The organism is Microcoleus sp. ARI1-B5 (assembly GCF_036705795.1).
In the GTDB taxonomy this organism is placed as follows: Bacteria; Cyanobacteriota; Cyanobacteriia; order Cyanobacteriales; family Microcoleaceae; genus Microcoleus.
In genome coordinates, this window is the sequence record NZ_JAUBVK010000039.1 from 1 (window position 1) to 57,671 (window position 57,671).

Genomic DNA, 57,671 nt, shown 5'->3' on the forward strand with positions numbered 1-57,671 from the left:
TTAACAAGCCGATGTCATAGTACATTAAGAGAAAGCCGTCCTGCAAGGACGGGGTTTTAAACCCAGATTTTTGATAACGGCTAACAGACGAATCTGGGAGCTTGAACCTTAGTCTCAAATTGGAGGTGGACCCCCACAACAGTCGGAAACTTGTATCCGTTTTGTGGGCGGACTCAACCGTTAACGCTTGACAAACAGTTTTTTTCAGGCTAGCCATTCGCCAGCCCACAAAATACCCCAAAAGATTGTAAAGTTTTGTAAAGTTTTCAGGAATTGCGAAAACGGCTGCAAGCACTGCAATTAAAGGATTTTATGATACAGCGCTCCGAGAAGATTTGATGAAGATTGGGTGAAATGTGCCGCCACAGCGATCCCCAAGCGCAAAAGTTTGTGGTAGTCTGTTGCAGTTCGTGAACAACACACAAATTGCGGATCGAGTATGAGTTGTCAAGTATCGGGGAAGTTTCCGCCAAATTTTTTTGGGGCTGAAGCATTAAAGCAAAAACGCACCCCGATACTTTGGTTTGACTCGCGGGGGAATGGCGAAGGGCTAAGCGAGAAATTCTTGACGCCCCATCGCCAAACGGCCAATCCTCCTCTCTCGGTTGGCAATGGCTCTTCACAAAAATGGACGTATGAAGGAAAAATTTGTTGGTGGTCTGCTCGCTGTCCTGTTAGTTCCTGTGGTAGGAACGGCATCGTCTTGTCACGCACAAGCCACAGATGCCGTCAAGCAAAACTCTCAGGGTTCCAAGCAGCAAGTAATTGCCACCCAACCGTCCCCGCAGTTAAACGCAACTCGGGCCGAAGCACAAAAAGTCGGACAGTATCAGTACCAAGCAAGAGCTGACATTGACCGAGACTCGATCGCCAAAATTCAACCGCACGACTTGGGCGGGCGACAAGCAGCGACAGTCTACGTGCGAAACATTCCAGTCATCACCTTTCTCAACCCGAGTCCGGAAACAAATACCAAAATCGGAGAAACTGGCGACAGCAAAGCCAGTGGTAGCAGTCAGTCAAAAGTAGCCGGCGCGAAAGAAAATCCCAAAGTTGGAAACATTGCCAGCAATTCCACCAACCAAGAACCAGATCCAGTGTGGCGGGCATCCAGCCTAGCAGCAAGACTCAACCAGCTAGCCCGCAACAACATCGATCCGAACAGCATTACCGTTAAGTGGGAAAAAGGCGATCGCTACCTGATCCAGGCAAACGGCGAGGACTTGGTAAACATCAACGCCGAAACCATCCTCCCCGACACCACCAGCGACTTCAGCCGAGACGCCCTGCAAGCAACCAATCGCCTCCGCCGACTGCTGGGCAACGCCCCACCTCTCGAAGCAGTCGCAGGCCAACCCCAACCAGAACCCCCCGTGCTGTCTCTGGGCCCAGTTCAAGTGCGGCTCAGCGGCTGGGCTTCCTGGTACGGCCCGGGATTTAACGGCAACCTCAGCGCCAGCGGCGAGCGTTTCGACCAAAATGATTTAACCGCAGCCCACCGCCAGTTGCCCTTCGGCACTAGAGTGATGGTGCGAAATCTCGACAACGGCCGCTCCGTAGTCGTCCGCATTAACGACCGCGGGCCCTATGTGGGCGATCGGCTCATAGACTTGTCCGCCGGCGCAGCCAACGTGCTGGGAATGATGAGCAGCGGGGTTGCGAGAGTGGAAATCGAAGTAATCGAACCGCAGCAGCAAACAACTGTGGGACGTTGACAGTTGACAGTTGACAGTTGACAGTTGACAGTTGACAGCTTGACAGTTGACAGCTTGAGGGCGACCTAGAAGGAAGAGGATTGGAGTAATGAATAGTCTTCTTTTAATTTCTCCCGAAGAAGCTTGGGGCTTTCAACCAATTCTTTCTGGTAAGGCAGAATACAAAAGTTATCCGAAGTGTAGAAAGCAGAAACTAGAATAAAACTTGTCCGGGCTTGAAGTATCTGACATCTTGCACTCGTCGCCATAGTCGCGCGCGCCACAATAGTTTATTTGTTGTGGAACTCGCACGCGAGGCAAGTTGCTAACATCGGTGCAAGATGTCCGATCGAACAAATTCTGACAAATAAATTCTGCATTCTGCCGAATGCCTTCAGGAGAGTGTCTTGGTGCGCCTGTTTACGACCATTGCAGCACTTCGCTGCTACTTAAATTCACAAAAGTCTGCTGCACCTCACGTGACAGTCGGTTTGGTGCCGACGATGGGAGCTTTGCACGCCGGACATCTGAGCTTGATCCAGCGGGCAAGACAAGAAAATGCGATCGTCCTAGTCAGCATTTTTGTCAACCCGCTGCAATTTGGGCCGACAGAAGATTTTCAAGATTATCCCCGGAATTTGGATCGAGACCGGCTGCTGTGCGAACAAGCTGGGGTTGATGCCATTTTTGCTCCCCCAGCAACAGAAATGTTCGGCAACCGAGTCGATTCCCTACGGGATAGCTTCGCCGCGCGTACTCAAACAGAGAAAACCGCCCAAAAACAGATAGAAATTCACCTTTCATCCTTAACTCAAGTAGTGCCGCCGCCGGCGATGACATCGGTTTTGTGCGGCCTCTCCAGGCCCGGTCATTTTCAAGGCGTCGCGGCAATTGTGACCAAACTTTTGAGTTTAGTGCAGCCGACAAAAGCTTATTTCGGTCAGAAAGACGCGCAGCAGCTAGCAATTATCCGCAAACTGGCTGTTGATTTTAACTTGCCTGTAGAGATTGTTGCTTGCCCGATCGTCCGCGAAGAGTCGGGACTGGCAATGAGTTCTCGCAATCAGTATTTAACAGCAGAGCAAAAACAGCAAGCCTGCGCCCTCTACCGCGCCCTGCAACAAGCCTCAAAAACTTTTGCCTCAGGCGACCGCACTGCCGAAGCCGCACTCGCTGCAGCCCGCGCAGAAGTCGCTGGAGAACCCGCAGTCAAGCTGGAATACGCCGAGCTCGTCGATCCCGACACTCTGACGCCGTTGCAGGTTGTGGAAACAGCGGGACTTTTAGCCGTAGCAGCCAGAGTCGGCTCTACTCGGTTGATTGACAATATAATTCTCAGGAACCGCCGGCCAATTGTGGCGATCGACGGCCCGGCGGGTGCGGGCAAATCTACCGTAACTCGCCAAGCAGCAAGAGCTTTGGGCTTGTTTTATTTGGATACTGGGGCGATGTATCGGGCGCTGACTTGGTTGGCTTTGAAAACAAATACGCCGATTTCTGACGAATGCGCGATCGCCGAATTAGTCAGTTGCAGCTATTTAGAATACAACCTCGATCCCGGATCTTTGACGCTGAAGATTAACGGCGAAGACGTAACCGAGGCAATTCGCAGTTTGGAAGTGACATCGCGCGTTTCGGAAATGGCGGCGATTCCGGCCGTGCGGCAGTTTCTGGTGGAGGAACAGCGGCGCTGCGGCAAATCCGGCGGAATTGTGGCAGAAGGCCGGGATATCGGGACTAACGTGTTTCCCGATGCGGAATTGAAGATTTTTTTGACGGCTTCGGTACAAGAGCGATCGCGCCGGCGACTGTTACAACTTAAAGACACCGATCGGGCTAATATTAGCTTGGCCGAGTTGGAACAAGAGATCGCCCTGCGTGACGAAAAAGACAGCACCCGGGAGATTGCACCTTTGCGGAAAGCTGCCGATGCTGTGTCCATTCAAACAGACAATTTGACTGTTGACGAAGTTATCGATCGGATTGTCGGCTTGTACAAACAGAAAACCAATCCTAAAAGTTAATTTTAGGACGCTGCGATGGCCTGCAGCGTCAGGTAGGGACGCGGGCCCGGGCCTGAGTCCCTAACAATATAAACGTGCCGCTAACGGGATTTGAGCGCCGTCGGGAAAATTTCCACTATTTCCCGTTTTGATGGGTTAGGGGGTTTTTTGTACACAAGTCTTAAATTTTTCGATCCGGGCGGACTTCCCTGCGATCGGTTATTTGCAGTAACATTTCTAGGGGCAATCCGATTTAAGATTATTGTCCTAAGTGGATTAACTTGATATCAAAATAAAATCTAGAATTAATTGTGCAAGGTGTGAAGGAGAGAATGACGTGACAAAAATCAAACGGCTCTTGAGGCGGCGAAAAAATTTAATCGTTGCTTTTACGGCCGCCGCAGGCAGTTTTTTGCTGGGTGTGATGTTGCCGATGAACTTGCGGGCAACTGGGCCAGTGGCACCTATGCAGGCGCAAGTCTTGGCCGTATCCCAGTCGCAAGAAGCAAAACCGATATCGAATGTTAATGGGATCAAAGGGGCGATCGCCAATCGAGTTGAGTTTTCCGAACAGGCTATAGGCTCTTTGGAGGCAATCCGCTTTCAATCTGGTCTACCGTCGCAGGTTAAAGGTACAATGCTCCGTCAGGCGAAACTGGATTCGCGGCACAAGGCGATCGCCCTGACATTTGACGACGGCCCCTGGCCGACAACAACTAGACAAATCCTAGATATTCTCAAGAAAAACAATATTAAGGCTACATTTTTCTGGGTAGGAAGATACCTGCAAACTTATCCCGAACTTGGCAAACAAGTTGCGGCATCCGGTCACGCGATCGGCAACCACACTTGGAACCACCAATACATTAAGTATAACGAAGACGGTGCCGCTCGCGAGATCGATCGCACGTCATCGTTAATTGAGGAATTGACCGGAGTCAAAACATCAATGTTCCGGCCGCCAGGAGGCATTTTAAACAATGGATTGGCAGCTTACGCACAGAAGAAAAATTATGCGGTTATCATGTGGTCTGCGGATTCTTTAGATTGGCGGACTGCTACGCAATCGTTGATGGACAACGTGATGCGGCAGGCAAATTCCGGGGGCATTGTGCTAATGCACGACGGCGGCGGCAATCGATCGAGGACTGTAGAAGCTTTGCCCGATATTATTGCTCGATTGAGAAAGGAAGGGTACCAGTTCGTAACAGTTCCCGAGTTATTGCAGATGCAAGAACAAGAGTTAAAGAAGCAGGAAACAGCACAAAAATAAAAAAATGGGAGAGTGGAATTAAGTGCCATTTTCCCATTTTTAATAAATCGCTATATCCATCACAATTAAATGACTTTAGTCCTCATCTAAGAAAAAACTAAAGTCCTCACGATCAAACCTACTGATATGTTCGCAGCATCGGAATGCGAGTCCTCATCTAAGAAAAAACTAAAGTCCTCACTAAAAACCTACTGATATGGGCAAATCCTCCAATTGAGAATTCACCCAACTAGCCGCCGCCAATCCCGATCGCAAAGCAGCTTCTATTTGACCTTCCCCGCACAAATCCCCCGCACAAACCAGGGGCAAAGTCCCTGACGCAGGCAAACAAGAAACAGGCAAAGGATTTCGACAAAAAGCATAGCGCCAGCGGTGCACCTGCAACCATTCCGGCTGATTCAACCAAGGGATTAGATATTCACAAGCGCGATCGAGCAATTCCCCACCGACAGTATCCAAATCAGCAGCTTCTAAATAGCGCTGTGCAAAATTAGCGCTGCTGTGAACCACAAACACAGGCTGCTGCGGATCGAGCCGCTTGCTGCTGTCGAGGCCAATCCAAGCTAAATCAGAATCATCGGGAAAAGAAACAGATTTCCACTGCGGATTTAGATCGCTCAAATCAGAATTTCGTTCCGCAGAATAGCCAGCCATAACTGTAATGCAAGGATCGTACTCTACAGAACGCAATGTGTCAAGAAAATCCGAGGAAAAACCGATTTCTGAATCCAAAAACATTAAAGCTTGAGGAGCAGGAATTGCCACAACCACAGCCTTAGCAATCAATTCTTGAGGTATCTCTAAATTGTCGTCGGTAACTTCCAGAGAAAGATGCCACATTTGGCTGTCAGTACGAGAAATAGCTTTGACGCGGCGGCCGTACCAAATGTCTAAACCCTCAGCGATATACTTACCGACAGCATTCATCCCAGCAGGCGCGACATAACAAGAATTAGGAATAAAAGATATTTCTCCTTGTCGGAATTCTCCCACACTATCCGTCCAGAGTTTCATGAGCTGGCGATCGACCAAAACATCAATTAACCCCTCCACCGCAACTCGACCCTGCGGCTCCAAATAGCGAGCTCCGTGATCGGCCCTAGTGCCGTGCACGCGGCGAGTTGCGACTCGTCCGCCCGGACCGCGAGATTTCTCAACAACCGCCACAGAATAGCCAGCTAGGCGCAACTGCCGAGCACAAATGAGCCCCGCCATCCCCGCACCGATCGCCACAACATCAAACATAGTTAAACTGTAAGTATTTTGGATTTAGTAATCAGCTTAAAGGCTGGGGGGCAAAAGATGCAGGGCCGTGCTCGCATAAAAGCCCGCCGCCGAGATTCCTCGACCAGGTAGTAGAATAGGGACAGCACGAATCGACAGCTAAGATTAGTTTAAAAAAATGTAGCGCTCGGCAAGTTCCAAAGCGCGATCGTTACTAGGGGACAATCTAAAATCTCAAATCTAAAATCTAAAATAGCATTAGGGGAGGGCAAAATTTTGGACGAACTCAGAGCAGCACTAGAATTGACAACAGAAGAAGAATTGCAGCAACTAACAGAACTTCTGTTCAGCCGCAAGTTTAACCCTTTAGATTACGTGCAAACACCCGCGCCCACAGACGTACAAAGCCGCGATCGCCAAGCGTGGCTAGACGCAGTAGAACAGCGGTTTCGGTATCTTGCAGCCGACGGGTTGACGGTACTGAGAGGGCGAACCGAACAAGTAACTTACAGACAAGCGCTAATTCAAGTTTGCCGCTATCTCAAAATCCCTTATCCCAAACAGTTGTCAACCACCGACTTAGAAGCAGAAGTATTTCTGCACTTAATGGGCCGCGCGTGGAAGCGTTTACCGGCAGACGAACAGCAAGCGCTGACAGTGCGGGTACAGCGAGCAATTGTGGAGTCGAAACTCTCAGAACCGCTGCCAATTTCTGCCGAGAAAGACCCGCTCGGTTTGCTGTTCAAAGGTGGCAGCGCTTTAGCCGTCAGCTCCATCTTAAAACCAATGTTGCTTAAATTGATGGCCAATCAATTTGCGCTGCACTTTGCTACTTATCAAATGGCAAAACAAGCTGCGATTGTAGGCTCTGCAACCGCAGCAACTCAGTTTCAAAATTATGTCGCAATTCAGACGGCGCGGCGCGGTATGGCCGTGAGTGCGGCTCGTTACGGTGCGACGCGGAGCGTGTTTTCGTTGATCGGCCCGGTGATGTGGACTTGGTTTTTAGCGGATTTGGGTTGGCGATCGATTTCAACCAACTACGGCCGCATTATCCCGACCATTTTTGCCTTAGCTCAAATTCGATTAACGCGATCGGAATGCGTTTGGGAATTAGCATAGCGATTTGGGATTTGGGATTTTGGATTGAAGAATTGAAGAATTGAAGAATTGAAGAATTGGGAGTTTGGGTGAACATCAAAAAAACGTGGAAATTAGCTACCAAACAGACAGCCAAAAATCTCAAGTCTCGCCTGCAAAAACATCCCGATCGCCAGTTGCAAATTCCTTGGAATTTCGCTCAACTTGGCGCGTTCATTTTTCCGACTATTCCGATTTTAGGAGCTTTGGGAATATTCCTAGGATTAATTGGCACTTGTCAGCAAAAGTTTCGGCAAATCAGCCGCCGCCCGCTGAATCGAGGATTTGCAATTCTCAGCGCGCTGCTAGTCATCACGGCGATTTTTGCCAACAACCGCATCGAGGCTGTTTTAGGCTTGGCCAATTTCTTGCCATTCTTTATATTGTTTGCCGCTTTCAGCAGTTTAATTCAAACTCCGGCTCAGTTGCGACAGTTGTCTTGGGCGATCGCAATTAGTGCAATTCCCGTGATAATTTTGGGTTTGGGACAGCAATTTTTAGGTTGGAGCGGCATCGATTTATTGCAGCCTGTTTTTGGCTGGGTACTCGAACCGAAAGGCAATCCCCCCGGCCGCATGGCTTCTGTGTTTATGTACGCTAATATTTTAGCTTGCTATCTGACAATTGCTTTTATTTTAACACTGGGATTGTGGATGGAAGAACGAGGAAGGAAGTTCGGCAACGGATTGTGTAACGGATTTAACGGATTGATTTCGGAGGTGCGAGGTAAGAAGGAAACAATTAATCAACTGCAAATTACCGATTCCCAATTCTCGATTACCGATTCCCGATTACCGATTCGCAATTACCGATTCTTATTTTTAAGTTTAGCAATAGTGGGAAATGCTGTTTGTTTAATTTTTACTAATTCTCGGAATGCGTGGGGATTGGCAGTTTTGGCAGTTTTGGCTTTTGCATTTTCTGCGGGTTATAAAAAAATATTAGCTGCGGTTTTTAGTGCGGTTGGTGCAGTGTTTTTGTCGGCGTTTGGCCCGGAACCGCTGCGGCAATTTTTGCGAATAATTATCCCGGCTTTCTTCTGGGCCAGACTCACCGATGAGATGTTTCCAAATCGGCCGACTGCTACTTTGAGAACAACTCAGTGGGAATTTGCTTGGTCGATGGCTCAGCAGCGTCCTTGGACTGGTTGGGGGCTGCGAAATTTCACGCCTCTTTATCAAGATAGAATGCACGAATGGCTGGGTCATCCTCACAGTTTGATGCTGATGTTGGCTGCGGAAACTGGATTGCCGGCAACGCTTTTGTTGTTTGGTTTAGTTGGTTGGGTTTTGGCTAAAGGTGTTTTGCTGCTGGCGAATTGGCCTGTTTTTGCTGCGGATATTAAACATCAGGAAATAGCAGCAGAGGAACTAACGGAAAATTATGTATTGGTCAATCAAAATTCAATATCTACCAGCACAAATCAGGTGGTTTGTCAAGATGTCGAAAATGCCGATCGCCTAATTTTTTTCAGTTATTTATTAGCCTTCGCCGCCTGTACGCTGTTTAACACTGTAGATGTGACGCTGTTTGATTTGCGGGTTAATACGATAAGTTGGTTGCTGTTGGCGGCGATTTGGGGTGTGTGCGAAGAGGGAATTGGGCATAGGGCATAGGGCATGGGGCAGAGAGGGCATCGGGAATAGGGCATGGGGCAGAGAGGGCATTAGAGGCAGAGGCTGAAAGGTTATTGATACCAATAACCAATAACCAATAACCAACTGTCAAGCGGTCAACTGTCAAGCGGTCAACTGTCAACTGACTTCCCTCATTCCACCGTCACCGACTTCGCCAAATTGCGGGGCTGATCCACATCCAAACCTCGGCGCGCCGCAATGTGATAGGCCAACAATTGCAGCGGAATCACTGTCACAATCGGCGACAACAATTCATCCACCAAAGGCACCGGCAAAATGCAGTCAAAAATATCGGCTTCCGCCGCGCCTTGTTTCGGGGTAACGCCAATTAAACGGGCGTCGCGGGCCTTGGCTTCTTGGGCGTTGGAAAGGACTTTTTCGTAGACGCTTCCGGGCATGGCGATCGCCACTACAGGCACTTTAGCATCCAAAAGGGCGATCGGGCCGTGTTTCATCTCTCCGGCGGGATATCCTTCGGCGTGAATGTAGCTAATTTCCTTCAGCTTCAGCGCCCCTTCCAAAGCAATCGGAAAGTTAATTCCCCGCCCCAAAAAGATAAAATCTTGGGTTTCCGTGAACTGGTGCGACAATTCCTCGACATACTGTTCTTGAATCTCCAAAAACTTCTCAATTTCGGCTGGTAACTGGCGCAAACCCGCAAGAATTTCTGCTAATCTCTCGGTGCTGATTGTTTGCCGCTGGTGCGCCAAATCCAAAGCTAAGAAATAGAATGCCATCAACTGAGTGACAAAAGTTTTAGTTGCAGCAACGCCGATTTCTATACCGGCGTGGGTGTTGAGGACGTGCGGCATCATGTGGGCGATCGAGCTTTCAGTCCTGTTAGTAATTCCCAACATTCGCGATCGAAATTTATCAGTAAAACCCGCGCGGCGCTGCTGTTCCATCCCCAAAGCAGCCAGCGTGTCCGCCGTTTCTCCCGACTGAGTTACCCCAATAATTAAAGTATTTGCTGTCAGCGGTGCGGGCGCGTAGCGGTACTCAGAAGCGTACTGCACCGCAGTGGGAATATTGGCTAACTGTTCCAACAAATATTTGCCAATTAGCGAGGCGTGCCAGCTCGTTCCGCAGGCGAGAATTGAAATTTGTTCGACACCGGCGCAAAGTTCTTTCGGCAGGTTTAGATTGATGGGAGAGCCTGGATTTCCCGGCTGCCAATCGCTGTCTAAATAAGTCTCCAAACAAGCTCGAACTACGGCCGGCTGTTCGTAAATTTCCTTGTGCATGAAGTGCTTAAAGCCCTGTTTCTCCACAGAAACCGGACTCCAGCCGAGGAGGCGCGGGATTTTTTTCAGCCTTTCTCCTGCAAAGCTGTAAACTTCAACTCCCATCGGAGTTAGCCTTGCCAATTCGCCATTTTCGAGGGACAAAACGGCGCGGGTGTGAGAGATTAAGGCCGGCGTGTCGGAAGCGCAGAAAAATTCGCCTGCACCAAAGCCTATCACCAAAGGAGCTTGCTGTCTGGCGACAATGAGTTCGTCGGGAAAATCTGCACTAATTACGGCGATCGCAAAAGCTCCTTCTAACCGATTTACCGCCTTTAAAACCACTTCCAAAAACGACAACTCAGCAATTTCCTCTGCTGTTGGATCTTTTCCTTCTTCCTTCTTCCTTCTTCCGACTTCCCTCGGACTTCTTCCTTCTTGGAAAAAATCAGCTATTAAATGAGGAATAACTTCTGTATCCGTCTCCGAGACAAATTTATGTCCCTTCGCTTTCAATTCTTCGCGCAACTCGCGATAATTTTCGACAATTCCATTTTGAACTACCGCAATTCGCCCGCTATTATCCCGGTGAGGGTGAGCGTTATATTCCTCTGGTTTGCCGTGAGTTGCCCAGCGGGTGTGCCCGATGCCGATGGGAGCGAGAGAGTCTATCTCTGCTAGCTTTTCCCGGAGGTTGTGCAATTTGCCCTTAGCTCGGATGCAGGTAATTTCTCCTTCGGAGATGGTAGCGAGGCCCGCTGAATCGTAGCCCCGGTATTCCAGTTTTTCCAATCCTGCTAGCAAAATCTCGCTTGCTGCTTGCGTGCCTATATAGCCAACGATTCCGCACATTTAAGGTACTACTCCTGCTTAGCGATCGCAATAAAACCCAAGTTTTATTATTTTTACACCAGTTTCAAAAGAGAATGCAACTGTAGGGAAGATCCCCGTCATGATAGTCAGTCGATTTTCCATTTTTCGATTTTCCATTTTTCGATTTGACTTGCAGCGCAGTGAATCAGTGAGCAGGAACTAGGATCTAAAATTTTGATCCCGATCGGCCAAGCTCGCGTCGGGGGCTTGTGTCCGTTTGTTGCGGGTCATCGAAAATCCCAAATCGAAAATCAAAAATCTTCAATGCGAAAATGGTATTACCTTCTTCCGGCCACAGAATGCAGATCCCGCGACAAAAAGAGAGGGGGCAATTTAATCGCCCCCTCTCTTGTGCCCGTAATTCGATCGGCGTGCCGATCGATATTTAGTAGGCCAGACCCATACTGCGAGTGGTCTCTGCTCCCAGGTAAACCCGGATGCTCAGAAAATCGGTAGGGCAAGCAGTTTCGCACCGCTTGCAGCCTACGCAATCTTCTGTGCGGGGAGATGCGGCAATCTGAGCTGCTTTGCAGCCATCCCAGGGCACCATCTCCAAAACGTCAGTCGGACAAGCGCGGACGCACTGAGTGCAGCCGATGCAGGTATCGTAAATTTTGACTGAATGAGACATTGAATAAAGGCTCCCAACGAGTCACTAAAAATTTGCTGCCTCTGCGAATTAACAGATTTGACGGCGAGGTGCCACCGCTATAGCCTGCACAGAGAATTAAAGGCTAGTCTACCGCAGTGCTTGGAAGCACTTCGCGAAAAAGCGACAAAACTTCACAGTTATTAACGCTGGGAGTCTTATAGAACCCATTTGGGATCTATTCATTCGGCAACCGTTTGAGCATCAGCCTGATGAAACACAAATTGAGTATCGCAGTGGCATGGGTGAGAGTCTGCTCAAAGTTCTTGACCAAACTCCTACAGCGTTCCATCCAAGCGTTTGACCGTTCAATCACAAGCGCGAGTTGCGACCGCGACAAATCCAGCTTTCCCCTCTAGCGCCACTTTTTCGGCTTTCGTTGGTTTCGATGCCAGTTGAAACCGGATTTCGGTCATATATCTGGGGATAGAGTTTTTGCTTTCTCTGCGATGATCTTATGCGGGTGATACCCGTTGCCCTTGCAGAATGGTAATCTTTGGAATATTGACGGGCCCAACTGTGGGAAAGTAATCGAGGTTGTGACTCAACATTTCCATCTAGCTACAGTCAGTCGATTTTCCATTTTTCGATTTAACATTTACTCCACAGAGGAATCTGGGAGCTTGAACCTTAGTCTAAAATTTTTATCTCTCCACGGCTCCTGTCGGAAAGCAAGTATCGGTTTTTGGGCGGGGTCATTGGACAGACTGGCTTTTGTGCAATGGATAAAAAACGGCAAGCTGACTGGTATTAACGGCGAGATGTTGTTTGATGCAAGGAGTGCATTTGTAATGGCAGAAGCCTTTAGACTCGACACTCGCAAATTGCACGTATTTTTCACCGCTACACCGAGCTATTAGAGGAATTCTAGCCGTTTGTTAATCAACTTTACGCTGTGAGGTAATGAAGGGAGATCGGGGAGCCAAGAAGAAACCCACGAGACTAGCGAAGAGAATCGGTGTAAAAGTGCTGAATCCTGTCAACTTGGCGAGTAGCAGAGTTGTACTAATTGGAGTTCGAGTAACTGTTGAATTCAGAGCAGCCATTACACAAATCATTGCCAAAGTCTCGTTGGATGCGGGATTAATGATAGCGATTGCCTTTCCTAAACAGGCTCCTATAAAAAATAGTGGGATGATAATCCCCCCCCGCCAGCCTCCATTTACGGTCGTACTAATGGCAAACACTTTAGCAATAACTAAAGTTAAGACAAATCCCAAAGAAAAGTTTCCCTCAACAATTTTTTCAATTTGATGTTCACCAAAGAAACGAGTGAGCGGAAATAAAGCTGATAAAACGCCTAGTCCTAGCCCAGCTAAAGTAGTTCGCACATAGATTGGACTGGGTATCGAATCAAACAAGCGACCAACACTGCGAAATACAGCAATAAAAAGCCACCCCATAATCGCCCCTACGATTCCATAAGCAATCGCTGCGGCAAAGTCATAAAGGCTGTCCACATTGTATTGAGGAAAATGCCAGGTAGGACCAATTCCTAGCTGGGTAATTGCTACAAAGATGGTGTAACTTGCACAACTTGCCACGACCGCAGGCAAGATTGCTTCAAAATACTCCACAACATTCTGATGATGCAGGATTTCTAAAGCAAAAAAAGTACCACCCAATGGAGCGCCGAACAAAACTGTAAAACCAGATGCCATGCCAGCAATACTCAAAGTTCGTAGTGCCTCTCCACGCAATTGAAAGCGATCGGCCAACCACGTACCAATTGAACCTGTTACTTGCACCATTGGTGCTTCTGGACCAGCACTGCCTCCACTTGCAATACTGATTAGCGACGACAGAATCATCGAAGGATTCTCGTTCATTGGTAACCGCCCACCATTGAGATGAATATTGTCAATAATCAACCCTATTTCGCCAGGATTTCCCAGCCAATGAATGAGCAAACCGATTAGCAAACCCGCAAGCGGCATGATGATTAGTAGAGAAACTCCACTAAAATATTCAAATCCCACCATCAGGTAAGACAAAAATATCCAATAAGTTGCAGCAAACAAACCACAAATGATTCCTAGCATTGCCCATAGGAATACCGAACGTGTGAGATTTACTGGGTTTCGTTTCATTGTTTATTCCTTGTCAATAACTACGCAGTTAGGAAGTGTTAAAAAACTATTTTGTGTAATGGTATACAACTTCTGTTGTCTGCATATTAACCTACCAAGCCCACACTTGCTTTGGAGTGTAGATCCGGGCTATCGAATGCGAAGAGAGCAATCGCAGTCTAACAAGGGCTGGCAACGGAACTGAGGCATAGGTTATCAGTGGTGTAGCCACCGTGCAACGCCGTCCGCTGAAGCCCCCGCCGTTAGACCGCTTCATCTCTTGGTGGTGTCAATAGCTTAAAGAACCCATTTGGGCTCTCTGATGACGAGCTAAGATCAGAAATAAATCGCATGAGGAGAGCAACTTAACCGACAAAGAGTGATAACTCCGCAGCGCCATTGCTGCCCCACAAGAAGAAGACTAGACCACCTCTGGAGACAAAACGACAAATTGTGGACGGTATCTTCTATCAACTCAAGAATGTATGAGCGCGATCGAGCGTCCCGCTCGCACTCGGGTATAATTCCGATATCACGGGATTTGATATTACAAAGGACTAAAGTCCTTACTACAAACCTGTGCAAATCGATCGACTAAAAGCCTAATTTTTCTAACACGGGCTTAGTTGAAACAATATGTCGATCGAGTCCTAGTTTTTTCGGCTCCACACCCAAAGCCAAAGCCACCAATTGCGGCAGATGCAGCACCGGCAAACCCAATTTGCGCCCGATGACTTTTTCCACCTCCGGCTGCCGCGAATCCAAATTTAAATGACAAAGCGGACAAGGCGTTACCATACAATCAGCTCCGTTGTCAAGAGCATCTTGAATATGTTTGCCTGCCATCTGAAAAGATTGGTTAGTGGCATAACTCGCCAACGGCCAGCCGCAGCACTGCGTCCGTCCTCGATAGTAAACCGGAGTTGCCCCGATCGCCCGAAATACATTTTCCATCGATTCCGGTTGGTGCGGGTCATCGTAAAGCAGCTTATCCTGAGCTCGCAGCAAATAGCACCCGTAAAAAGACGCGCACTTCAAGCCCGAAAGCTTGCGGGTGACTCGCTTGTGCACTTCCTCCAGGCCGTAATCTGCAACGATCGCCCACAACAGATGTTTCACCTCGGTAGTGCCTTGATAAGGCGAACAACCTTGTTTTTCCAGCAAACCGTTGACTTTTTCTACGTAAGGTCGATCGGTCTTCTGAGATTGCTTGAGGCGATCGTCCACATGACCGATTACCCCTTGACAAGTGCTGCAATGCGTGAGCAAAGGCAGATTCAGTTGCTCGGCCAAAGCAATATTGCGGGCGTTAACAGTATCTTCCAGCAACTGCGAATCTTCCTTGAAAGTACCAGAACCGCAGCAGGAAGCTTTTTTGAGTTCCACCAGTTCAATCCCCAACGCCTGAGTCAGCGCCATTGTAGACAGGTAAAGTTCGCGGGCCGCCCCTTGGGCAACGCAACCGGGAAAGTAAGCATATCTGAGAGTTTGGGATGGCATAGTCGTTTCTGCTGGGGACACAACGGTCGGGACAATGAACAAGAGCGATCGAATTCCCTCTCCATAATTACCGTATCACCGCCTAGCTAGCGGTCAATTATCACCTTTTCTCAAGGATTTTGACACCAGTTTCAAAACAAAACGCAACTGTAGGAAAACTTAAAACCCATATCCAGTGAGCAATTCCCATCTCAAATCTCAAATCTCAAATCTCAAATGGCCTGAGGATCGCCCGCGCCCCAATAACCGCGGCCCCGTGTCACTTAGAAAAGCGGCCAGCCTTTTTCTTGCAGATCCCCCTTTCGGATAAGATTAGATACGCAGCAACCAATGAGGACACGATGTTATGAGTCAAGACGACATTTTTGCTAGAGTCAAAAAAATTGTGGCAGATCAACTCGAAGTCGATCCGAGCGAAGTCAAGCCCGAAGCCAACTTTGCTAACGATTTAGGAGCAGATTCCCTAGATACAGTAGAGCTGGTCATGGCATTGGAAGAAGAGTTTGATATTGAAATTCCCGACGAAGCCGCCGAAGCAATTACCACGGTTCAAGCTTCTGTAGATTTCATCAGCAGCAAACTTGCAGCTCCAAAAGCATAAAATACCTGTCTTTTCCCCTAAGAGGAGAGAACTTAGAAAACTGGCAACTCCTCTTTTGTTCTGCGTTCTGGGTGTTTAATTTTTTGAAACTGAAATCATGACAAATTTAGAGCGTAAGCGCGTTGTTATCACGGGTCTCGGCGCGATTACACCGATCGGCAATACCTTGTCCGAGTATTGGGACGGGTTGCTTGCCGGGAAGAATGGTATAGGCCCGATCACCTTATTCGACCCGTCGCGGCACGACTGCCGCTTTGCCGCAGAGGTGAAGGGTTACGACCCGCACGACTATTTAGAGCGGAAGGAAGCAAAGCGGATGGATCGCTTTGCTCAATTTGGGGTGTCAGCGAGCAAACAAGCTCTTGCTGATGCGAAGTTTGAGATTAACGACCTGAACGCAGAACAGGTGGGTGTCATTCTTGGCACTGGCATTGGCGGGCTGAAGGTTTTGGAAGACCAGCAAGAGATATATCTGACTCGCGGTCCCGATCGGTGCAGTCCGTTTATGATTCCCATGATGATTGCGAATATGGCCGCGGGCCTGACGGCGATTCACACGGGCGCTAAGGGGCCGAACTCTTGCACGGTGACGGCCTGCGCTGCCGGGTCAAATGCCGTGGGCGATGCCTTTCGTCTAGTTCAGGGAGGTTACGCGCAAGCGATGATTTGCGGGGGTACCGAAGCGGCGGTGACGCCTTTGTGCGTGGCGGGTTTTGCTGCGGCGAGGGCGCTTTCGACTCGCAACGATGACCCGACTCATGCTAGCCGTCCGTTCGATCGCGATCGCGACGGTTTTGTAGTCGGTGAAGGCGCTGGCATTCTGATTCTAGAAGAAATGGAACACGCGATCGCGCGCGGCGCGCGGATTTACGCAGAAATCGTCGGCTACGGTTCAACTTGCGATGCGTATCACATGACATCCCCAGTACCGGGGGGCGAGGGTGCGTCGCGGGCGATCGCTTTAGCGCTGAAGGATGCGGGTTTGACGCCGGATATGGTGAGCTATATCAACGCTCACGGCACGAGCACGCTTCCTAACGATTCTACGGAAACGAAGGCGATTAAAAAGGTTTTGGGCGAAAGCGCTTACAAAGTAGCAATTAGTTCTACCAAGTCGATGACCGGTCATCTTTTGGGCGGTTCTGGGGGAATTGAGGCGGTGGCGGCGGTAATGTCGATCGCCAACGACAAAATCCCGCCGACAATCAATCTGGAAAATCCCGATCCCGAGTGCGATTTGGACTATGTGCCGCATACAAGTCGCGATCTAAAAGTTGATGTGGCGCTGTCGAATTCCTTTGGATTTGGCGGCCACAACGTGACACTGGCATTCAAAAAGTTTGTTCCGTAACGGAAAATCCGAAAGTAGCAAGTTAGAAGGTGAAAAATAATTTTTTTACCTTCTAATTTTTTAGATAAATTTTAGATTGGGCGATCGGCTAATCGGCTATTAGCTGTACGTGTAAATTTTAAACTATTGTAGGCTAGGCATGAGGCCGGCCCTAACTTCTAATTTGTTGGCATTGGCGGATACGAGCGAGATTACTGCTGAGCAAATACTGCAAATCAAAGCTATTGTCGATCGCTATAGCCCTTGAGAAGGGCAGGGCTGTTTCATTCTCGCAAAAACGAGGGTTTTGGGGTAGTGCCGGGCCGTGCCTACCCCGCCCACCGATGAAGCAGTCGGTCATTTCAGAGTCCGGGGCTCTTCAGGGGGCCACAAGGCCCCTAGGTCGAATGAAACAGCGCTGCTCGCGAGTTCTTAAGCTCGCACTGCACTCGGAAAAATATTATTATGATGTCATATAATTGCTTGGCAACAGAATTTATGGCAATATGTTTAACTGTCCGGTGTGCGGTACCCAATACACAGAAGAAAAAGCAAAGTTTTGCTCGATTTGCGGCTGGGATTTGACTCCCTACCCGCAGCGTGCCAAACTTTCCAAAACTTATTTAAAACAAGAACAAGTTAGATTGCAGTGGGCAAAACAAATGTGGGAATCGGCCTGCAACCAACAAAATTGGTCAGCCAGATTTGACGAGTTGCAACAGGAATTGCAGCAAGGTGCGATCGCCCGCGCGTACCTGCAATCTCAGTTAGAATGGGTTCTGTACCGCCTCGAACAACTAAACCCCGAATTCATTAGCAGCACTTTACTGCGACTAGAAGAGAAAATCGGCGCCTTACCTGACAAAACTCCGGCTATCTCAGAAGTGGGGATGGATTACCGGCAACTGACAAAGCTGTTAGAAACCGAAAAATGGCGCAAAGCAGACGAACACACTTGGGAAATCTTGCTGAAAATTGCTGTCAGAGAAGACGAAGGCTGGCTGAGTGCAGCCGATATTGACAGCTTTCCTCCTACAGACCTTCGCACGATCGACCAACTTTGGCAACAACACAGCAGCGGGCGGTTCGGGTTGAGCGTGCAGCAGCAGATTTGGGAAAGTACCGGGAGGAAATATACTGAATTGTGCGATCGAGTCGGCTGGCGAGTCAAGGAAAATTGGAAATATTACAGCGAACTCTCATGGGGCGAAAATGCTCCCCCCGGACACCTCCCCGTCACCGCATGGAGACAGCGCGCCTGTTACGGTGCCGGTAAACTCACCGCAGCAGAAAACTTTGCCCGCATCGCTGCGAAACTTGCAGCTTGCGGTGGCTAACCATCCAAAATAAAAAATTCAAAATCGACAGCGAGCTGCTATAATCAAAACGGTTCAGCAACTGGGGCTGTGGCTCAGATGGATAGAGCAAGCGCCTCCTGAAGAATCGGGCACCCTGCGAGGAAACTCTGGGAGTGAATGTGGTCAAACTCAAGGAAGCCTAAGTCTGACGGCAGATACGGTAATCTTGAGCCAAGCTTTATCTGAATTTTGCGATCGAAGTTTAGGTAAAGAAGGTGCAGAGACTGGCTTTAGGAAGTAAAAACCATAAAACATCCTAAACATACGGCCACCACCTAAAGGCTGCAAGCCTACGGTGAAGGAATAGTCCGGAGAGTGGGGAAACTCACACAAATCTGAAGCGCTAGGTCGCCGGTTCGAACCCGGCCAGTCCCGTTAAAAATCAAGAACAATTAAAAGCAGAAGGGTAAACCTTAATTTTTGTCCTTCTGCTTTGCATATCCGCTAACCTGTTCGCCCGCACGCGGATACTTGATTGAATACAAGAGTCGTGAAGCATAAAAAATTTATAGCTGAGTTCGATGCCCAAATAAGCTGTATATTCAATTCTTTAATCTAAAATCGCCAAAATAAGCTGTATATTCAATTCTTTAATCTAAAATCTAAAATCTAAAATGCCTAGCCCCTTGTTTAAATTTTAATTTTTAATTCCTGTTAGTGGGTTATACGTGCGGTATTTTTTGTTATGGTTCCTTTGTCAGCTACATAAAGTTTTTATAGGTTTAGATGTGGTTAAGAATCAATTTAAACAAGCGGCGTTACCAGCGTTTGAGGACTTCACCCAATTTTTGGTTCCTAGTAGGGCTTTTGATGACCTGTTGGTTTGGCTATCAGCAGCTTAAGAGCGAATTTCAGAGACCCCAAGCTGTGTTAGTTCTAGGTGGGGCTACGGAGCGAGAGGTGTTTGCCGCCAAATTTGCTCGATCGCACCCTCAATTGCCGATTTGGGTGTCTTCTGGAAGCAATCCGGAGTTCGCGGAATGGGTCTTTTCAGAAGCGGGTATTAAGTCCGATCGCCTGCACTTAGACTACAGAGCAGTGGATACGGTAACAAATTTTACCACCCTGGTAGATGAATTGAAAGCTAGAGGAATTGAGAGCGTGTATCTGATCACTTCTGACGATCATATGCGGCGAGCTCAGATTATCGGCGAAATCGTGCTCGGCAGTCGAGGGATTAGTTTTAAACCTGTAGCAGTTCCGTCTGGGCGAACCCCCGAACCGGTGCAAAAAGCTCTTCGCGACGGCGCTAGAGCCATTCTTTGGCTGACAACCGGTTATACGGGTGCTAACTTCAGCCAAGCCAGGATTGAATAAACAAAGTCCGAGGGAAGTCGGAAGAAGTCCGAGGGAAGTCGGAAGAAGTCCGAGGGAAGTCGGAACAAAAGCTCATATCTGTGGAATTAAGAACTTCCTAAACGTCGGGCGCGGTTGCGATCGAATCCTTTTCCCTTCACCCCGGTTTTAAAACTTGTATTTGATAGCGATTTCACAAACCGCGAAGACGCTGATGACAAATCCGTCAGAGAAGAAGATTAGTAGTTTAAAATCTGTAGGTGAACTTCAAGAGCGCAAGTTAATGACAAAGCAAATTCTGCCGCAAGTTCTGGAGGAAATTTTGAGTGACAGCAAGACTGCGGATGCTGTTTTTTCGGCTTTGGTGCCGGCTTTAGGCGAGGTGTTAAATTGCGATCGCGTCTTTCTCTACCTCCGCAATCCTGAAACCCAAATAGGCAAAGTACCTTACTGCTGGCGTCGCAACTCGAACTATCCCGAAGTTAAGGACGCGGAGTGGAAAAAAGAACCGGAATCTTTAGGGGAAGAAGACCCTTTGTTTGCGGCAGCTTTGCGAACTGAACCGTCGATTTTTGTGGAGGATGTTGAAACAGCAAATCCTGAAGTTGTCAACAAAGATTTTGAGGCAAAAGAGTTCGGACATCGAGCTTTGATTCACGCTCATCTTTCTGCGGAGGGCTTGTTGTGGGGGGTTTTGCAGCCTTGTATTTTCGATAGCCCCAGAGTTTGGACTGATTTTGACCGCCAAGTTATCGCAGCAGTTACAGAAAAAATTTCGCCGATTGCTGTTGCTTTTGTTAGGGGCGATCGCACAACCGCCATAAAATAGGTTTGTAGTGAGGACTTTAGTCCTAAGAAAAGAAGGACTGAAGTCCTGACTGCGAACCTGCCCTAAAATAGGTTTGTAGTGAGGACTTTACTCCTTATAAAAGAGAGGACTGAAGTCCTGACTGCGAACCTGCACAAATTTCACAAAAACATCCTCCAAGCTGCATCAGCGGCCCAAATCGTGCATCGCATTAATCTCAGTTGCACATCTTTGAGTCAGCGCTTCCAACTCCTCGCGATCCGACGAACCGGGCGTCTCAATTAGCTTGCCAATTCGCACCGTCAGCGGCACCGGACGCGGCACTGCCGAACCTTTCGACGAAATCGCGTGAGTTCCCCACAAACTAACCGGCAACAGCGGCGCTTTTGCCTTAGCAGCTATCAGCGCAGCCCCTAATTTCGGTTCAGTAATTCGGCCGTCTGGCGTCCGAGTTCCCTGCAAAAATACACCCGTCGCCCATCCATTTTCCAAAGAATTGATAGCCGATCGAATTGCACTGCGATCGGCACTTTCCCGCTTCACTGGATAAGCGCCGTAAAGCGTAATTGCGTGTTTCAAAATAGGAACTTTAAATAACTCTTCCTTCGCCATGAATGCCACCGGCCGCCTCATGCAATTAGACAAAATCGGCGGATCGAAATCGCTGGCGTGATTGCTGACTACCACCACCGGCCCTTCTGCTGGAACATTTTCTGCACCGTAGATGCGGCCGCGAAAATAAAGGTGCAGCATCGGGCTGACAATTGACCACTTGAATAAATAGTAAAGAAGTAAACTCTCGACTGGTTCGCGACTTTTGCTCACGGAAAAACCTTAGATTTTAAATTACATCGAATTTTAGCCGATCGGCTCAGCTCTTAAAAATTAACATAGTTCGGGATGCACTCCGACCCAAGAAACCGGGTTTTTTACCGATATTAAAGGCTATAAACCACTATTTTCGTCCATCAACCCGGTTTCTGCCTTGAGGACTGTTCAAATAGAGGCGAAAATTCCCGCACCCACACACCCGCGCGAGTTTAGGGCTAACTAAGTCAAGTTAATTTCCGGCCAGCATCGCTTTTTTTCCTTCATCGGAAGTCGCGTAGCCCAAGAAATCCTTAACCGCTTGGGTGGGGGGATTTTTGTAAGCGTAGTACAACTGCCGCTGGTAGGGATAGTTGGGGGCTTCCGGCATCGCGCCGTCTACGGGTACAACCCGCACAGTTGTCTGATTTACTACTTGAGCAAAAGTAGCATAGCCGATGCCGTTGTTGCCTAAAGCTTGTAGCAAGGGAGTTGTCGCATCTCGATCGAGCGTAGTAAAATTCGGCCCCGTACCAAAACTACCACCTCCGAGAACTTGTTCTTTAAAAGTTTGGTGAGTACCGCTAACTGCGGGTCTGTTAATGACCTTAATCGGGCCTGCCGGGCCGCCGACTTTTGACCAGTCTTGAGCAGTTCCCTTGAAGATATCTTGAACTTGAGCCGAAGTTAAACCTCCCTGAAACGGGTTGTTAGTGCCGACTACGAGGGCAACTCTATCTAAAGCAACGGCCACTGCTGCCAAACCCTTAGCTTGCTCTTCAGGCTTCAAAGCGGTCGATACCGCAGCAATATCGGCTGTTCCCGCCACCAAATCCTGAATTCCCTTTGCAGAACCATTTGCTTTGGCATCGACTGTAGTGCCGGGAAACTTGGCTTGAAAGCCGTTCTTGAGGTTGAGATTGATTGTCACCATGCTGGTAGAACCGTCAATTCTCACCGCCGTGCCCGCAGGTACGGAAGTCGGCAGCGCAAAGGAACTAGGCGCAACAGGCGACGCTGAGCCACCTGCGGCGGGCGCGACTGGAAGCGGGTTGGAACTGCCACCGCCTGCGGGTGTTGGGGGAGTGGGGGAATTGTTAGCATCCTGTGCCGCTGGTTTATTTAGAAAAAACCAGCCGCCGCCGGCGAGCAAGAGAAATAACAAGATAAAAACTATGGGGGGAGGCCCGCTCTTAGCCATAAAATTCTCCTTAGTTAGGAAGTTCTTTGTTGTTGGAGCCGTCTAACATTTGCAGCCTGCGATTAACTTCATCGTCTAGGGTCATGTTTTCTAACTCGGCTTGAAGTCTTTCTTGCGGGTTTTCTGATAGTTCTGCTAAGGCTTGCTGCTCGATGTTGCGGCGCCCGACGGCGTTTTTGGCTTGCTCGAATTGCGATCGGGCTGAATCGATGCTAAGGTCGTTGTTGACTTTGGATATGGCTCCGAGGGCTTCGTTAATTTCTGCCATGTCTTTCATATTTTGCATATCCGTTTTGTAGGCTTCCAGCTTCGTGCGCTCTCGATTTAGCTTGTCTTTGGAAGCGTTGACGTAGAGTTCGGCTTGTTTGACTTGCGCTTCTAACTGCGGCAGAATTTGTTCTGTCTGAATTACTTTCGACATTGCCAAGCGGGCTGCTTCTTCGTTGCCGTTGCGCTGGGCTGCGATGGCTTGGCGCTCTACGGTTTGCATTTCCCTAACTTTTTCTTCATATTTGGTTTTGGCGCGCTGGTAGGCTGCAACTTGGGTGGAGACTGCTGCTGCTAGCTTTTGCACGGATTCTTGCATCGATCGCAGCGACTCTTCCGCGACAGCGACTGACACTTGACCGCCCGATTCTACAGGCAGTCCCCACATCCAGTTCCACGCGCCTACGATGGTTCTGCCAGCTTTTTCGCCCATCAGCCAGTAAATAGCTTTTTTCATATTAAGTACCGGATTAGCTTGATTTTTATTCTTAGTCTAAACCAGTATTTGCCGATCGCCCTCAGGGGCGATCGATATCTGCGCTAGTCCTGATTGGTCTTGGACGCACGAGTGCCTAGAAACCGGGTTTTTTTACAAAAATACTGCATCTAAACCTTTAATAAGGGTAAAAAACCCGGTTTCGAGGAGTCTTGATGAGTAAGTCCTCTACATTTTCGATCGACATTTTCGAGCCGTCTGGATCGTCTCTGGCAATTTGCACAACAGGCAATATTTGGAATTGCCTGTTGTGCGCATTTTTGGGCAATCTTCCAGCCTGCCATTGAATAGCAGGTTAACAATAGATTAAGCCGGCAAATCTGCAAAACTGCTAACATTTACCAGCGCTAAATCCGGACAAGTCCGTTTGATCAAACCTGTGAGAACTTTGCCGGGGCCAATTTCCACTACGCGATCGATTCCTTGTTGCGGCAGTTGCAGGGAGATTTCTCGCCAGCGCACGCCTTTAGTCATTTGCTGAGTCAAGCGCTGCTTTAAAGTAGCTGCGCTAGTAGTCGCTGTCGGTTCTGCGTTCGAGAGCACCAGCATTTTAGCATCGGAAAACCTTGCAGACTTTAGGGCTAGTTGAAACTCTGCCGCCACTGATGCCATCAGGGGAGAGTGAAATGCGCCGGAAACATTCAATTTAACGGCGCGTTTGACTTTAATTTTTGCCAGCAAATCTTCTACAGCAGCAGGCGTTCCAGAAATCACGACTTGTGCTTCGCTGTTGTCGTTGGCCAGCACCACGTCTCGGCTGTATTGAATTTGCAGTTCTAGTTCCTGCCTGTCGAACCCGATCAAAGCCACCATTTGCCCGCCGGATGCGGTGTCCATGAGTTCGGCGCGGCGTTTGACTAAGCGCAATCCCGTTTCAAAGTCAAAGACGCCTGCTGCGTACAGGGCAACGTATTCTCCTAAACTGTGACCTGCAACTACTGCTGGCCGATCGCTCTTTTCTCGCACTAAGTCTGCCAAAATGCTTTCTATTACGAACAAGCAAGGCTGAGTGTAGAGAGTCCGAGATAGTTTTGCTTCTTCTTTTTGGCAAACTTCCGGGACAGACCAGCCTAAAATTTCTTTGGCCAGCTCAAATTTGGCTTTGGCTGTTGGCAAGTTTAATAAGTCTGCACCCATCCCGATCGCCTGGGAACCTTGTCCGGGAAATACCCATGCTGTTTTAGTCATTTTTCCGGTAATCTGCTAATTGGTGGTTGCTAAGAAAGTGATTGCAAAAATTCTTTGTTTCCCGCTATCTTTGTTCGCTGGCTGGTATCCGCTATCTTTCGGTTCACGAACTATCTACTCGCGACTCACAATTATAACATATAACTGCGCTTTTTACGAGGTTTATATTTTTTTTTGCTACTTTAATTCAGATCGATCGCCGTAGCACAATTTTCAACCTTCTAGCCGGGGAAAGTCGATCGAAAAATAGAGGATTTTCAATTGCAGCACACTCTTGTCCAGAATTCCTGTCGAAGGATGCACGGCTTGGTGCAGGCTTTACCCTATGCTATGACCTGTGTATGGCGTGTTAAAAGATTTTTGTTTTTTAATGGTCGCACGCCCGATGTCAGCAGGGCAAGTTTATAGCCAAATATTGTACCAGTTCCCTAAAATCATGAAACTGCTAGCCTGCGCTTCCAACCCATAGTTCATCAGTGATTCCCCAATCTAAAATCTAAAATCTAAAATCTAAAATCGCATTATCTTCCCCATTGAAAAATCGCCGCCCCCCAAGTCAAACCAGCACCAAAACCTGCGGCAGCAATAGTATCGCCCGCTTTAACTTTACCCATACGCACGGCTTCGTCTAAGGCAAGGGGAATTGAAGCCGCTGAGGTATTGCCGTAATTTGCCAAATTGCTGATTACTTTTTCCGGGGGAATCTTGAGCCTTTGGGCAACTGCATCGAGAATCCGCTGATTGGCTTGGTGCAACAGCAGCCAGTCAATTTCTGCGGCGCTGATATTTGCCCGAAACATAGCTTTTTCTATGACTTCGGGCACTTTTTTCACGGCAAAACGATAGATTTCTTGACCGTTCATGGTGATGGGATGAAATCCACCTTGTGCGATATTCACGCCCTCAATTAATTCTTTTGACTCGGCTTTGTAAGCCAAATTGAGAGACGAATTTTGCGTGCCGTCGCTGCGAATTTCAAATCCCAAAAAGCGATCGACTTCTGAGGCCTGCAATACCACCGCACCTGCACCGTCTCCAAATAGAATGCAAGTACCGCGATCCGACCAATTCACCCAGCGAGATAAAATATCTGCTCCGATCAGCAAAACATTGTGATAAACGCCTGTCCGAATAAACTGCGAGGCTGTAACTAAACCAAAAACAAAGCCCGAACAAGCTGCTGTCAGATCGAAAGCCACAGCTTTTGTCGCGCCTAACTGATATTGAATTTTACTGGCACTGCCAAACAAATCGTCAGGGCTGGATGTGGCCAAAATAATCAAATCGATATCTGTCGGCGAAATTTCTGCCATTTCCATCGCCTTTCGGGATGCTTCGGATGCCAAATCGCACAAAGAAGTGCGATCGTCCGCCAGCCTGCGCGATCGAATGCCCGTCCGCGCCCCAATCCACTCGTCATTCGTTTCTACTATCTGACTCAAACCGTTATTATCTAGCGAAACCTGCGGTGTACAAGAACCGCTACCCGTGACGGCAATGCCGAACCCTGATTGCTGCAACATTCCTCTCCATTTGTGAGCGATCGGTCGAGAAATTAAAAATTAAAAACTTCAAATTCAAATTCTTTTTTAAACTGCTGACCTTACTTTTTTCTCAAGCAAAACAGTTGGTTTAAACTGACATTTTTAATTTGACATTCTTAATTTTTAATTCCTGCTTACTAGAAAGAATTGGTTTAAAGCCCCAGCCCCTAGCGGGAGAAATTAAAAGAAGACTATTTATTACTCCAATCCTCGGACTTCCAGGTAGAGGTCGCCCTCAAGCAGTCAACTATCAACTGTCAACCTGTATGCTGTCAACTGTCACAGGTCACAGGTCAACTGTTTGCTGTCACAGGTCAACTGTCACAGGTCACAGGTCAACTGTTGAAAGCTTCTTGTTCCAGAGCGCTTTCGCGATTGGACGATCGAATTCGATCGAGCACTTGGTTGTCAATAGCCTCTTTGGCCAAACGAATGGCATTAAAAATCGAGGCAGCTTGAGACGAACCGTGGCTGATAATGCAAACTCCAGCAACCCCCAACAGCAAACCGCCGCCGTGTTCAACGTGGTCTACCCGCTGCTTGAACCCTTTGAGGCTTTCTTGCAGGAGGGGAGCGCTAATTTGATTTTTGAGTCCGGCCGCCAATTCTTCCTTAAGCACTTGCACCACGACTTCGCCCACGGCTTCGGCAAACTTCAACAACACGTTGCCGACAAACCCGTCGCAGACAATCACGTCGAAGTTCCCCGACAGCACGTCGCGGCCTTCGGCATTGCCGACAAAAGGAATGTTCGGGTTGTCCACCAGTAACTGGTGGGTGCGCACCGCCGCGTCGTTGCCTTTAGAAGGTTCTTCGCCAATGTTGAGCAGGCCGATTTTTGGTTCGGCGACGCCCAGCACGCACTGGCTGTAAATAGTTCCCATAAGAGCGAACTGCTCCAAAAATTTGGGGCGGCAGTCCACATTAGCGCCGACATCGAGTATGAGTACAGAGGTGCCCGGTACCATTGTCGGCAAAACTGCACCGATCGCGGGGCGATCGATTCCAGGGAGGCGCCCCAACCTCAGCAGAGCCGCAGCCATTGCCGCGCCGGAGTGACCGGCGGACACCACGGCATCAGCTTGCTGCTGCTTCACCAAGTTCATCGCTACGTTAATCGAAGCCTTGGGCTTGCGTTTGAGGGCACTTAAAGGTTCTTCGTGCATTTCCACCGTTCCTTCTGAAGGAACGATTTCTAGCTGACCTGTAGAGACGCGGCCGATCGCGTCTTGAAGACGTAGCGAGTCTTCTATTTGCTGCGGGTCGCCCACCAGCAAAATCTCTACGCCTAATTCTTCTTGTGCCTTAAGCGCTCCAGCTACAACTTCGGCGGGGGCGTGATCCCCACCCATAGCGTCTATTGCAATTCTTGCGCGTGTCGATCCCATTGACCAATGTTTGAGAAACACTAAAAATTCTACCAGGAAGTCAGGAGCCTGAATCCATTCGTCTGAATAAATAACTGAAATCTGCTCGCGCCCGATCGGACAATTGTCATGGACGACTGACTACTCTGATAGAGTTTGTCCTACTTTACTATTTTTGACGGCAAATTGAAAAACTCAATGGAATAGTTTACATGACTGGGCCCAAAAACGGAGACAAGCCCTGGACTTAAGTGGTGGAGAGCCCTAAATTTTAGACTTTTGTTCAATCTCCCAGATTCATCTGTGGACTAAATCGAAAATCTAAAATCGAAAATCTAAAATCGACTGACTTTAGGAGTAAAAATGCTGGATTTATTTAGCTCGGGACTCGTGTCTCTGTGGCTGGACATGGCTGGGGTAGGCACTGTCGCGCCTAATGCTGCGTCAGTGCTGGCTTGGCGGGGAGGGATACCCGGGTTAGTGGTGGCCGAAGATTTGGCTTTTGGGGGAATAAATGCGGCAAATCCAGACTTGCCCGCTGCTGCGGCCGTGGAGGAATATTTAAAAGATTTGAAGGAGAAGCATCTGATTGAGGGAAATCAGGGAGTTTGGGTGCAAGCGGGAATGGTGCCCCTGGTAAGTCAGCAGGGAACGGTGCTGATGCCTGGGGCTTCGCTGACTAAAATTGCGACTTCTCTGGCCTCGCTGGAGACTTGGGGCGCTACTTATCAGTTTGAAACGCGCTTGAGGGGAACGGGGCCGATTAGGAATGGGGTGTTGCAGGGGGATTTGGTGGTCAGCGGCGGGGGCGATCCGCTGTTTGTGTGGGAGGAGGCGATCGCCGTGGGCAATGCTCTCAATCAAATGGGTATCGATCGCGTGGCCGGCAATTTGGTCGTAACTGGCAATTTCCGCATGAATTACCAGTCCGATCCTTTGGCTGCGGGGGAGGGTCTGCGGCAGGCTCTCGATGGGCGCAGTTGGCCATCTGACGTGCTGGCAATGTATTCTAAGATGGCTCCGGGAACCAGAAAGCCGCAAGTAACGATCGCCGGCAGCGTGATTGCTGAAAAATTTGTGAGTTCGGGGCATTTGCTGTTGAAGCGCCGATCGCTGCCTTTAGCAGAAATTCTCAAGCAGATGAACGTCCACAGCGATAATGAAATCGCTCAGATGCTGGCCGACAATTTGGGCGGGGCCCAAATTGTTCAGCAGCAAGCGACTTGGGCGGCGGGGGTGCCGGCGGCGGAACTTCAATTAATTAACGGTTCGGGATTGGGAGTCGAAAATAGGATGTCTCCGAGGGCGGCTTGCGGGATGATGCAGGCGATCGCGCGCAACCTTCAGACTACTGGGCTGACGGTTGCTGACTTGTTTCCGGTGTCCGGGCGCGATAAAGGAACTGTGGAACACCGGCACATTCCGCCGTCGGCTGTGGTGAAAACCGGTACTTTGGACACGGTGATTGCTTTGGCTGGAGCGATACCCACGCGCGATCGGGGTTTAGTTTGGTTTGCAATTATCAATCGCGGCACCGATTGGGACTCTTTGAGAGCGCAGCAAGATATATTTTTGCAAAAATTGGTGCAGCAGTGGGGAACTGCACCGGCCTTACCCCTAGCAATTACACCGCACATTGACGGCGCTAGACCGGCCTTGGGGGCAGCAAATCGCAGCGATATTTTGCTGGGAGGTTAAGAAATAAGGGTTCAGTTGAGGTTCGCCGAAAGACGACTGACATAATAGCTTAGAATTGGAACAAGACTATTCTGCAAGAAGATGATCAAACTGCGATTGAAGAGATACGGGAAAAAACGCGAGACCAGCTACCGGATTGTAGCGATGAACAGCTCTACCCGCCGCGACGGCCGTCCCCTAGAAGAGCTCGGCTTTTACAACCCCAGAAATAACGAAACCAGGCTGGATGTTCCAGCGATTGTCAAGCGCCTGCAACAAGGCGCTCAGCCAACTGACACCGTGCGTGACATCCTGAGAAAAGCCAATGTATTTGAACAAGTCGGAGCCGGAGCTAACGTTGAATCCAGCACAACAGCAGTCAGCTAGTCCCAACTATTCTGGACTGGTTAAGTTTTTAATTGGGCCTTTTTTAGAGTCGCCCGGGTCTTTGCGGGTTGATTGCGAACTGCACCCGCGCCAATCGCGGGTCTGGGTTCGGCTAGCTTTTGAAGATCCCGATAAAGGGCGGGTTTACGGTAGGGGCGGACGCAATATTCAGGCAATTAGAACTACCCTGGAAGCGGTGGCGCAAACGGCGGGTCAGTCGCTCTACTTAGATATATACGATGGCGAAGCGGGCGATCGCGGCGGCGGGCCGCCTAGGGGCGATCGCCCCGATCGGGATCGCCCGGATCGAGACCGCCCAGATCGCGGGTCGCGCGAGCCGCGAGGCGACTTCCGACCCCGGACTGGGCCTCCGTCGCCGAGTCCCTTAGCTAGCAGAACTCCGAGAGAACAACCTCGCCGTACTAACACACCTACGTTTAGAACGAGCCGAAATACTCCCGGTTATTAAATGCTCTGCTGACTAACAATTTTAGATTTTAGATTGCCTGTTGTAGACTTTGTATTACAAGCCCAGTTTGATTTGAGAAAGGCCGGTTTTGCGATCGGACAAAAATTTTCTATCTCAAATCTCAGTGGGATGAGGTAAATCTAAAATCTAAAATCTAAAATCTAAAATCTAAAGTGGCCTGACTTCATAGAAGGGAGATTTGATTTGTGCCTCAAGCACCAAACTCATTTGCTAGTTAAACATAAAAGACGCCTTAGATACTAGGTAAAAAGCTAGTACCGGGCGTTTTTTTGTTCGCAAAACAGAGCTGATTTAACGGTTAATTGTTAACTTTTAATTGCTGATTTGGAGGAGCTCATGCTGGCATGACTGAAAAACTAACAATAGAGTTACCGAGCACTGAAAGCGCCATGTCGCTGGCAGGCAATCACGAACAAAACCTGAAAACGATCTCTAAGCAAACCGGCGCTAACTTGGTGATGCGAGGTCAAGAGCTGCTGATTTCCGGCACAAAAACTCAAGTAGAATTGTGTCATAAATTAGTGCGATCGCTCTCCGACTATTGGAAATCCGGCAAAACCATCACCGCAGTTGAAATCCAGACGGCGCGCTACGCATTGGATACCAACCGCCAAGAAGATTTGCAAGACTTGCAGCGAGACGTACTCGCCAAAACGCGCCGCGGCGAAGAAATTAGAGCCAAAACCTTCAAGCAGCGACAGTACGTCCAAGCAGTACGCACCCACGACTTGACATTTTGCATCGGCCCCGCCGGTACAGGCAAAACATTTCTAGCAGCTATTTTCGCCGTGCAAGCGCTGTTAAGCAAACAGTACGAACGGCTGATTTTAACCAGGCCAGCCGTAGAAGCTGGGGAAAAATTAGGATTTTTGCCGGGAGATTTGCAGCAAAAAGTCGATCCCTATTTGCGCCCGCTTTACGACGCCCTCCAAGAAATAATCGACCCCGAAAAAATGGCCGATTTAATGGAAAGAGGCTTGATCGAAGTAGCTCCTTTAGCTTATATGCGGGGGCGCACTCTCAGCAATGCTTTCGTAATTTTGGACGAAGCTCAAAATACAACTCCTGCTCAGATGAAAATGGTGTTGACTCGTCTGGGCTTTCGATCGAAAATGGTAGTGACGGGCGATATCACTCAAACAGATTTGCCACCAAACCAACAGTCGGGATTGTCAGTTGCCCAAAACATTCTCGGCAACGTTGAGGGTATTGCCTTCTGCGAATTCAATCAGTCGGATGTGGTGAGACACCCGTTAGTGCAGCGGATTGTCGCTGCTTACGAACTGCACGAAAAATAGTCATTAGTCAGTTGACAGTTGACCTGGGACAGTTGACAGTTGACAGCTTGCCCCCCGAGCGAAGTCGAAGGGTTGACAGTTGTCATTGGAAGCAATTACCAATTACCAATTCCCAATTACCAATTCCCAATTACCAATTCCCAATTCCCAAATTATGCCTAACCTGAAAGAATTCTTAGAAGCTTGCGAAAAATTGGGAACGCTGCGTTTAATCGTGACTAGCAGCGCCGCTGTGCTGGAAGTGCGCGGTTCAATTCACAAGCTGTTTTATGCGGAGTTGCCGAAAGGGAAATATGCAAATATGCACGCCGAAATATTTGAGTTTCACCTGAATATGGACAAAATCAAACAGGTGAAATTCGAGACGGGCGAGGCGAAAAGAGGCAATTTTACAACTTATGCAATTCGTTTCCTCGACGAGCAAAATGAGGCTGCTTTGAGCGCGTTTTTGCAGTGGGGAAAACCGGGGGAATACGAACCGGGACAGGTGGAAAATTGGCACGAATTAAAGGAAAAATACGGGGAGGTTTGGGAACCTGTACCTGTTGAGGAGATTTAAAGCTAACAAACAATAAAAAAGGTTCGATCGTTCGGAATGCAAGTCCGCATTCATGAAGGACTGAAGTCCGAAGGATCGAACAATAAAAAAGGTTTGTAGTGAGGACTTGAGTCCGCATTCATGAAGGACTGAAGTCCGAAGGATCGAACCTTGTTGAGAGAAAGAGAAAGTTAGGTGTTTGAATGTAATTTGTTATGAATGTAATTTGGGGTTTTTGTCTGGTTTTGGCGGTGTTGCTGTGGGGTGGCGGTGCGAGGGCGGGAGTTTTGGGAGATCGCATTTCCAGTTTTCCCGATTGGAACAGCAAGCCTCCTATCGCTGTAGCTAAGGGAGATTTGGTGTATCCAGACTGGATGGTCGGCAATTGGAATGTTGCGAGCACTTTGGTGGATTTAGCCGCTCCTTTAGCCCCAAATATTGTCACGCCCGGGTTTGAAAGCAACCGCCAGTATTTGCAGCAGCCGGTATTGTTTAAAGTGCGATTTCAACCGGAAAAAAATATTGGCTTAATTTCTAATTATACATCTAAAATGCCTAAAAAGATTGTAGCCGATCGCACTTTTAACGGTTTGAACATTGCCAAAGCTTATTTGGGCGAGGGTGGCGTACTGTCGGTGAAAGTCGATCCGAACAATCCCAACCGCCAGATTACCATTCTCAAAGGATCTCGCCAACTAATTTCGATTGTTACCAGTCGCGGCACTGAAACGCCGAATCCTCTGGAGTTTGTGTCTGCAGAGATTTCTCAGCAGGTGTTTCGGGGAGAGACTGATATTTATTTAAACGAAGTGGAAACAACCACGGCTTATCGAGTGTTTGGAAACGGGAAAAATGGCGGTTCTGCGAGTAAAAAAATTGAAGCCGATCAGGTGACAGCGATTTATTTGTCACCGCAAGACCCGGATTATTTTGCTGCTGGGGGGCATCCTGTGGCTTTGTACCGATATCGGTTGGAGTTATTGCCGGGAGAATAAGGTGAACTACCACACACCAATCGCTACGCAATATCGCGCGAGGCTTCCCTCTTCTTGGGCAACCGCCAAAGACAGTAGTAGACTTACGCCCATAGTGTTTTGGTCTTACATTGCCTCGCCCGGGCAGTAACGCTGGTTCCCAACGCCAATATCCGTAAGCCTTCATGGATGATGTTGATTGTCGCATTAATATCTCGGTCGTGCCGCTTCCGACAATGGGGACAATTAAATTCAAGGACAGACAGATCCCTTTTTGGCAACGACAGTAATGTATCAGAACACAGATGCGATAATAAAACAGATACAAAGAGTAAGGTGCGCACTGCCCGAAAGACGCGAGTTAATTGTATCGCTCTAACAAGGCAAGCGAATAGTAAACAAACTGCCCTTACCCAACTCGGATTTGGCCTCGATCGTGCCGCGGTGAGCTTCCACTATTTGGCGGCAGAGGTGCAGTCCCAAACCTGTGCTGGATTTCTTGTGAGTTCCCGAGCCAAACCTTTCAAATAACTTTGCTTGTTCGGCGGGAGAAATGCCGGCGCCGGTGTCTTGGAGCTCAATGATTACCCATGCCAGCGGTTGGTTTTTGAAGCTCGTATAAGCAGGTGAATTGGCAGCTTTTAAGCGGACATCTATTGAGCCGCTGTCGGTGAATTTTATTGCATTTCCGATTAAATTAGTCAGCAAGCGGTGCAGCTCCAGACGATCGCCCGGATACTTCGCAATCGGAGCACTTTCTGCACTTTCACTCAAGTCTAAATTTAGCGACAAATTTTTAGCATCGGCTAGAGGAGCGAGTTCTTCGGCTACCTCATTAATAAGCTGGCGCAAGTCCACGGGAGCGAAACTGAGGGATTTGCGGCCTGCTTCGTAGCGGTAGACTTCCAGCAGCATATTTACCATCGCGATCAGGTTTTTGTTGCTGCGAACCATCGTCCCGAAAGCGTCGCGCATGGGGAGCGAGATTTCTCCCAAAGCTCCCTGCTGCATTAAAGTTAGCATTCGATCGGCTGCTACCAGGGGCGTCCGCAAGTCGTGAGCGAGTCGGGAGACAAAATCTTCGCGCTGGAGGGCGATCGAATTGCGCTCGTCTACGCTGTGTTTCAGCCGCAGGAGCGATCGCACCCTCGCCAGCAGTTCGTCCATTTCCACCGGTTTGCGGATGAAATCGTCTGCTCCCATATCCAGTCCCTGGACTACGCTAGCACTGTCGTGAGCTGTGATCAGCAAAATCGGGATAAAGGGCAATTCCTTATTTTGTCGCATTCGCTGGGTGACTTCGTAACCGTCCATTCCCGGCATCATTACGTCTAGCAGTACCAAATCCGGGGCTGACTTGTCAATTTGGCTCAAAGCCGAAAAGCCGTTATCGGCCGTGCTAATTTCGTAACCTTCTTCTTCCAGAATTGTCTGCACCAACAAAACATTATCTGGTGCGTCATCTACCACCAGAATACGATCGGCTTTTGTGGCATTCGGAACAGATAAATAATTCATTTTATTGTTGGCCTGGAAATTAATACTAACTTTAATCTGGCATCCGATTTATGTTTTCACATTTTTCCACTTGTTAACTCTGTCATAAGGAAGATATCAATATTTTATCCAATCTTTTTACATTTTGGCACTCGGATGTGATACAATCTACTACTTTGTTGTCATTGTATGCACGCCGTCCCAATCGTCGGGCGGGGGCACTTCCAAATAGCTGAGGGAGCGCTGTAGGTGAACTTCCACAGGTCGATCGCTCGGTCGCATCGCTAAAGCCGCTTCAAACCAACTAATAGCTTTCTGAAAATTTCTTGCAATATAAGCATCCCGACCGTTGGTGTAAAGTTCCAAAAACCGAACGGTTTCCCCGTCGATGGGGTCAGCACTATTTTGCAGCAACTCGTAAATACCGACAGGCTGATTTTTGCCCTTAACCCGCACCTTGTCCAACTCTCGCACCAAAATCCCTTCGCGGCACAAACTGTAGGTAAATTCGCTCAAAATTATATCGCAGCCGTACTCTTTTGTAAGCTGTTCCAAGCGGGAGCTCAAATTCACCGCATCCCCGATTACGGTGTAATCCATCCGCTTTTGGGAACCAATATTTCCCGAAACCACCTCTCCGGAACTAATCCCAATTCCGAAGCGAAACGGATCGGAGCCGGGGCGAGAATCATTAAACTCTTTCAAACGCCGGCGCATATCTAAAGCCGACTGAACCGCCATCCAACCGTGACTTTCCGGGGGATTCAGCGGCAGGGGGGCGCCGAACACGGCCATTAAAGCATCGCCGATAAACTTGTCTAAAGTACCTTCGTGGTGGAAAACGGCCTCCACCATCGTCTCGAAATACTCGTTCAGCAGGGATACCACATCGGACGCTCCCAAATTTTCGGTCAGCGTGGTGTAGCCGCGAATGTCGGAAAATAAAATAGTAACTTCTTTGCGTTCGCCCACCATCAGGGCGCCTTCGCCCAAGGCCATCACTTTATCTACGACTCCGGGAGTCAAGTAGCGGTACATTGTATTTTTCATCCGCTTTTCGCGGCTGATGTCTTCGAGCACCACTAAACCGCCGCGCACGCCTCCTTCTGGATTGATCAGCGGGTTGACAGTCAAATTCAAACTGCGTTCAATTACTTTAATTTGAGAGCTCTCGATCGGGAGGGGACAATAAGGGTGATACAGGGCAGAATTTCTCAGCGAAAATAGAGATTGGGAATTAGCTAATTCTGCCAGCGCTACTTCTTCAGTCCACGCGCTGTTTTCGCCCCAAGCGTAATATAAATTTGGGTCAGTCGGATCGGGAACTGCCAAAATATAATTTTCTTCTTCCTCTTCGGAATTTCCGGCTTTTTCTACCAACAGTCCCAAAATCAAACTTTGTTCGGGAACGTAATGTCTGGCAGCATTCTGGAGACTGTCTTCGAGTCGAAATTGCAAATTATCGATCGGCACAACTTCCCAAACATAGCGATCGATCAGTTTTTCTTCCCAAATCTCGGGATTCTGTTTGCTTTTATCTTGATTTACCGGACAGCCCAACAATTCCAGCGCCGCTTCGTTAATAGTGACAATCCGCCCCTGCAAATCCGTGGAAATCACTGCATCTGAAAGACTTTGCAGCATATCTTTTTGATACTGCTTTTCCACCATCACGTTCTGAAACAGTTGAGAATTTTGCAGCGCCATTCCCGCTTGGGAATTAAACGCTCGCAAAAACTCTTCGTCGGAAGCAGTGAAAGTGCCTTGGTTCTTATTAATGAGCTGAGTTACCCCGATCAGCTCGCCTTTAGCGTTGTGCACCGGCATGCACAAGACAGTGCGAGTGCGGTATCCCGTTTGCTGGTCTGCTGAGGGATCGAAGCGGGGATCGTCGTAGGCATCTGTAATGTTTAGGGGTTGACCGGTCGAAGCCACGTAGCCCGCAATTCCCTTATTAGCAGAAATGCGGAGGTCTACCATCGTTTTGCCGTCGGCCTTGGCAACTTTTGTCCAGAGTTCGTTGGCTTCCCGATTTAACAAAAATAGCGTGCTGCGATCGGCTTGCATCAAGTCGCGAGCTTGATCCATGACAGCGCGCAAAGTTGTTTCCAAGTCAAGACTTTGACCCAAAGTCGTGGTGGCTCTCAGGAGTGCGGCAACCCCTCGCTGGTTGCGGGCCACGACGTAGAAAGACTGACAGCTTTCGAGAATAATCCCGATCGAATCTGCAAAAGCCTGAAACTGCTGTTCGTCTTCCTCGGTAAAGGGGACATTGCCAGCTTTATTTAACAGTCTGACCACCGCTACGGGTTCGTGCTGGCTCTTGCTGCTAAAAATCGGCATACAGAGGATGGTCTCAATCTGGTAGCCCGGCGGTTCGTCTACTTCGGAATTAAAATACTCGTGCGATCGAGCCTCCGCGACATTTATCGATTTTCCGGTAGTTGCTACGTAGCCTAAAATGCCTGCATCCATCGGCAAGCGAACTTCTACATCTTCGCCCGTGAGTGCATCGACTGTTTTGTGCCACAGTTGATTTTTGTTGGGGTCAACCAAAAAAATTGTTGTCCGGTCTGCTTGCAGAATTTGACCAATTTTGACAGTGAAGGCATCTAACAGTTGCTCTAAGAGAGTTTCGAGTGCTTCATTGTTAATCAGGTCCATCGCCCGGATAAATTGCTGAAATTCTGCCGTGATAAAGTCCAGCAGGCACACTAATTCAGGAACTGGCAGGCTCTTAACACGGTTTGTCAATGCCCCCATAAAATTGACTTGAGTCAGTGTAGCCAGAACGCTACCAGCATTGGAGAATGTCATGATTAACTGCTTGCTCAGAGGGGTAGATTGACCGGCAGGTCGATCGGCGCTAGATGCTGGGGCGGTGCAAACTGTTTAAGTTGTTTGCTGGAAAAGTCAGTGCTCGCTTGTCGCTTTCATGAATAGTGAGTTCATTCTTTGGCGCACGCAACTTCAGTTTGCTTTTTACATATACTCGATCGATCTTTTTTTGTTACAACCTCAATACTGATGAGGGTTCGCCAGACATGAGCTGAACTTGACTTCGGAACGCTGGCAGCCTGAAAATGAGCTCCTAGGCTTTTGTTCGATCGATCGCGGGCGATGTATATTTTACGCTCTGTGCTCGGCTGCTGCGCGGTGTGACTGTTGTAGCGCACTCGGCGACCGTATCCGGTCGGGTGCGATCGCGCAATACTTCGGCCGCCCGCGAAGCATTCCAAAGCTACTCATAGTTTAATGGTAAACGCAACAGCAGGATAGCTACCGCAATCAAAGCCGCAAAAAAGTTCGATCGGTCTTTGAAGACATTTGTCCCCGCTACCAACCGAAGTATTGCGCGAGACAAGCTAAGCTGTCAGTGCTGTTGGCGCGACCGAATATCCAGGCATTTAAGCAGCAGAGGGCATGGACTGAGCAAATACCACCGATTGATAGTAACGCCGCAGTTGTGCCGCAGCGGCGGCCCAACCCCAGCGTTCGGCTTCAGAGCGAGCGTTTTGGCGCAGGGTTTCCCGTTCTTCGGGATTCGCAAACAGACGCTGGGTAGCCGCGAGGGCTCCTGCTTCATCGGCGGGGTCAAATAAATATCCGTTAACGCCGTCGGTGACAATATCGGGGATACCGCCGCTGCGCGCTGCCACTACAGGCGTCCCCGCAGCCATTGCTTCTAGGAGCACTAAGCCCAGGGTTTCGGTGCGGGAGGGAAAAATGAAGGCATCAGCAGATGCGTAAGCAGAAGCCAATTCTTGCCCCTTCAGGTAGCCGACAAAATTGGTGGGAGTGCCGGCAAAATATTGTTCGAGGTTTTGCCGGTGCGGGCCGTCTCCGACTAGGGCGAGGCGGGCGTTGGGAATCGCGGCGAGGACTGGTTTGATCGACTCGATTTCTTTTTCAGCACCGAGGCGGCCGACGTAGAGCAGCAGGGGACTGTCTGGGTTATTTTCAGAAAGGCGCGATCGCATTTCTCGACTTGCCAATTGGGGGACAAACATTTCAGTATCAACGCCCCGCTGCCACAAGTCTACCCGATCGATCCCGTGAGTTCTCAACTCATCCACCATTGCTGTGGAAGTGCACAGATTCAATTGGGCTTGATTGTGAGCGCCTTTGAGCAGTTCCCACAGCAAAGGTTCGAGCATTCCAAAACCGTAATGGTGCAAGTATTTAGGCAAATGCGTGTGGTAAGAAGCCAAAATCGGAATATTGAACTTTTTGCCGTAATATATGCCGCCCAATCCCAAAATTGCCGGATTGACAACATGAATAATATCCGGTTTAAACTGCTGTAATTGTTGACCGATCGCCGGAGAAGGAAATGCCATTTTCAGTTCCGGGTACATGGGCAAAGGCAAACCCTCAACGCCGTAAACTCTGGCACCTTTGTATTCTTTAATCCCGTAATCTGGAGAAAAAATCAGAACTTGTTCGCCCGATCGCTGCAAGTGATCTACAGTGTGAATCAGTCTGGTAACAATGCCGTCTATTTTCGGCCAAAATGTTTCAGTGAACAGAGCAATTTTCATAGTAAGTTACTTAGGGAGCCGATAATCCTAGCCTCTGCAAAATGTCGGGGTCGATGACAGGATACACTGTCTCACAAGGAGTCAGTAATTGCGTGCTATCGCCTCCGTTATATTGACGCTGTTGCTGTACGAATTGGGAAATATCCTCAATTTTAACAATCCATTCTCGCGCGTAACTAGCTAAAACACTGCCACGCAAACCGAGTTGAATTGCCCGCCGATCCATTTTCGATCCATTTGGGTGATGATCCGGGTCCCATTGCAGCCGTACCGCCGAATTTTTAACAGCTTGTTGCCATTCTTTTTCGCTTCCATACACTGCTGGAACGAAATTAGAATGGACAGCAGATGCTAAAATTTCGTCCCACGCCGAGCGCTTTAGCCAAATAGCAATAATTACTTCTTGACCCGATGAAGTACCCCATGCCGAGCGATACATCATCCATAGAAAGTTTGGCTTAATCCAACTCATGCGATTCAGGCTGAATTCCCCGCCGAAATAACCATTTTCCGCTGCAAAATGACCGATCGCCGGACGGTATGCTTGGTACACTACGACCGTATGTTCATCAAATTGTGCCAGAATGTGACGACCGGTTTTCGGCCATTTACTTGCCTGGTTTAAGTAGGGTTCTGTTAGCAGCTTCACCACAACTAATTACTCTCGTGATGTTTCTGGGGGCAACATACAAACTCCGTGAATTGCGATCGATACAATTATCCCACCTCAAAGCAATCCCACACCTTCGGCAAAGCAATTAATTCTGTGAATTTCCTGTGCTGTTCTGGCAATTGATATTTCTGTTCCAGAGGCAGATGGGGCTTCGCTAACGGGCGCGGTAATTTTGATAACTCGCCGTTAGTGCCACCCATTCCGATCTTAAATAATAAGCACAAACTGCATGGCTCCAAAATCCGGGCCCAACAACCAAAAGCAACAGAATAATCCTGGGAATTTCTACGGCATTTATTCCCAATAAGCCAGCATTAAAAACCTTCCTTATGGAATTTTTTAATTAACCGCAGAGGACACAGAGGACACAGAGCAAGAGATAAAAAAGATAGATCATCTTAATATATAGCAAACTCCCTTCAGAACTTGCGAACCCTTCTCCTCTCTTCCCTTCTTTTCTCTTACTTCGCGCCCTTCGCGCCTTCGCGGTTCGTTAAAAAATCTCTTTCCCCGCAGGTAGAGGCAAGAACTTACTTCCAAGAAACCTTCGGCAAAATCTGATTTTTATCGACGCGGTGCTGATATTTTGTGGCAAAATTCAACAAAGAATCGAGCAGGGAATCTGAGAGATAGTGCGGCTGCAAGCCGAGTTCTAGCAAACTGGTGTTTTTGGCATTGAAATAATGTTCTTCTTTCTCGACTCGGGGATTTTCCAGGTTGTTGATTTCTACTTTTAATCCCATTGCCGTGCCTGCTTTTTGCACCAATGAGGCTAAGTCGCCGACGCTGAATTGTTCGGTGAATTGGTTGAAGACTCGGAATTCTCCGGTGGCGGCGGGGTTGGCGATTGCTAATTCCACGCACCGCACGGTATCCCGAATGTCTAAGAAGGTGCGGGTTTGTCCGCCTGTGCCGTAAACTGTCAGGGGATGACCGATCGCAGCTTGGATGCAAAATCTGTTCAATGCCGTACCGAATACTCCGTCGTAGTCCAAACGGTTGATTAACAGTTCGTCCATGCCGGTTTCTTCTGTGAGCACGCCGTAGACTACGCCCTGATTTAAGTCGGTGGCCCTCAAACCCCAGATTTTGCAAGCAAAATGGATGTTGTGGGAGTCGTGGACTTTTGACAGGTGGTAGAAACTGCCCGGTTGTTTGGGATAGGGTAGTGTATCTTTCCGGCCGTTGTGTTCGATCGTGATATAGCCTTCTTCAATGTCAATATTCGGGGTGCCGTATTCGCCCATTGTCCCCAATTTGACTAGGTGACACTCGGGGAAGTCTTCGCGGATGGCGTACAGCAGGTTGAGTGTCCCGACGACGTTATTGACTTGGGTGAGGACTGCGTGTTCGCGATCGATCATTGAGAATGGGGCCGAACGCTGTTCGCCGAAATGGACGATCGCTTGGGGTGCAAATTTTCTCATGCTTTTGCTGAGAAAATCGTAGTTGGTGATGTCACCGACGAACAAGTCGATCGACTTACCCGTTAAATCTTGCCATCGCTGGAGTCGTTGCTGAATCGGTGCAATGGGAGTGAGGGTGTCGCTGCACAGTTCCAGATCCCAGTGCCGCCGCACGAAGCTGTCGAGGATGCCAACTTCGTGACCTTTGTTAGAAAGGTAGAGCGCGGTTGCCCAACCGCAATAGCCATCGCCACCAATAACCAGGACTTTCATAAATCAACGGTGAATCTTGCTTGCCAATACTGGGTTAATGTACCAGGTAATGGTGCATTCTGAACCTTCGATCGAGGGTGTTCGCCAAGTTGAGACTCTGTTTTTGGGCATCAAACCGGAATTTCGTCGGCGAAACTGGCCCAGCGGGTGAATTCAAAGGGCCCAGCCTGGGCTCCCCAAACGTGGGCGTCGGTTTCTGGGTCGCGCCCGCGATCGTGACTGATAAATTTGTCACCATTAATCTCGAATTCGCTATCTAGATAGGTTTTTTTGCCATTTCTGACCACGGCACAGCCTTTTCCGGGTTCGACAGACCCTTTGAAGCTGTTACCCGTCCAGTGCGTAAAAAAGGTGCATCCCGGGAGGAGTGTCAGTTGTTCTGTTTTGATTTCTTGCAGCCGTTGGGGGTCGCGGGATGCGCCGTAGAATTGCGCTTCGTTTTCTATGGCATAATTTTCGATGTCGATGCGATCGCCCGCCGGGACTAATTTTAAAACTCGAACTCGGTACGGGACGTGCAGTTCGATATCATAGGCTTGTTCTAGATACAAGCTGATCCCGTCCAGGAGTTCCACGGGCAAAGGTCTCATGCAGACGCGGATGTGGGCGAAGAAGGGCGGATTTTCAAAGGCTTGGGCTTGGTTGCTGAAGTCGGCCGCCATCCAGCGGGCGAGGGTGACAATATCGGTGGAGTGAGTCATTTCGATTTTTGATTTTTGATTTTGGATTGGGGGGAGCAGTAAAAATTATTTTAGGGGAAAGAGGGATTTTGTCGCACGAGTCAGGAGCTGCGATTTTTAATTAAATAATTGGAATTGGCGATTTTGCTAAAGTACAATTTTTTCAAGGGGAAATGGGGATGCTGAGTACGAGATTGATGAGCTGTGATTCTTTGATGATGGTCGATCGCATTTTCGCCGTAAATCTACAGGTAAACTTTGAGATTTTTTGCACAAATGCGATCGCCAGCAGCGGTACTTTTTCCCAAGGTTTAATCCTTTACGAACCGCGTCAAATTGCTCGCGCTAGATCAGTTTGACAGCCCGCAGACCAAACATCAGCACTGTCGCCAAGCCGACCATGCCGCCGAAAATTCCCAAATAAGCTATTGCTCCGGTAAGACTCATTGCAATTTCTCCAAAATAATCAATAAAAAGACCTATAAGAACTATAATCTAAAATCTAATATCTAAATTAGATAAATATGCAATCGATAATTAAAGTTGACTTGGGGTCGCAATCTTACAATATTTGCGTGCGCTCGGGCGGATTAGACGAACTCGGCAGTCTGATGGGGGATCTAAGTTTGGGCAAAAAAGTGCTTCTGGTCTCGAATCAGTCGATTTTTCGGCACTACGGCGAAAGAGCAACCGCAGCCCTCGAATCGGCAGGTCTGGAAGTCAGTACGTGCATTTTACCACCGGGCGAACAGTACAAAACTTTAAATTCGATACAGAAGATTTACAATGCAGCTTTGGCTAACCGTTTAGAACGTTCTTCGACAATGGTGGCTTTGGGCGGCGGGGTGGTTGGCGATATGACGGGTTTTGCGGCGGCGACTTGGCTGCGCGGAATTAATGTGGTGCAAGTTCCGACTTCGCTGCTGGCGATGGTTGATGCTTCTATTGGCGGCAAAACGGGGGTAAATCATCCTTCGGGGAAGAATTTAATCGGGGCTTTTCACCAGCCGCGTTTGGTTTTGATTGACCCGGATGTACTCAAAACTCTGCCGGCGCGGGAGTTTCGTTCGGCGATGGCGGAAGTCATCAAGTATGGGGTGATTTGGGATGCTGAACTTTTTGGGAAGTTGGAGAATTGCAAGCGTTTGGATCAAATGCGCTATGTGAAGGCGGATTTGTTGGCGGAAATTTTGAGCAGGTCTTGCCAAGCTAAGGCTGATGTGGTAAGCAAGGATGAGAAGGAGTCGGGTTTGCGGGCGATTTTGAATTACGGTCACACGATCGGTCATGCTGTAGAAAGTTTGACGAATTACAAGGTAATCAATCACGGGGAAGGTGTGGCAATCGGTATGGCTGCAGCCAGCCGGTTGGCTGTGGAACTCGGAATGTGGGAGCAAGAGTGCGATCGCCGCCAATCTGCTTTAATTGCTAAAGCGGCTTTACCTGCGAAATTGCCTGGTGGTGTAGATGTTGAGGAAATTTTGAAGACTTTGCAACTCGATAAGAAGGTGCAGGACGGCAAGGTGCGCTTTGTACTGCCGGTGCGCTTGGGCGAGGCCGCTGTGAGCGATCGGGTGGATGGAGATGTGATTTTACAAGTTTTGAGGGAAATGCTTTAGATTGAGGCTTCTGGGCGTGTTTAACCGCAGGTGAAGGCTGATTAATGCCGATCGCCCGCTCTGTTTTTTCTGTGAATGTTCGATCGATCGGCGGTCGATCTCGTGTCGGTTCGGATGACCATAATTAAGATTGGTGTCGATCGTTCCGAATGCGAGTCCGCTGAGTCTGAGGACTCGCATTACGAATGATCGACACCTTTTTTATGTCAGGTATATCGAACATAGTATGAATTTAAGAGCCGCTCGACTGTGAATTCATTTCTTCTAAAATTCGATCGACTCTAGTAGCCGCTTGAGTTCTGCCCTGCTTGATAAATAACTCCTTAGCTTTTTTCAGACTGGCTACAGCCTCCGCTTGGTCTTCCTTTGCTCCTTGCTGGTACAAACCGACTCCTAAATTGTTTAAAGCATCGGGATATCGATCGTTAATTTTAACGGCTTGTCTCCACAGCACGATCGCCTCGGGCAACTTTCCTTGACTTGCCATCGCCACGCCCAAATCGTTGTGAGCTTTGGCGTGCTGCGGGTTGACTTCAATTGCTTTTTGGAATTGAACCATCGCATCGCCCATTTTACCTTGCCCCGACAGCAAAGTTCCCAACTTGTAATAAGCATCCGCTTGTTTGGGATAGCGAGCGATTAGTTGCCGGTACAAAACTTCGGCATTAACCAGATTTCCTTGACCGTAAAGGTCGTTGGCTGTTCTCAAACCCACCGTGTAGCCTTTCCCTACAACTTCGCACTTTTTCTCGGAGTTGCCTTGCTGCTTGCAAATCTTGAGTTCGTCTCCCTTCATCTCGTAGGATAGAACTTCGCGAACTGCCGGCCCTCGGCGGGGTGGCTGCAAGTTCTGCGAGAGTTGCAGGGCGATTGGTTCAGCTTGTACCTGTTCGGGGACTGCCATATTGCAAATTCCTGCACCCACCAAAATGCTTGGCGCGATCCACCTCAAAGGTTTGAAAGGGCGAAACTCTCGATCGTTTTTCATTTTTGTGGAAATGTGTTGTTGATATCCTGCCGTCAAGTCTGGCACATTAAGTCGGGCGCATTAAGTCTGGCGCAAGAGTCTGATGTAATATTGGTAACTGTTAGGACTTATTAACAGTCGTGATATTTTAGCACGCGAGCGGCAGATTTTGAGTTAAATTAGAGTATATTCCCGATCGATTCTCAGTCAACCTTAGCAGGAAAGTAGAAATGGGGCAGTCTATTCTCACCATGCTCTTTGCGCTCATCCTCGGCTACGCTGTTAACTCAAGCGTGAAAATAGTCAGCGGGGGCGACGAAGCTTTAGTCGAACGTTTGGGTCAATACAAGCGCACCCTCAAGCCCGGATTCCACTTTATCAGTCCCCTGGTCGAAAAAGTCGTCTGCGTGGACACAAGCCGCGAACGAGTTTTAGACATTAAACCTCAGTCAGCAATCACGGGCGATAATGTGGCCCTAGAAGTCGATGCCGTTGTGTATTGGCGGGTTGTGAATTTGCAGAAAGCTTATTATGGAATCGATCAAATTGAAAATGCGATCGCCAACTTAGTGTTAACGACGTTTCGCGCTGAAATTGGTCGATTGCCAATGCAAGACATCTTGGGTTCCCGAGATGACATGAATAAAAAGTTACTCAAGAAGTTGGACGAGGCTACTGAAACTTGGGGCGTTAAAGTAATTCGCGTAGAAATTCAAAGCATTACACCTCCGAAAAGGGTACAAGAAGCTATGGAATTGGAGCGGGCTACCAAGAGCGAGTGGCAAGCAATGGTCAATAAGGCGATCGGCACTAAGGAGTACATGAGGCTCCTCGTTGAAGCTTTAGACTCCCATCCGAACAGCAAGCAAGTTTTGAATTACTTAGTAACCGAAAAATATTTAGACGCTCAACAAAAATTAGGCGAAAGCGACAACGCCAAAATTCTGTTTATGGACCCGAGAAACATGACAGAAGCCCTCAACGAGTTGATGGGTTCTATGCCGGATATCGAGCAGCAGGCTCACGGGGGAGAGCGAGAACTCAAATTAATTGACCAATCAACCGCTCAAGATTGATTTCTGAAGATAGCGTCGGCAACCAAACAAACATCGTGCATTTCTCTGACATCGTGAACTCGCAAAATATCGGCAGAATTTGCGATCGCACTTGTACAAGCCGCCGCTGTCCCCCAAATTCTTTGTTTAGCTTCCGGCTGATTCAAAATGTTACCGATAAAGCTTTTCCGCGATACTCCTACTAAAATCGGACAGTCCAAATGCCGGAATTTGGGCAACTGCCGCAGAATTTCCAAGTTTTGACTGTAAGTCTTAGCAAAGCCAATACCGGGGTCGAGAATTATGTGAGATTTGTCAATCCCCGCCGCCACAGCCGCCGCAATTCGACTATCCAAAAAATCCCGAATTTCCCCAATTAAATCCTGATAATCTGTGAGTTTTTGCATCGTCTGGGGAGTTCCCCGAATGTGCATCAAAATTATTGGCACTTTTAACTGAGCAACGGTTAACAGCATTTCCGAGTCAAAAGTTGCTCCCGAAATATCGTTAATTATATCAGCTCCCGCCTCAACCGCAGCTTGGGCAACCTGCGCTCTGGTAGTATCGACCGAAATAGGAACTGAGCCAAAAATATCGGCTTTTTGCCGCAGTATTTGTACCACAGGTATAACGCGATCGATCTCCTCTTCTAAGGATATTTCCGCTGCACCGGGCCGCGTAGATTGACCGCCAATATCAATAATATCTACCCCCGATTTTACCATATTTTCCGCTTGCGCTAAAGCAGATTCTATGGTATAGAAATCGCCGCCGTCGCTAAAACTGTCCGGGGTTACGTTCAAAACGCCCATCAAATAAGTGCGTTTTCCCCACTCGAAAGTTTTATTTCTAATTGTAATTTTTTCTGGGTTATTTGTCATGGCGATCGTGGGATTTGATATCTGACTGAACGCACGGGTAGCCAGAAACCGGGTTTTTCACGACAATATTTAGTTGCAACCCACAGATTCTGTAAAAAACCCGGTTTCTTTGATTCTTAATGCGTTCAGGACTCTTCAACCAAAACTTAACCAGCTAAAAACAGTGTCAACTGTCAATTCTAATTCAATTTTATCAATTACTGGCAACAGAGCTGCACCTTTGTACAGTTCTACTTTTTGTCCGGAAAATACCGCCAAAATACTCTCTTCTTCTGGATCTAGTAACCACCCCAACTCAGTGCCGTTTCGCGAACAGTGGAGTAAGTTACTCAGCACTTTTGTTTGGCTTTGGTTTGGAGAGAGAATTTCTATCGACCAGTCGGGATTAATGTCAAAGCGGTTAGCAATTCTACCCGACGGCAAAAAAGGAATTCTTTCCCATCGGAATACTGCTACATCTGGCACGATTGATTCGCCGCCAAAAGTGCAGCGCAACTCGGGAAAAGCATTGGCAATTTTCCGAGTTTTCGCTACTCGATTGATAGTCTTGCAGAGATCACCTTGAAGGACGCTGTGTTCACCTTGTGGGATGGGCTTCTGAATGATTTCTCCGTCAAGAAATTCTGAGGCTGGTTCAGTTTCAGGAAGTTTTAGGAACTCGTCTAAGGCGGGTTTGGGTTTAACGATCGCAGTCATAGGTTAATTCTCCCGATCCGAGAAACACTGAACGGCACATCACAATTGTAGGCGATAGCTGTTTAATTCCCGCTGCCCTTGTTCCACTTACCACTTAGCAATTACCAATTAGCAATTACCTATTACTGATAATTGACAATGCGTGAGAAGCTCGCAGCTTCCAAACTAGCACCACCAACCAAAACCCCGTCAATCTCCGGCTGAGCCATGACTTCATCAATATTCTCCGGTTTGACGGAGCCGCCGTACTGAATTGGCACGTCAGGATTAGTCAATTTACTGCGAATCAAACCAATAACTCGGTTAGCTTCCTTTGTTTCGCAAGTATCGCCAGTGCCGATCGCCCAAATCGGTTCGTAAGCAATTACCAACTTTGTCTGGTCAACACCAACCAAATCTTTTGCCAACTGAGAAAAAATGTGAGCTTCTGTTTCCCCGGCATCTCGCTGTCCCTTTGTTTCCCCGACGCACAGAATTGGAATTAAACCGTATTTCTGAGCCGCTTTCAGCCGCAAATTCACCGTTTCGTCAGTTTCCCCAAAATATTGGCGCCGCTCGCTGTGGCCGATGATGACATAAAGGACACCCAGTTCACTGAGCATTGGCCCGGAAATTTCCCCAGTAAAAGCTCCCGACTCTTGCCAGTGAACATTCTGAGCGCCGAGTCTAATCCGGCTGCCGTGCAAATTTTTCGATAGGACAGCCAAGGAGGTGAAGGGAACGCAAAGCACGACTTCCCTCTCCTCTGGGGTTTCGGTCAGGCAGGACATGAATCCTTGAAGAAACTCTAGGGATTCAGCCCTAGTTTTGTACATTTTCCAGTTGCCAGCAATAACTATTTTCCGCACGGGTGACTCAGTAGCTCTGTGAACATCAAGATCGGGCAATTTATAGTCTAAAGCTTTAGGGTACATTTCGATCCTTCATTGCCCAAACTCGATGCGAGCTTGCTCAACTAAGTCAACGGTGACGACTTCGGTTTCGGCTTCGCGGGCCAAGTGCTCGATGCGGACACGAGCTTGTCCCCGAACAAAATAGGGAATATTTTTGAGCTTGGCCTTGGCTTCTGGCGTCCATTTTAAATTGTCTGAGAATTCGGAATCTGGCATGGCGTATCGGGCGATCGACTGTAAGCGCGTAGTTCTCTACTTTGAAAAACATCTGTCCGATCATTGAATCTACCATGTTCAGGAGCCATCGGCGCGATCGAGTTCCCGTTTGCAGCAGCCCTCCGCAAGCCAATTTGCAGCTACGAGTTGCTCCGTGCGCCCCCTAGCACCCTAGTGAGTCCCATCGTGACTGATATCAAGTCCGGCTTATAAACCCCCTGGATGAGACTCGGCGGTTGAAACTGCTCCTACACACACTTTCGTCCGTCTTCCCCGACTCAAGAATAAAAGCGGGTATTAAAGCCGGACTTGGTATGAGCCCTCTTTTGTCACTTCGGCGACAGTATAAAGCTAGGCCGCAACTAAATCTATAACTACTCTCTTCCTTAAGAATCATCCGAAAAATATTCATATAATAGATTAATTTGCACCCTCCTCGTCGCCTACCCAAAATTTACAACTCTTCTAATCTAAGTCTAATTAAACCATAACAAATCGAGGATTAAATAATCGGTATTGCTGGTTTAAGGTATGCTTAAACTTTTCGTGGACATTACAAAACTCACCCGAATTAGCTTATAGCAATTGGGAAATATTGAATTCCTACCTGGATTCAGCAACGCCGGATTTACAGATACAATTGAAGATGACATTTTTTTATTTGCCCATGTACTGTTTAGATACCTAATCAGTGGCTTTTCCTTTTTTTGAGTTCTCCAGATTCATCGGAGCGCAGCAGAAAGGGCGATCGTCCGTCAAAGCTTGCTCGGCGTTGTAAAAAAGGTTTAACGCACCCAACAATAATTAGATACCTAGAAAAATTAGGGCGAGTTACCAGACTTTATATCTCCGAAAAAAAGTGATAAATTTTAATCAGACTGTGGGCGTTAGTTAAAGAAACCCGACGCTGCGTCGGATTTGGTTGCAAAAGCTCAGCTTGTCTATCATTTCTGAGATATTTACAAAGTTTTCATTTTCCATTCCCCGCTCAAAATATGCTAGGCTAGAATCTTTGCAGAGCTTAAGATACACCATGTACGATGACCAAAAAAAGGGGATACAAGCCCCGTCCTTCTAGGACGGCTTTTCTTGGTTTCTAATATATTCCTTCAAAACTTCTTTCTTACGCACCTCCTACAGAAACAGCAAAATAACTAGGACTCCACAAAGCTTCTTTGTGGGGTTTTTCGTGTCCAGCTTGTCCGTACCGACGACTGGAAACGCCTTTTAATGCGTTAACGATTTGAGATATCGATAATTTAGGCGGATACTCAATCAGCGCATGAACATGATTGCCTTCGCCATTGAACTCTAGCACTTGAAAGTTCATTTTTTGAGCTACCTCTCGAAACGATTTTTCAATCAAATCAAAGCTTTCGCCCGTAAATACAGACCGACGATACTTTGTTACGCAGACCAAGTGTATTTTAATTTCTGTAACAGAATGACGCTCACGGCGGTAAATAGTTGTCATTACTTGCAAACCAATATATAATCAAACCTACATACCAATAGTAGTATAACCATGAAGGCGAGGTTCAAGTACAGATTTTATCCGACGACAGAACAAAAGCAGAGCTTGGCTCGGCTGTTTGGATGCGTCCGAAAGGTCTGGAACGATAGCCTAGCTCTCTGCAAGCAGTCTGAGAAAAAGCCAAGTTCGGCTGACCTGCAAAAAATCGTGATAACCCAAGCGAAAAAGACCGAAGAAAGAGCTTGGCTAAGCGAAGTTTCCAATATTCCTCTACAGCAATCTGTATCGGACTTGGAAACAGCTTTCAAGAACTTTTTCAACTCCTGTAAAGGAAAGCGAAAAGGTCGTAAAGTTGGTTATCCTAAGTTCAAAAAAAGAGCAAATAGCCAGTCGGCACGATTTAGGATTGGAGGTTTTTCCCTGAAAAATGGCGGTGTCTATTTAGCCAAGATTGGTATTGTTAACCCAATAGGGTCAAGAACACTACCATCTGAACCTAGCTTGGTCACAGCAATCAAAGATTGTGCAAATCGTTATTTCCTGAGTTTTGTAGTAGAAGTTCAACCCATTTCATCTGAGGCGAAAAACCAAAGTATCGGAATCGATTTGGGAATTAAAACTTTTGCAGTAATGAGTAATGGCGAAAAAGCTGAAAGTCCTAACTACAAAAAGTTAGACCGGAAAATCCGTAAACTTCAACGCAAATTAGCCCGCCAGCCGAAAGACTCTAAAAGGAGAAATGTAACACGAGTTAAGATTGCCAAACTGCACAACCGCATTGCCGACACCCGTAAAGACTTCCTGCACAAGTTATCAACTAAAGTAGTCAACGAAAACCAAGTGATTATTTTGGAAGACTTAAATGTATCAGGAATGGTGAAAAACCGGAAACTCTCAAAAGCAATTAGTCAGCAAGGGTGGAGAGAATTTAGAACTTTGTGCGAGGCTAAGTCTGAAAAGTTTGGTAGAGAGTTTCAAACAATTAGTAGGTGGGAGCCTACTAGCCAAGTTTGTGCGGATTGTGGTTTTAAATGGGGTAAAATTGATTTGTCTGTTCGTTCCGTGCTTTGTTTGAGTTGCGGTACTGAGCAAGATAGAGATCAAAATGCTTCTAGAAACATAGAAAAAGTCGGGATGGGGAATCGCCACGACTCTAAACGGACGCAGAGGGATCGTCAGACTACTTCGGTAGCAGAACCCGATGAAGCGTCAAGAATCACCCCTCCTTCAGGACGGTGAGTATTTCAAGTATGTATCAATCATTAGAAGAATCAGCGATTTCGACTCCCCCATCTACGGAACCGTCCTCTCTAATTCTCATTGTGGATGACGATGCCTTGATTCGTTTGCAACTTCGACTGTATTTACAGAAGGAAAAATACCGAGTGGCCGAAGCTAGTGATGGGTTGACAGGGCTAGCAGCTTATGAGGAAGTACATCCAGACCTGATCCTGCTAGATGCAGTGATGCCTGCTATGGATGGTTTTGCTTGTTGTCAAAAATTATCGGAAGTGCCACAGAGCGATCGCCCACCTATTTTGATGATTACTAGCTTGGAAGACAAAGAATCTGTCGATCGAGCGTTTGCAGCGGGAGCGGCTGACTATATAACCAAACCAATTCACTGGGCTGTTCTGCGACAAAGAGTGCGGCGGTTGATTCAGCAATTCCACTTGCAACAGCAACAAACCCTACTTTACAAGCAACTAGAGGCTGCCAATCAACAATTAAAATACCTAGCGTCAATTGACGGTTTGACTCAGATTGCCAATCGCCGTCAGTTTGACGAACAGCTAGAGCAGGAGTGGCGACGCATGACGAGGCAGCAAACTCCTTTGTCACTAATTTTGTGTGATATCGATTTCTTCAAGCCTTACAACGATACTTATGGACACCAAGCAGGGGATGTATGTTTACAGCAAGTTGCGGCCGCTCTCAATCGCAGTATTAATCGAGCTGGAGATTTAGTCGCACGTTATGGAGGTGAAGAATTTGTAGTGATTTTGCCAGAAACAGAGCTTGAGGGAGCCGTACACATCGTTAAAAAAATTCAGGATCGCATCCAAGCTTTAGCAATAGTCCATAAGAGTTCTCCGAGTCATTGCATTACGCTCAGCTTCGGTATTACCACTGTGATTCCCACCCAAGAGAGCCTGCCCGAAACTTTAATTACTGCTGCCGATGCAGCACTTTATCAAGCCAAAGACCAAGGTCGTAATACTTTTTGTACCAAGACTCATACAGTTAATGAGTTTACTCATTAAATCATAAGAGTAAAAACTATGCCTCTCGTAATTTGGAATGATTTTTTATTAAAATTTGAGCGAAATATCAAGTCCTGCATGAGTAAGCCTTGGTTTTAGTATTAAAGCTTAAATAATCGGTGGTGCGATCTTCATGGAAACTGTCAGGTAAATAACAGATCGGCTCTATGGCGCTTTTTTTATCGGAATCAGGTCATATTCAGCAACTAGCGATTATAAAAGTTTATGGGAGGGTCTAGCTCAGTGCGTGATAAAAGATGGTTAGGTGCGATCGCCCTTCTCACTGGTGCTGGTTTTCTGGGCAACTATTTCAGTGTGTCTCTTTTATTTGGGGTTGATTTCCTCTTTGGCAGTATTGCAATACTGATTATTGCTTACTATTTCGGCTGGGGCTGGGGAGGCTTGGCTGGTCTAATTGCAGGCAGCTATACTTATATCCTTTGGCATCATCCATACGCCACGATTATTTTGGTAATTGAGGCTCTGTTTGTAGGGTTTCTTTGCAACCGCAAACAGCCAAATATCCTGTTATTCGATGGGATTTACTGGTTATTAATTGGAATGCCCCTCGTTTGGCTTTTCTACGGTCAAATGATGCACATGGAGCAGACTCAGCTCATCCTCGTTATCTGCAAACAAGCAGTCAACGGCATTTTTAATGCCTTCGTTGCCAGCTTAATCATTTCTTATGCGCCGATTCATCGGTGGGTTAGTCATTCAAAGCGTCTTTCTGCTGTCTCTTTCCAACAAACTATTTTTCATCTGTTGGTTGCTTTTGTGTTTATTCCAGCACTTATCCTATTAGTTATTGATGGTAGATACTTTCTTGGTCAAATCCAAACGACGGTGCAAACGGAGTTACAAACAAACGCAAAAACTATCACTAGCGCAATATCTCGATGGCATCAGCGACATCTCTTAGGTTTGAATACATTAGCTGAAAAATCGCTCATGCCTGAAGCCGCCACTGCAACTAATACAGCGATTCAATCATCCGAGCAGCTACAACAAAACATTAGCCTGATCGAGCAGATGTTGCCAGATTTCGACAAAATTTATGCGGCCGATTCATCGGGAACAATTTTAGCTACTTCTTCTGGTTTTAATCAAACCAGTCGGCAGTTGACCGAACAAAGCACCGAGCATAAATCTCTCATTAGCCAAGCTCAAGAGCGGTTGAAACCTTGGATGAGTCCTATCCAAAAAGACCTATTAACTGACGAACCTCATGTAGGATTGAATGTACCCCTGCAAGTTCAAGGTCGTTTTCTTGGGCTGATCCACGGTTCATTGGCATTAAGCAAGATCAAAGCTCTCTACATTTTCCAGAGAAACGATCGGCAACTACGCATTACATTGCTAGATCAAAACAACCGAGTCATTGCGACTAATCAATCCGACCAAAACCTTTTGACCAGTGTTGAGGAGTCAAAGGACGGCAGCACTCGCACCTTAGAGGGAACCTTGCAGCAGTGGCTTCCTAGCAATGGCAAGAATCCGATGATCCGTTGGAAAAACTCTCTGTATATAGAGGAATTTACAATTAGCTCCGATCTGGACTGGAGATTGCGTTTAGAAATTCCAGCAGCTCCCTATGTAGAAAATTTACAAAATCGCTACAAGGCTGACTTGAGTATTCTACTCGTCATCACAATGTTGGCATTTTTGTTCGCAACGGTGGTTAGCGAACGACTGGTCAAGCCATTATCCTATTTAGCTGGTGCGACTGCTGACTTACCCAACAAGCTTTCAGAAGAAACATTTGAATGGAAACATAGCTCTGTTACTGAAATCAATGAGCTTGCTATAAATTTTCAATTGATGGCGATCGCACTCTATCAAAAGTTTAGGGAGATTAAACAGGTCAACGCTACATTAGAACAGCGAGTTCAAGAACGAACACAAAAATTATCCAGAATCAATCGATCTCTCAAAGGTGAAATTAAGAGACGTAAACAAGCCGAAGCTGAACTAACAACAAGAGAGGCGGCGATACGAGCTTTATATGAAGTTAGTGCTACCCAAAATCTCAATTTTGAGCAGCGCATCCAAGCGTTGATTGACATGGGATGTCAGAATTTTGGGCTTGAAAGTGGCATCTTGGCTCGCGTGCAAGATAACCGTTATGAGGTGATGGTGGCGCGATCGCCCGATCGAGTCCTGAAACCAGGTGATGTCTTTGATATTAAGCAAACTTGGTGCTGTGAAGCTTTAGACACAAATGAACCCCTAACCATCGAACATACAGGCACCTCAAAATGGCGTTACCATCCTGCCTATCTTGCCTTTGGGATAGAAGCTTATATTGGTACACGAGTTTTAGTTGCAGGCAAAGTTTACAGTACCCTCAGCTTTTCTAGTAAATCTCCCCGTGCACACAGCTTTAAATCTGCCCATCTGGAATTACTGAAGCTCATGGCTCAATGGATTGGTAGTGAAATTGAACGCCATCAGGCAGAAGTCGCTCTGCAAGCGAGTGAAGAGCGGTGGGAACTCGCCCTACGCGGTAGTAATGATGGGGTATGGGATTGGAACGTCAACACCAATGAAGTATTCTTCTCGGCTCGCTGGAAAGAGATGTTGGGCTACGAAGACCATGAAATCCCTAATCACCTGGATGAATGGAGCAAGCGAGTTCATCCCGACGATCTCGGTTGGGTGATGCAAGTAATTCAAGATCACTTTGAGGGCAAAACTCCCTTTTATAGTACAGAATTTCAAATGCGTTGTAAGGATGGGAGCTACAAATGGATTTTGGCTCGAGGGCAAGCGCTTTCGGATGAAGCGGGCAGAGTTGTCCGTATGACTGGTTCTCACAGCGATATTACCGAGCGCAAAAACTTAGAGCAGGAAATTCAAGCCAGAGAGCAATTATTGAATGCTTTCTTTAGAGGAGCTTCCCTAGCAGGGGTGGGGCTGTGTATCCACGATCGGCAGTTTCGATTTTTACAAATCAATGAGGCATTGGCTGAAATTAATGGCCACCCTGTAGAGGATCACTTAGTTAAGACAACCGATGATATTTTGGGGGAATTTGCTCCTGGCGTGAATGCACTGTTACAACAGGTTTTAACGACTGGAAAACCTTCGATCAACTTGGAAATGAGTTCAGAAGTATCCAGTCAAACGGGTGCCAAGCGCTACTGGCTCGTTTCTCACTTTCCCATTTTCAAGGATGCAGAGCAGCCTATAGCAGTGGGTTGCATTTTAATTGAAATTAGCGCTCGCAAACGCGCCGAAGCGGAACTGCAACAAATGAGTGCAGCGCTAGAAAATGCCGTGGCAGGCATTTCTCGGCTCGACCCTCAAGGAGGCTATATCTTCGTTAACGAAACTTATGCCACCATCTGCGGATATCAGCCAGAGGAAATGCTAGGGATGGAATGGCCAAGAACCGTTCATCCTGAAGATGTTGAGAAGATGGTGGCTGCTTATCAGCAGATGTTGAGAGACGGCAGAGTCGAAGTGGAAGCCAGGGGGATGCGAAAAAATGGCACGATCTTCTATAAACAACTGGTGATGGTCTCTGCTTATGACGAGCAAAATGTCTTTGTGGGGCATCACTGCTTCATGAAGGATATTAGCGATCGCAAGCAGGCAGAAGAAGCACTACAGCGACAATTGGAAAAAGCCCTACTGCTGAAGCAAATTACCCAAGAAATTCGTCAAAGCCTCAATGCTCAGCAGATATTTGAAACGGCTGCTATTCAGATTGGGCAAGCTTTTGGGGTCAGTCGCTGCTTAATTCGCACATACCAGGACAATCCACAGCCTCAGTTTCCTGTCGTTGCAGAGTATCTAGCACCCGGATCTGCCCCCAGCGGCGAGCATGACATTCTGGCCGCGAGTCCTGCTTATACAAAACAGTTGATGGCTCAAGATGAAGCGATCGCCACTCCGGATGCCTATTGCGATTCATTGCTCACCTGTGCTCATTCAATTTGTACCCGCCTGAAATTGGTATCCATTTTAGCAGTGCGAACTTCTTACCAAGGAGAAGCGAATGGTGCCATTTGTTTGCACCAGTGCGATCGCTACCGTCGTTGGACTCCCGATCAAGTGGAGTTGCTAGAATCAGTGGCGGCTCAAGTAGGAATTGCCCTAGCTCAAGCCCAATTACTAGAGCAAGAAACTCGACAACGAGAAGAATTAACTCTGAAAAACTTTGCCCTGGAGCAAACTAGACGGGAAGCAGAAGCAGCGAGCCGAGCCAAAAGTGAATTTCTGGCGATGATGAGCCATGAAATTCGCACTCCGATGAATGCGGTTATTGGCATGACGGGACTGCTGCTAGATACAGAACTCAAGACTCAACAGCGAGACTTTATCGAGACGATTCGCAATAGTGGGGATACCCTCCTGAGCATCATCAACGACATCCTGGACTTCTCCAAAATTGAGTCGGGCAAGCTAGAGCTAGAAATGTATCCCTTGAGCTTGAGAGATTGCATAGAAAATGCGATCGACCAACTTGCAGTTAAAGCAGATGAGAAGGATATTGAGTTGGGCTACCTGATCGGGCCTCAGACTCCTAATTTCATTTTGGGTGATGTCACCCGTCTGCGTCAGATTCTAGTTAACTTGCTCAACAATGCGATTAAGTTTACCGAAACTGGGGAAGTTACCATTTCGGTGCAAGCCTCTCTAGTTGATTCTGACGAAGCGGTTTCTGAGTCAGGGAACTTGTCAGAAAGCTTGTATGAAATCCAGTTTGCCATTCAAGACACAGGCATTGGTATTCCAGCAGACCGGCTCGATCGACTGTTCAAGTCTTTTAGTCAAGTAGATGCTTCGACGACTCGGCAGTATGGAGGGACAGGTTTAGGTCTGGCGATTAGTAAGCGACTTAGTGAAATGATGAACGGCCTGATGTGGGTTGAGACCCGAGGTCACGTCGGAGGAACCCCTTCACCAAAATGGCAAGCCGCTAAGCTCAATCGACTCACAATGGGTTCTACCTTCTACTTCACGATTGTGGCATCCTCTGTTGCTACTGAGTTAGCGGAACCGAGTGAAATGCTACCTGAACTATCTGGCAAGCGTTTATTAATCGTGGATGACCAGCCCACTAACCGACAAATTCTGACGCTGCAAGCCCAGACTTGGGGGATGCAGAGTCTGGCTGCCCCATCGGCTGTGGAAGCGCTCAACTGGCTTGAGAGTGGAGAAACCTTTGATGTCGCTATTTTAGATATGCAAATGCCACAAATGGACGGCCTGACACTCGCCTCAGCCATCCACCAGCTTCCTAAGTGCCACCGTTTACCCCTAGTGTTGCTGACTTCAATGGGCTACCCAGAAGCGAGTTCTTCAGCGCTCTCCACCCACTTTGCGGCTTGTTTAAGCAAACCCATCAAACAATCCCACCTTTATCAAATACTGATCCATGTGCTACAAGCTCAACCGACAAAAGTTCAACAGCGGCCCCCTAGCGCTGTTGAGGATGATATTAAACTGGGTGAAAGACTTCCCCTCCGCATTCTGTTAGCAGAAGATCATCTGGTGAATCAGAAGGTGGCACTGCTGCTGTTAGATCGTTTGGGGTATCGGGCGGATGTTGCTGCCAATGGATTGGAAGTCTTGGAAGCCCTGCACCGCCAGCCTTATGATGTAGTGCTGATGGA

49 protein-coding genes and 1 pseudogene (1 of these 50 running past the window's edge) are annotated in these 57,671 nt (G+C 47.9%); 23 read left to right on the forward strand and 27 right to left on the reverse strand.

Going from position 1 to position 57,671, the window contains the following annotated elements:
- Positions 1–635: 635 nt before the first annotated feature.
- From QUB63_RS31290 to QUB63_RS31300, 3 genes are all read left to right on the forward strand, one after another.
- A complete protein-coding gene (locus tag QUB63_RS31290) occupies positions 636–1,715 on the forward strand; it encodes a septal ring lytic transglycosylase RlpA family protein (protein WP_332949268.1) in 1,080 nt (359 codons plus the stop codon).
- 389 nt (positions 1,716–2,104) lie between these two features.
- Positions 2,105–3,718: a bifunctional pantoate--beta-alanine ligase/(d)CMP kinase gene (locus QUB63_RS31295; RefSeq protein ID WP_332949269.1), complete on the forward strand. Its 1,614-nt coding sequence runs from the start codon at positions 2,105–2,107 to the stop codon at positions 3,716–3,718.
- Between the two features lie 316 nt (positions 3,719–4,034).
- Positions 4,035–4,970, forward strand: a complete 936-nt coding sequence (locus QUB63_RS31300) for a polysaccharide deacetylase family protein (protein ID WP_332949270.1) — start codon at positions 4,035–4,037, stop codon at positions 4,968–4,970.
- Positions 4,971–5,150: 180 nt separating this feature from the next.
- Here QUB63_RS31300 and QUB63_RS31305 read toward each other — a convergent pair whose 3' ends face one another.
- Positions 5,151–6,215 carry an NAD(P)/FAD-dependent oxidoreductase gene (locus QUB63_RS31305; protein WP_332949271.1) on the reverse strand — a complete coding sequence of 355 codons (1,065 nt, stop codon included), beginning with the start codon at positions 6,213–6,215 and terminating at the stop codon, positions 5,151–5,153.
- A gap of 255 nt (positions 6,216–6,470) precedes the next feature.
- On the opposite strand from QUB63_RS31305, the gene QUB63_RS31310 reads away from it, so the two are divergent.
- Entirely contained in the window at positions 6,471–7,316 is an 846-nt protein-coding gene (locus tag QUB63_RS31310) for a YaaW family protein (RefSeq protein WP_332949272.1), read from the forward strand.
- Positions 7,317–7,384: 68 nt separating this feature from the next.
- On the forward strand, positions 7,385–8,950 hold the full coding sequence (locus tag QUB63_RS31315; protein ID WP_332949273.1) for an O-antigen ligase family protein: 1,566 nt from the start codon (positions 7,385–7,387) through the stop codon (positions 8,948–8,950).
- Positions 8,951–9,102: 152 nt separating this feature from the next.
- Here QUB63_RS31315 and glmS read toward each other — a convergent pair whose 3' ends face one another.
- Together glmS and psaC are read right to left on the reverse strand one after the other, a co-directional pair.
- On the reverse strand, positions 9,103–11,046 hold the full coding sequence (gene glmS, locus QUB63_RS31320) for a glutamine--fructose-6-phosphate transaminase (isomerizing) (RefSeq protein ID WP_332949274.1): 1,944 nt from the start codon (positions 11,044–11,046) through the stop codon (positions 9,103–9,105).
- Between the two features lie 406 nt (positions 11,047–11,452).
- Positions 11,453–11,698 carry a photosystem I iron-sulfur center protein PsaC gene (psaC, locus tag QUB63_RS31325; RefSeq protein ID WP_332949275.1) on the reverse strand — a complete coding sequence of 82 codons (246 nt, stop codon included), beginning with the start codon at positions 11,696–11,698 and terminating at the stop codon, positions 11,453–11,455.
- 734 nt (positions 11,699–12,432) lie between these two features.
- Here psaC and QUB63_RS31330 point away from each other — a divergent pair.
- On the forward strand, positions 12,433–12,576 hold the full coding sequence (locus QUB63_RS31330; protein ID WP_332949276.1) for a hypothetical protein: 144 nt from the start codon (positions 12,433–12,435) through the stop codon (positions 12,574–12,576).
- Positions 12,577–12,594: 18 nt separating this feature from the next.
- Here QUB63_RS31330 and QUB63_RS31335 read toward each other — a convergent pair whose 3' ends face one another.
- Both QUB63_RS31335 and QUB63_RS31340 read right to left on the reverse strand, forming a co-directional pair.
- Complete coding sequence (locus QUB63_RS31335; protein WP_332949277.1) at positions 12,595–13,806, reverse strand: chloride channel protein; 1,212 nt, start codon at positions 13,804–13,806, stop codon at positions 12,595–12,597.
- Between the two features lie 573 nt (positions 13,807–14,379).
- On the reverse strand, positions 14,380–15,285 hold the full coding sequence (locus tag QUB63_RS31340) for a CoB--CoM heterodisulfide reductase iron-sulfur subunit B family protein (protein WP_332949278.1): 906 nt from the start codon (positions 15,283–15,285) through the stop codon (positions 14,380–14,382).
- Between the two features lie 346 nt (positions 15,286–15,631).
- Here QUB63_RS31340 and acpP point away from each other — a divergent pair, with 346 nt between their 5' ends.
- From acpP to QUB63_RS31365, 5 genes are all read left to right on the forward strand, one after another.
- Positions 15,632–15,886: an acyl carrier protein gene (acpP, locus tag QUB63_RS31345; protein WP_194068168.1), complete on the forward strand. Its 255-nt coding sequence runs from the start codon at positions 15,632–15,634 to the stop codon at positions 15,884–15,886.
- Positions 15,887–15,983: 97 nt separating this feature from the next.
- On the forward strand, positions 15,984–17,237 hold the full coding sequence (gene fabF, locus QUB63_RS31350; protein ID WP_332949279.1) for a beta-ketoacyl-ACP synthase II: 1,254 nt from the start codon (positions 15,984–15,986) through the stop codon (positions 17,235–17,237).
- 458 nt (positions 17,238–17,695) lie between these two features.
- Positions 17,696–18,553 (forward strand): GUN4 domain-containing protein, encoded by an 858-nt coding sequence (locus QUB63_RS31355; protein ID WP_332949280.1) that lies wholly within the window; start codon positions 17,696–17,698, stop codon positions 18,551–18,553.
- Between the two features lie 747 nt (positions 18,554–19,300).
- Positions 19,301–19,891 carry a YdcF family protein gene (locus QUB63_RS31360; RefSeq protein WP_332949282.1) on the forward strand — a complete coding sequence of 197 codons (591 nt, stop codon included), beginning with the start codon at positions 19,301–19,303 and terminating at the stop codon, positions 19,889–19,891.
- A gap of 193 nt (positions 19,892–20,084) precedes the next feature.
- Entirely contained in the window at positions 20,085–20,699 is a 615-nt protein-coding gene (locus QUB63_RS31365) for a GAF domain-containing protein (protein WP_332949283.1), read from the forward strand.
- A gap of 165 nt (positions 20,700–20,864) precedes the next feature.
- On the opposite strand, the gene QUB63_RS31370 is transcribed toward QUB63_RS31365, so the two are convergent.
- The 6 genes from QUB63_RS31370 to plsX all read right to left on the reverse strand — a co-directional run bounded on the left by QUB63_RS31370 (position 20,865) and on the right by plsX (position 27,569).
- Positions 20,865–21,503 (reverse strand): lysophospholipid acyltransferase family protein, encoded by a 639-nt coding sequence (locus QUB63_RS31370; protein ID WP_332949285.1) that lies wholly within the window; start codon positions 21,501–21,503, stop codon positions 20,865–20,867.
- 235 nt (positions 21,504–21,738) lie between these two features.
- Entirely contained in the window at positions 21,739–22,686 is a 948-nt protein-coding gene (locus tag QUB63_RS31375) for a phosphate ABC transporter substrate-binding protein (protein ID WP_332949286.1), read from the reverse strand.
- A gap of 10 nt (positions 22,687–22,696) precedes the next feature.
- Entirely contained in the window at positions 22,697–23,410 is a 714-nt protein-coding gene (locus QUB63_RS31380) for a PspA/IM30 family protein (protein ID WP_332949287.1), read from the reverse strand.
- A 345-nt stretch (positions 23,411–23,755) separates the two neighbouring features.
- Positions 23,756–24,637 (reverse strand): ACP S-malonyltransferase, encoded by an 882-nt coding sequence (gene fabD, locus QUB63_RS31385; RefSeq protein ID WP_332949288.1) that lies wholly within the window; start codon positions 24,635–24,637, stop codon positions 23,756–23,758.
- Positions 24,638–25,158: 521 nt separating this feature from the next.
- Complete coding sequence (locus QUB63_RS31390) at positions 25,159–26,160, reverse strand: beta-ketoacyl-ACP synthase 3 (RefSeq protein WP_332949289.1); 1,002 nt, start codon at positions 26,158–26,160, stop codon at positions 25,159–25,161.
- A 356-nt stretch (positions 26,161–26,516) separates the two neighbouring features.
- Positions 26,517–27,569, reverse strand: a complete 1,053-nt coding sequence (gene plsX, locus QUB63_RS31395) for a phosphate acyltransferase PlsX (RefSeq protein WP_332949291.1) — start codon at positions 27,567–27,569, stop codon at positions 26,517–26,519.
- Between the two features lie 342 nt (positions 27,570–27,911).
- Here plsX and QUB63_RS31400 point away from each other — a divergent pair, with 342 nt between their 5' ends.
- The 6 genes from QUB63_RS31400 to QUB63_RS31425 all read left to right on the forward strand — a co-directional run bounded on the left by QUB63_RS31400 (position 27,912) and on the right by QUB63_RS31425 (position 32,933).
- A complete protein-coding gene (locus QUB63_RS31400) occupies positions 27,912–29,246 on the forward strand; it encodes a D-alanyl-D-alanine carboxypeptidase (protein WP_332949292.1) in 1,335 nt (444 codons plus the stop codon).
- A gap of 81 nt (positions 29,247–29,327) precedes the next feature.
- A complete protein-coding gene (gene rpsP / locus QUB63_RS31405) occupies positions 29,328–29,612 on the forward strand; it encodes a 30S ribosomal protein S16 (protein WP_194063619.1) in 285 nt (94 codons plus the stop codon).
- Positions 29,584–30,081, forward strand: coding sequence for a KH domain-containing protein (locus QUB63_RS31410; protein ID WP_332949293.1), 498 nt, complete (start codon positions 29,584–29,586; stop codon positions 30,079–30,081). Before rpsP ends, QUB63_RS31410 begins: the two co-directional genes overlap by 29 nt.
- A 365-nt stretch (positions 30,082–30,446) precedes the next feature.
- Entirely contained in the window at positions 30,447–31,400 is a 954-nt protein-coding gene (locus QUB63_RS31415; protein WP_332949294.1) for a PhoH family protein, read from the forward strand.
- Between the two features lie 154 nt (positions 31,401–31,554).
- The gene (locus QUB63_RS31420) at positions 31,555–31,959 is read left to right on the forward strand and encodes a ChuX/HutX family heme-like substrate-binding protein (RefSeq protein ID WP_332949319.1); all 405 of its coding nucleotides are present in this window, start codon (positions 31,555–31,557) and stop codon (positions 31,957–31,959) included.
- A 194-nt stretch (positions 31,960–32,153) separates the two neighbouring features.
- Positions 32,154–32,933, forward strand: a complete 780-nt coding sequence (locus QUB63_RS31425; RefSeq protein ID WP_332949295.1) for a DUF6816 family protein — start codon at positions 32,154–32,156, stop codon at positions 32,931–32,933.
- Between the two features lie 83 nt (positions 32,934–33,016).
- Here QUB63_RS31425 and QUB63_RS31430 read toward each other — a convergent pair whose 3' ends face one another.
- The 9 genes from QUB63_RS31430 to QUB63_RS31470 all read right to left on the reverse strand — a co-directional run bounded on the left by QUB63_RS31430 (position 33,017) and on the right by QUB63_RS31470 (position 42,003).
- Entirely contained in the window at positions 33,017–33,256 is a 240-nt protein-coding gene (locus QUB63_RS31430; RefSeq protein WP_332949296.1) for a zinc ribbon domain-containing protein, read from the reverse strand.
- A gap of 31 nt (positions 33,257–33,287) precedes the next feature.
- On the reverse strand, positions 33,288–34,430 hold the full coding sequence (locus QUB63_RS31435) for a sensor histidine kinase (RefSeq protein WP_332949297.1): 1,143 nt from the start codon (positions 34,428–34,430) through the stop codon (positions 33,288–33,290).
- A 150-nt stretch (positions 34,431–34,580) separates the two neighbouring features.
- Positions 34,581–37,226: a GAF domain-containing protein gene (locus tag QUB63_RS31440; RefSeq protein WP_332949298.1), complete on the reverse strand. Its 2,646-nt coding sequence runs from the start codon at positions 37,224–37,226 to the stop codon at positions 34,581–34,583.
- A gap of 131 nt (positions 37,227–37,357) precedes the next feature.
- Entirely contained in the window at positions 37,358–37,648 is a 291-nt protein-coding gene (locus tag QUB63_RS31445) for a hypothetical protein (RefSeq protein WP_332949299.1), read from the reverse strand.
- 168 nt (positions 37,649–37,816) lie between these two features.
- Positions 37,817–38,950, reverse strand: coding sequence for a glycosyltransferase (locus QUB63_RS31450; protein ID WP_332949300.1), 1,134 nt, complete (start codon positions 38,948–38,950; stop codon positions 37,817–37,819).
- 10 nt (positions 38,951–38,960) lie between these two features.
- Positions 38,961–39,602, reverse strand: a complete 642-nt coding sequence (locus QUB63_RS31455; RefSeq protein WP_332949301.1) for a DUF4291 domain-containing protein — start codon at positions 39,600–39,602, stop codon at positions 38,961–38,963.
- A gap of 65 nt (positions 39,603–39,667) precedes the next feature.
- Positions 39,668–39,823, reverse strand: coding sequence for a hypothetical protein (locus QUB63_RS31460; RefSeq protein ID WP_332949302.1), 156 nt, complete (start codon positions 39,821–39,823; stop codon positions 39,668–39,670).
- A 330-nt stretch (positions 39,824–40,153) separates the two neighbouring features.
- Positions 40,154–41,302, reverse strand: a complete 1,149-nt coding sequence (locus tag QUB63_RS31465; RefSeq protein WP_332949303.1) for an NAD-dependent epimerase/dehydratase family protein — start codon at positions 41,300–41,302, stop codon at positions 40,154–40,156.
- A 110-nt stretch (positions 41,303–41,412) separates the two neighbouring features.
- Entirely contained in the window at positions 41,413–42,003 is a 591-nt protein-coding gene (locus tag QUB63_RS31470; protein ID WP_332949304.1) for a chromophore lyase CpcT/CpeT, read from the reverse strand.
- Between the two features lie 158 nt (positions 42,004–42,161).
- Between QUB63_RS31470 and QUB63_RS31475 the strand changes: the two genes are divergently transcribed.
- Entirely contained in the window at positions 42,162–42,341 is a 180-nt protein-coding gene (locus tag QUB63_RS31475) for a hypothetical protein (protein WP_332949305.1), read from the forward strand.
- Here QUB63_RS31475 and petL read toward each other — a convergent pair.
- Positions 42,328–42,429 carry a cytochrome b6-f complex subunit PetL gene (gene petL / locus QUB63_RS31480; protein ID WP_332949306.1) on the reverse strand — a complete coding sequence of 34 codons (102 nt, stop codon included), beginning with the start codon at positions 42,427–42,429 and terminating at the stop codon, positions 42,328–42,330. The genes QUB63_RS31475 and petL overlap by 14 nt on opposite strands.
- 77 nt (positions 42,430–42,506) lie before the next feature.
- Between petL and aroB the strand changes: the two genes are divergently transcribed.
- Positions 42,507–43,601 carry a 3-dehydroquinate synthase gene (gene aroB / locus QUB63_RS31485; protein WP_332949307.1) on the forward strand — a complete coding sequence of 365 codons (1,095 nt, stop codon included), beginning with the start codon at positions 42,507–42,509 and terminating at the stop codon, positions 43,599–43,601.
- Between the two features lie 232 nt (positions 43,602–43,833).
- On the opposite strand, the gene QUB63_RS31490 is transcribed toward aroB, so the two are convergent.
- Entirely contained in the window at positions 43,834–44,634 is an 801-nt protein-coding gene (locus QUB63_RS31490) for a tetratricopeptide repeat protein (protein ID WP_332949308.1), read from the reverse strand.
- A 164-nt stretch (positions 44,635–44,798) separates the two neighbouring features.
- On the opposite strand from QUB63_RS31490, the gene QUB63_RS31495 reads away from it, so the two are divergent.
- Positions 44,799–45,644, forward strand: coding sequence for an SPFH domain-containing protein (locus QUB63_RS31495; RefSeq protein ID WP_332949309.1), 846 nt, complete (start codon positions 44,799–44,801; stop codon positions 45,642–45,644).
- Here the strand turns inward: QUB63_RS31495 and folP are convergent.
- From folP to tnpA, 5 genes and pseudogenes are all read right to left on the reverse strand, one after another.
- Entirely contained in the window at positions 45,635–46,504 is an 870-nt protein-coding gene (gene folP, locus QUB63_RS31500; protein WP_332949310.1) for a dihydropteroate synthase, read from the reverse strand. The genes QUB63_RS31495 and folP overlap by 10 nt on opposite strands.
- 135 nt (positions 46,505–46,639) lie before the next feature.
- Positions 46,640–47,200, reverse strand: coding sequence for a Uma2 family endonuclease (locus tag QUB63_RS31505; protein ID WP_332949311.1), 561 nt, complete (start codon positions 47,198–47,200; stop codon positions 46,640–46,642).
- Between the two features lie 122 nt (positions 47,201–47,322).
- On the reverse strand, positions 47,323–48,048 hold the full coding sequence (gene tpiA / locus QUB63_RS31510) for a triose-phosphate isomerase (protein WP_332949320.1): 726 nt from the start codon (positions 48,046–48,048) through the stop codon (positions 47,323–47,325).
- Between the two features lie 75 nt (positions 48,049–48,123).
- Positions 48,124–48,309: a PCP reductase family protein gene (locus QUB63_RS31515; protein WP_332949312.1), complete on the reverse strand. Its 186-nt coding sequence runs from the start codon at positions 48,307–48,309 to the stop codon at positions 48,124–48,126.
- A 1,074-nt stretch (positions 48,310–49,383) separates the two neighbouring features.
- Positions 49,384–49,783 (reverse strand): annotated as a pseudogene (tnpA, locus tag QUB63_RS31520) (IS200/IS605 family transposase).
- 51 nt (positions 49,784–49,834) lie between these two features.
- Here tnpA and QUB63_RS31525 point away from each other — a divergent pair.
- From QUB63_RS31525 to QUB63_RS31535, 3 genes are all read left to right on the forward strand, one after another.
- Positions 49,835–51,022: an RNA-guided endonuclease InsQ/TnpB family protein gene (locus tag QUB63_RS31525; protein ID WP_332949313.1), complete on the forward strand. Its 1,188-nt coding sequence runs from the start codon at positions 49,835–49,837 to the stop codon at positions 51,020–51,022.
- Positions 51,023–51,033: 11 nt separating this feature from the next.
- Positions 51,034–52,047, forward strand: a complete 1,014-nt coding sequence (locus tag QUB63_RS31530) for a GGDEF domain-containing response regulator (RefSeq protein WP_332949314.1) — start codon at positions 51,034–51,036, stop codon at positions 52,045–52,047.
- Between the two features lie 243 nt (positions 52,048–52,290).
- A protein-coding gene (locus tag QUB63_RS31535; protein WP_332949315.1) for a PAS domain S-box protein crosses the window boundary here: on the forward strand, positions 52,291–57,671 show its 5' portion. It continues 619 nt past the right edge of the window; only the first 5,381 of its 6,000 coding nucleotides appear in the window; its start codon is at positions 52,291–52,293; its stop codon lies off the right edge, out of view.

What these genes read in the sequence shown, in the direction of transcription:
- QUB63_RS31290 (WP_332949268.1), top strand. Translation starts at nt 636, where the DNA reads ATGAAGGAAAAATTTGTTGGTGGTCTGCTCGCTGTCCTGTTAGTTCCT.
- QUB63_RS31305 (WP_332949271.1), bottom strand. Translation starts at nt 6,215, where the DNA reads ATGTTTGATGTTGTGGCGATCGGTGCGGGGATGGCGGGGCTCATTTGT.
- glmS (WP_332949274.1), bottom strand. Translation starts at nt 11,046, where the DNA reads ATGTGCGGAATCGTTGGCTATATAGGCACGCAAGCAGCAAGCGAGATT.
- psaC (WP_332949275.1), bottom strand. Translation starts at nt 11,698, where the DNA reads ATGTCTCATTCAGTCAAAATTTACGATACCTGCATCGGCTGCACTCAG.
- QUB63_RS31335 (WP_332949277.1), bottom strand. Translation starts at nt 13,806, where the DNA reads ATGAAACGAAACCCAGTAAATCTCACACGTTCGGTATTCCTATGGGCA.
- QUB63_RS31340 (WP_332949278.1), bottom strand. Translation starts at nt 15,285, where the DNA reads ATGCCATCCCAAACTCTCAGATATGCTTACTTTCCCGGTTGCGTTGCC.
- acpP (WP_194068168.1), top strand. Translation starts at nt 15,632, where the DNA reads ATGAGTCAAGACGACATTTTTGCTAGAGTCAAAAAAATTGTGGCAGAT.
- fabF (WP_332949279.1), top strand. Translation starts at nt 15,984, where the DNA reads ATGACAAATTTAGAGCGTAAGCGCGTTGTTATCACGGGTCTCGGCGCG.
- QUB63_RS31360 (WP_332949282.1), top strand. Translation starts at nt 19,301, where the DNA reads ATGTGGTTAAGAATCAATTTAAACAAGCGGCGTTACCAGCGTTTGAGG.
- QUB63_RS31365 (WP_332949283.1), top strand. Translation starts at nt 20,085, where the DNA reads ATGACAAATCCGTCAGAGAAGAAGATTAGTAGTTTAAAATCTGTAGGT.
- QUB63_RS31375 (WP_332949286.1), bottom strand. Translation starts at nt 22,686, where the DNA reads ATGGCTAAGAGCGGGCCTCCCCCCATAGTTTTTATCTTGTTATTTCTC.
- QUB63_RS31380 (WP_332949287.1), bottom strand. Translation starts at nt 23,410, where the DNA reads ATGAAAAAAGCTATTTACTGGCTGATGGGCGAAAAAGCTGGCAGAACC.
- fabD (WP_332949288.1), bottom strand. Translation starts at nt 24,637, where the DNA reads ATGACTAAAACAGCATGGGTATTTCCCGGACAAGGTTCCCAGGCGATC.
- QUB63_RS31390 (WP_332949289.1), bottom strand. Translation starts at nt 26,160, where the DNA reads ATGTTGCAGCAATCAGGGTTCGGCATTGCCGTCACGGGTAGCGGTTCT.
- plsX (WP_332949291.1), bottom strand. Translation starts at nt 27,569, where the DNA reads ATGGGATCGACACGCGCAAGAATTGCAATAGACGCTATGGGTGGGGAT.
- QUB63_RS31400 (WP_332949292.1), top strand. Translation starts at nt 27,912, where the DNA reads ATGCTGGATTTATTTAGCTCGGGACTCGTGTCTCTGTGGCTGGACATG.
- rpsP (WP_194063619.1), top strand. Translation starts at nt 29,328, where the DNA reads ATGATCAAACTGCGATTGAAGAGATACGGGAAAAAACGCGAGACCAGC.
- QUB63_RS31415 (WP_332949294.1), top strand. Translation starts at nt 30,447, where the DNA reads ATGACTGAAAAACTAACAATAGAGTTACCGAGCACTGAAAGCGCCATG.
- QUB63_RS31420 (WP_332949319.1), top strand. Translation starts at nt 31,555, where the DNA reads ATGCCTAACCTGAAAGAATTCTTAGAAGCTTGCGAAAAATTGGGAACG.
- QUB63_RS31425 (WP_332949295.1), top strand. Translation starts at nt 32,154, where the DNA reads ATGAATGTAATTTGGGGTTTTTGTCTGGTTTTGGCGGTGTTGCTGTGG.
- QUB63_RS31435 (WP_332949297.1), bottom strand. Translation starts at nt 34,430, where the DNA reads ATGAATTATTTATCTGTTCCGAATGCCACAAAAGCCGATCGTATTCTG.
- QUB63_RS31440 (WP_332949298.1), bottom strand. Translation starts at nt 37,226, where the DNA reads ATGACATTCTCCAATGCTGGTAGCGTTCTGGCTACACTGACTCAAGTC.
- QUB63_RS31450 (WP_332949300.1), bottom strand. Translation starts at nt 38,950, where the DNA reads ATGAAAATTGCTCTGTTCACTGAAACATTTTGGCCGAAAATAGACGGC.
- QUB63_RS31460 (WP_332949302.1), bottom strand. Translation starts at nt 39,823, where the DNA reads ATGGGTGGCACTAACGGCGAGTTATCAAAATTACCGCGCCCGTTAGCG.
- QUB63_RS31465 (WP_332949303.1), bottom strand. Translation starts at nt 41,302, where the DNA reads ATGAAAGTCCTGGTTATTGGTGGCGATGGCTATTGCGGTTGGGCAACC.
- QUB63_RS31470 (WP_332949304.1), bottom strand. Translation starts at nt 42,003, where the DNA reads ATGACTCACTCCACCGATATTGTCACCCTCGCCCGCTGGATGGCGGCC.
- QUB63_RS31475 (WP_332949305.1), top strand. Translation starts at nt 42,162, where the DNA reads ATGCTGAGTACGAGATTGATGAGCTGTGATTCTTTGATGATGGTCGAT.
- petL (WP_332949306.1), bottom strand. Translation starts at nt 42,429, where the DNA reads ATGAGTCTTACCGGAGCAATAGCTTATTTGGGAATTTTCGGCGGCATG.
- aroB (WP_332949307.1), top strand. Translation starts at nt 42,507, where the DNA reads ATGCAATCGATAATTAAAGTTGACTTGGGGTCGCAATCTTACAATATT.
- QUB63_RS31495 (WP_332949309.1), top strand. Translation starts at nt 44,799, where the DNA reads ATGGGGCAGTCTATTCTCACCATGCTCTTTGCGCTCATCCTCGGCTAC.
- folP (WP_332949310.1), bottom strand. Translation starts at nt 46,504, where the DNA reads ATGACAAATAACCCAGAAAAAATTACAATTAGAAATAAAACTTTCGAG.
- QUB63_RS31505 (WP_332949311.1), bottom strand. Translation starts at nt 47,200, where the DNA reads ATGACTGCGATCGTTAAACCCAAACCCGCCTTAGACGAGTTCCTAAAA.
- QUB63_RS31515 (WP_332949312.1), bottom strand. Translation starts at nt 48,309, where the DNA reads ATGCCAGATTCCGAATTCTCAGACAATTTAAAATGGACGCCAGAAGCC.
- QUB63_RS31525 (WP_332949313.1), top strand. Translation starts at nt 49,835, where the DNA reads ATGAAGGCGAGGTTCAAGTACAGATTTTATCCGACGACAGAACAAAAG.
- QUB63_RS31530 (WP_332949314.1), top strand. Translation starts at nt 51,034, where the DNA reads ATGTATCAATCATTAGAAGAATCAGCGATTTCGACTCCCCCATCTACG.